We start from the raw sequence: 57,671 nt of genomic DNA on the forward strand, positions 1-57,671 counted from the left end.
CAGTAATGCTCTGGTACAACCGAAGTTTAACCGTACAAATTTTCTGTTGCCAAATTCGATCCCGGGAGACATGCCCACACCCGCCTTTTCGAAAAACAGGCACGGGTTATCTACAGGCAGTTGGCTGCAGTCAATCCAAGCGAGATAGGTTGCCTCAATATGTTGAAGTGTCAGACCCGGAAGCTTGTTTATCACCGCCTCTACCCGGGCACGGTTGCCCCTGAGATAAACAAGCTGCTGTTCAAGCCAGTTATCACCATGTTGGTAGCTGGCAACGGCCGCAGTGTAAGCGAGTAGGCTAACATTCGGAACAATCCCTCTTTTTTCCCGGATGAAATCGGCCCTGAGTTTTTCATTAGCGATGATAGCAAAAGACGCACCGAGCCCGGCAATGTTGAAGGTTTTGCTTGGTGCCATCAAAGTGACGGTTCGCTGTTCAGCATCCTTGTTTAAGCTGGCTATCGGTATGTGAACAAGCTCTTCGTCAAGGATGAGGTCGCAGTGTATTTCATCTGAACAGATAACCATATTATTAGCCTGAGCAAAGGCCAATATGTCCTCAAGTTCCTTCTTTCTGTAAACAGTACCACCGGGATTCAGCGGATTGCAGAAATGTAAGAGTCCCGTATTTTGCGGTAGGTTTGCTTTTGCCGCTTCAAGGTCTATCACCCAACGATTGTCAGAAAGATGGGTGTAAGCTTTGTAGCAAGGTTTTCCAGCCAGTTTGACTGAAGACAAAAAAGGAGGGTAGATGGGAGAGGGAATCATTACCGACTGATCCGGTTCACCCAAAGCGCGCGCTGCTACGTTTAATCCGCAGACTAACCCCGGCAAATAAACAATCCATTCAGGTTTTATCTGCCACTGATACCGCGAGGCCATTCTGTCGATAATTAAATCAGTCAACAGCTTGGGCGAATGCGTGTAACCAAATACACCATGTTCAACACGCTGTTGGAGTGCCTTTATGACGACATCTGGTGTTTTGAAGTCAGTATCCGCAACCCACATAGGCAAAATATCCGTGCCTTGGTACTTATCCCATTTGCTGCTATCAGTGTTCATCCGATCGACAACTTGGTCAAAAAGGCCGTTTTCTTTGTCTTGGAGCGAGTCCGTGCTCATTCGAATAGTGATTCCTATTGGCTTCGATACGTTAAGAATAATCTTTTCTCAGTGGATAATACAGCATTACTTTGAGGCTGATAAATGTGTGTTTTGAGTGAGTAAAGTATTTATCGAGATAACTCAGTAAGCGACTTTTACCAAAAATAAATATACCCTAATTTATTTCTTCAATAATTTTTATAAATAAAAAAATTATAATTAAGCTGATATTAAAATTGTTTTATAATAGTGTGGTTTATAATATATTTTATTTTGTTATATATATAAAATTTTTTTACCTTAATTATTAATTATTAGTTTGATTAATTCCTTTAAAAAGCTATTTTAATCACTAAAATATTCTTTTTAAGAATATTTTATATTGAGCATGATAATAAAATAGGATGATTGAGAGTTTAATCTGTATTTCTTTTTATCAGTATATTAATAAAGGATATATCAATGAAAAAGGAACGCTTTTGTTATATGGATAACCTTCGGGCAACCGCCTTACTTCTTGGGGTGGTGCTTCATTCAGTTCTGGCGTACGCACCGAGATCAACGAATGGTTGGATCTCGAGCACGCCACAACAATACGAATTTTTTGATTATATATTTCTTGTTCTTCGTCCCTGGAGAATGCCGTTATTTTTTATAATTGCAGGTTTTTTTTGTGGGTATCTATTATGTTCACGCTCTACATTTGACGTATTTAAAAATAGAACGTATCGAATTTTTTTACCTTATCTGGTTGGCTTGCCATTTATTGTCTTCGGGCCGTACTTAACTCTTGAAATATGGCAAGAAAAACTCACTAATGTCCCATATTTATTAACGTTACAAGAACAGGGGATGGTATATCTAAACTCTGGACATCTATGGTTCTTGTTTTGCCTATATGAATTTATACTGCTGTTGATAATTTTGGTATATTTGCATCTTTACACCCCATCTGTGACTAAATTTTTTGCTCATCCTGTATCACTCCTTTTTTTCGTGCCAATTGCCATCCTGCCAGCTTTAATGACGGAGTATGTTCCATATCTCACACCGGACAGGCTATATCCACAAGCATGGTCATTTGGATTCTACGGTGTGTTGTTTTTTATTGGTGCCGTTTTATATCAGCATCAATCTGCGATCGACAGGATGATAAAATGGATTGCCCCTCTGGCAATATTTTGTGTCGTGGGCATGATTATCTATTGTCTGGAAATACCGGAGGCTCCGTCTAAAGAGGAAGTAAAATTACTTTGGGCAGGTGACCGACTGATGGGTAATGAGCAGGAAATTTCGCTGCAAATCCTTCAGAGTTTTCTCGTTGTTTATTTGTGTTATCTGTCGCTCGCACTAGGGAAGCGATATTGGTCTAAAGAAAGTCAGGTGATGCGATATTGTGCTGATGCATCCTACTGGGTATATCTGGTCCATGTACCAATAATATTTATGATTCAGATGCCTATGATAGATCTTCATTGGCCTGCATGGATGAAGAGCGCAATGACTCTGACTGTGACTCTAACAATCTCTTTTGTAAGTTATCAAAGCCTTGTTCGTTATACATGGATTGGGAAATGGCTCAATGGTGAGCGTAAAAGAAATAAGGTTGCTGTTGATGTATCGCAATGAAGGGGCTTGCACAGAGCTAACGTTTAGGGCACTACTTGGAGTGCCCTGATGTGATGGTTCACAGACCTGCAAGTTTGTAACTGAGTCCCAAGTAAAAGCTGCTGTACGTCAGATCAGTCTCTGATTTGGCGAAAGGTGAGAGGTATACCAGCGTTGCGGTATCGCTTTCGTAAGCGGCTTTAAATGACACATTTTCAATCGCGGCTGGTGCGTATTCAAGCCCGAGACCCCAATGAAAGCTACCCCCGGATTCTTCTGATGATATGCGTTGTTCTTTTTGGTTGAGGGTTATTCTGCCCAGCCCAGCAACGATAAACGGACGAATGCCTGAACTCAGGCTGTATCCCAAGTTAGCATTCAGCGTCATGGCTGTGGGAGACATAATATCACCCCTGCCATCTGAATATTTCACTGTGCCATAGCTGTTGTATGTTGCCTCAAGAGCAACCATGTCAGTAAGTTGGTAGCCGCCTGTGATTCTGAAGGTATTCCCTTCGGTGTCATAGGTGCTGTTCTGGGAGACCGAAAATGATGGTTCAAAAGAGCTGCGGGTTTCGGCATCAAAGTCGAATGTCCCTGCACCAGCACTAATATAAAGCCCATTTGTATCTGCCATCGCGGAGCCTGATATGAGTAAAGCAATCAGGCCAGTACTTAATAAAACATTTTTCATAATAATGTTTACCCAAGGTTCAGATAATAGCCATCATGGCTTAGTCTGTATTTAAGATTCTGAGGATTAAGTACTGTGAAGAAGTTAAGTTCAATATGTTGATTTATAAAATGTTATTTGTCTCCAAAGGGATCGCTGATAATTAGGATGAGTCTCTCTCCGGGCGTGAAAAATTGTCTCTTTTATAGGGAAGAACCATTGAGAACGAGCAAACACGGTTATCGTGTTTGCTCGTATACAGTTTAACTTTTAAGCAAAAGATCACATCGATAATGATGTCTTAATGTAATCAATTTCTTTCTGCCATATTTGCTGTTGCTGAACTTTCTGATGTCTCGGCTTACGGTTGAGATCCGCTTCCAACAGCGTTTCTAGTTCAATCAGCTTTTCCAATAAATCATCAGTTAAATCAAAGCCCGGACTAGGACTTTCCTTGGCTGCTGGTGACGCTTTTTGGAGCGAAGGATGAAGTGTCGAAACCTCGACCAGTTCTGCATACACTTTGTCGAGATCGTGCCACTCTTCAAGTTTGCCGTCTTTCACCAACCAGAAACGGTTACAACTGGCTTCAATCAAACTACGATCGTGACTGACCAGAATCAGCCCGCCTGCAAATTCACGGATACTGTCTGCCAGCTCTTCTTTTCCCTCTAAATCTAGGTGGTTTGTGGGCTCATCAAGCATTAGCATATGGTAATCCGCCAAGGTTAAGCCGACAAAAAGCAGCCTTGATCGTTCGCCACCACTAAGCCCTTCAACGGTTTGCTGATGTCTGGCGTAGGGAAAACCCGCTTTTATCAGTGCCATTTTAAGGGATTCAGTGGGTAATGGCGCGAACTCACTGAGCGCTTCCATCAGTGTTTGCCGATCATTCAACTGCTGTAACGATTGATCGTAATAACCAAGCTTACTTTTCGGGTGAAGGCGTATTGCTTCATCGAGCAGTGGTCGGCGTTCATCGTCCTGAAGCGCCGAAAATTGCTGCCATAACATTCTGAGTAGGGATGATTTACCTGTCCCGTTCTGGCCAAGAATGGCAACCTTGTCACCGCTTTTTAGTTGAAGCTCAGGCGTGAGATACAAGGCTTCAGCATCGTCAGCAGGGCGAACCTCAACATTGTTTACCTCCAATAGCCTGTTTGCAGGTAACGCCGTACCTTTGAGTTTCAACTGCCACGGAGTGCCTTCAGACAGCTCTGTTTGACTGGCTTTTAACGCTTCTACACGTTTTTCCATTGTCTTGGCTTTTCGGGACAAATCCTCGTTATCGTAGGTGTGACCCCATACAGCAAGGCGCTTAGCACTTTTCGCAACGCGGTCTATCTCTTTCTGCTCTTCCTTGAAACGCGCCTCGTCAGCTTCATCCATTGCGGATAGCTCTGTACGGGCGGCCGAGCAAGGTAGTCCAAAGCTGTGCAATGTCCGATCGCGCATAATCCAGGTTGCATCGGTAACAGCATCCAATAACTTCTGATCATGAGAAACCAGCAAAAATCCCCCTTTGAATGCCTTCAGAAAGCGTTCAAGCCAAAACAGGGTAGGGAGATCCATGTGGTTGCTGGGTTCGTCCAGTAACAACAGATCAGGGTTATTGATCAATGCTCTGGCAAGCAGTAAGCGAGTGTGTTCTCCGCCACTTAGTGTACCTGCCGTTAAACTCATGTCTGCCTGATTAAAACCCATTTCATTCAGCAGAACATCAACACGCCAGATATCAGTTTGTTTTTCCTCATCAGAAAGACGTTCTGATACGGCCTGATGTATGGTTAACGCTGAGAGTGCAGGCGGTAAGTGCTGCTCGATATACTCAATATGACAATGCTTCGCGAGACTGATGTCACCTTCTTCAGCCGTGATTTTACCGGTTAATAGTTTTAACAGGGTACTTTTGCCACAGCCGTTATGGCCAACGAGTCCGATACGATCACCTCTGGAAACGGTGAAAGTAATATCGTCCAACAATGGGCCAGAAGTTGTGTGGTAAGAAACCTGTTTTGCAGATAATAGTGTGCTCATCGCATGTACTCGAATCGTCGGTGCGAGAGGCACCAGAAGTCAGAATTGCTGACAACAACCCGTAATGCTTGAGGGAAGGTTATTTACTTTGTTGATTGCTTCGCTCAAGCCAGGTTATCGCAGCATGAAAGCGCGAGTGCTTGAGTGGCGAGCATTACCAAAGAAGTGTATATGCTTTGTTACACATACATTCATGACCAGTTCCTCCCTTATTGTTAATGATTCCATACAAGTGACACTAAGAAAAGGCACTGAAATAGGCAAGAAAGTGGACAGATTTTTTAGGTGCTGGTAACAGTTTGACTCGTTTTAGAAAGAATCCAGCTTATCTGGGTAACAAAAAAGACGCCAAATGGCGTCTTTTTCGATTCTACTAGACTCGTTCGAATTAATCTGGATTCTTGGCGACCAGGATGGCGCGTTTCGGCGCTGGGTAACCCTCAACAGTCTTGGTTAGGTCGTCTTGATCCAAGTATTCAGGTAACGAATTGTGTGTCATCCAGTTGGTCGAGCGTTGTTCATCTGTGGTCGTGACACATTCATCGACGATACGAACTTCAGTAAAGCCCACTTTCTCCAGCCAGACTTTCAGTGCCTTGGCTGACGGGAAGAAGTACACATTCCGCATTTGCGCGTATCTGTCGGTTGGCACCAGCACCGCATTTTCATCGCCATCGATAACCAGTGTTTCAAGCACCAGTTCACCGCCTTTCACCAACTGATTTTTAAGTTGTATCAGGTGGTCAAGCGGCGAGCGTCTATGGTAGAGCACGCCCATGCTGAAAACGGTATCAAATGCTTTTAGCTCAGAAAGTTTTTCAATGCCCAAGGGTAGAAGGTGTGCCCGTTGGTCATTGCCCATTAGGCGACGAATAGCTTCAAACTGCACAAGGAACAGCTCTGAAGGGTCGATCCCAACTGTCAGCGCTGCACCTTCACCGAGCATACGCCACATGTGATAACCGTTACCACAGCCGACATCCAACACATAGCGCCCCTTAAGTGGTGAGATGTGCGGCAGTACGCGATCCCATTTCCAATCAGAGCGCCACTCAGTATCTATATGGAGGCCATGAACGGTATAAGGCCCTTTTCGCCACGGGTGGAAACTGCGAAGCAGGTTTTCAAGTTTTGCCTGATGACCCGGTTGTAAATCGCTGCCTGAACCTATGGTCACGCTGTCTTTCAACTCGACAGTAGAGGGAGCATCTGTCGGGATCTTTTTCAGTACCCGAAGCCACTTTGGCATATCGCCATGCGGGAGATCTTGCCATTCTGCTAGTTGACTGGGTAACACAGTCAGCCAGTTCTGCAGGCGGTTTTTTGCAATTAGTTGATAGAAATCAGAAAAATCAAACATGCATTTTCTTTTTGTTAATCAGCTTTAAAGGATGTCGTTTTTGAGCTGTTGTTGCTCACGTCAAAGCACATTACTTAATGGCGAACATCGACCCGAAGTTAAAACACTGAAACCAGACAGCGACACTGCTAAAACCGATCTTGTTCAGGCGTTGTTTATGACAGTCTATGGAGTCTGGACGCATCACATTTTCCAGTGCACTGCGTTTTTGGCTAATCTCCAGTTCGCTATATCCATTGGCACGCTTGAAGTCATGGTGGAGATCAATCAGCAAATCGTTCGCGGTTTCGTCGCCAAAGCTGTATTTTTCACTGATGATAAGAATTCCACCCGGTTTTAAACCGCTGTAGATTTTTTCTAATAATGCTTCACGATCGTCCGGTGACAGAAATTGAAGGGTGAAGTTCAAGACAACAACTGAGGCGTTGTTGATATCGATATGACGGATGTCGGCTTCAATCACCTCAACATCAGTATCGGAGCGGTAAGCACTTAGATGCAATTTACAACGCTCAACCATGGCTGGAGAGTTATCGACGGCAACGATGTGGCAGTTTTCAGCGCGAATATGACGTCGCATAGACAACGTCGCTGCGCCCAGTGAGCAACCTAAATCGTAGACATGACTGTCATCACTGGCGAATCGCTCTGCCAGCATGCCAATAGCGGAAATAATATTGCTATAGCCCGGCACAGAGCGTTGTATCATGTCCGGAAAGACCTCCGCTACGTTTTCATCAAACGTGAAATCCCCCAGCTTCTCAATCGGCGCAGCAAAAATACTATCGCGGTTGGCCATATCTATCTGCCTCAACATAAACAAAGTCGGTATGTCTCACTCTGCGTACACCCCGACTGAAAAGAGCATGGAGGCACTTCCGTCAGCCTCCGAAAAGCGGCGTATTGTAGTGAATTTTAGAGCAGAAGTCTTTAAATGGTTTGTGTCGAAATTATCTGTAATCTTTAGCAGGTTAGGGTGGTTGGAGTTTAGTGCTTGCTTCAATTCCGTGTTATAACAACTGAAGTTAGTGAAAAAATGCCATTCGCAAAGGATATCAGCGACAGTGTTAAACAATCTACTCTGCGAGAGTCAATACGGCCTGACACGGAAACAGCAGGCACTCATCGAGCGTGAAAAAGAGTTGCTGGGCATCGCCCATAACGTGGTGAAGAAAGAGGGTTTTACTGGCCTCACAATGGATAAAGTAGCGTCAGCCAGTGCTTATTCTAAAGGTACTGTCTACAACCATTTCTCCAGTAAAGAAGATCTGATAACTGCCTTAGCCATTATGGCACTGTCGCAGGAGATGTCGCTGTTCAAACGCGCTGTAATGTTTGACGGTAATTACCGTGAAAAACTTATGGCAGTGCATGCCGCTTACGCGCTCTTTTTCCGTCTGGAGCCCGCGCTGGCAAACTGTATTCTTTCCTGCCGAACTCCGACGGTGACAGAAAAAAGCTCGCCCGAAAGACTGGAAGGTTTGCGGAAACTGGAAGATGAACTTCTGTCGCTATGCGACGAGCTGGTCAAATCTTGTTTAAAGACCGGTGAGCTGAGCGATGTAAGTGGGATACATCCGTCTTCGATTGTCTTTGCCAATTGGGCAATAGGTTTTGGTGCTAACTCACTATATAACAGCGCACCGGATTCGGAATGTATCAAGCGACTGAGATCTGACCATCCAATTCTTGATTCCTTAAACCTTCTATTGGATGGCGTTGGCTGGAAGCCCCTTTCTACTGATTTCGACTACGCTGCTTCTTGGCAACGAGTCATGGATGAGATTTTTCCTGAGGAATTTTCACTTATCAGTCAGAGTTATTGACCACTCTACTCAAATACTTTTTCCATTGCATTTCTTGTTATTCAGCCGCAATAGTCGGCTGCCTTAGATCCCTTTTTATTCATCATCACTATTAATTTAGTGAATTATTAATAATAAGAACCCACTAAAAATGTCTTCTTTTCTAGTCAGTATGAAAGCGAACCTTGCGTTGCTAATTTTTTGAGCGGATCGGCGGCCTTCAGTCTCTGAGCCACTCCGGGTTCAATGCCTTCTCTTTTTCATTGATATTTACTGACTTTTAGTCTGGTACAACCAGTTGGACATCCTCTTCTCACTGGGTATTTCAGTGTCGTTTCATCAGTGGTTCTCTGTGCAAAAAATGTTCTAGTATGGCGATTTGGCAGGAATTCAGAAAGGACCTCTGACAATGTCATCTGTCAGTAGTGTCTGCCGCATTTTATTTTTTGAGTGGGGATATTTTGATGATTGACATGCTAGTTAGTTTGCCAGGAAAAAGGCCTAAGTTGTTTGTTATGGTCACGCTACTGGTCGTTTTTCTTTGTTCGATCGGACTTAAAGATCTTTATTTCCGTGGTGACTACAAGGTGTTTTTTCACGACGACAGTCCAGAAATTTCCGCATTTACTGAGCAGAGTGACAGATTTAGTCCATCCCAGGGGATGGTGATTGTCCTTCAGGATCCCAGCGGGGATATATTTAACGCTGAGACCCTGAGTTTGATAAGAGACCTGACGGAAAAAGGCTGGTTATTTCCATATGCTGTTCGGTCAGTCTCGGTCGCGAACTTTCAACACACCTCAGCGGTCGGTGACGACATGGTCGTGGAACCTTTGGTCGGCCCAGATAACCCTCTTACTGCGGCGGATATTAGCCATATTAAAGACATCGCAATGGCCGATCCCAATATCCACGGGGGGTTGATTTCCAAATCAGGCGATTTAGCGCTTGTCAGTGTGTCAGTTCGACTACCTGAGACGGGCAACCTGACCGTACAGGTAAAAGAAATTGTTGACCATACCAATGCGGTGATTGCTGAGGCACAAAAGAAGGCTCCCAACCTGATCTTTCGAAAAGGCGGAAGTATCGCGCTCAACGATGCGTTTACCACTGCAGCTGAAAAAGATGTAGAAACGCTCATCCCCATGATGTTTTTTGCTGTCATGGTCTTTCTGGGTTTTTTATTGAAGTCATGGCGCTTTGTTTTTGCCACCATGGTGTGCTGGCTTTATCCGTATCGGCAACAATGGGACTCTTGGGATGGAGTGGTCATTATTTATCTAATATCACTGTTGGCGTACCCATGTTGCTGCTCACGTTGGCGGTAGCAGATTGCGTTCATATCATCACTGGCTATATTCATGGGCTTCACAGGGGTAAAAGCCAAAAAGAAGCCATTGCGTACACGCTTGAGCTGAATTTCATTGCGTTGTTGGTTACCTCAGTCACCACTTCTTTTGGTTTCCTGATGATGAATGCCTCGGTATCGCCCGTCTTGGTTGATTTTGGCAACCTTGCTGCTGTCGGTGTCATGATAGCGTTTGTTCTGTCGATCACCCTATTGCCGGCGTTATTGGCAATCATGCCGGTAAAGGTCACTGCCACAAACATGGAAGTAGACGACCAATCTATGCTGTCGCTTGCTGAATGGGTTATCGCGCATCACCGAAAAATACTGCCTTTCTCTGCGTTGATTGTACTTTTGGGCGCTGTATTGATGATGCAGAATCAGCTCAACGATGAGTTGGTCAAATATTTCAACGAGGGGAGTGAATACCGCGAAGATGCCGATTTCTTTGAGAATCAAGTCGGGAATACCACGCTTTCAATCACCTTTGACACCCAACAAGACCAAGGCATCACGAAGGTTGAGTTTCTCAAAACACTGGATACGTTAACCGAGTGGCTTTATGAACAACCGGAAACGAACCATGTATCCAGTATTGTTGATGTGATGCGACGCCTCAATAAGAATTTTAATGGTGACCAGCCAGAGTATTATCGAATCCCTGACACTGATGAGCTCGCTGCGCAATATCTATTAATGTACGAGATGTCCTTACCCTATGGGCTCGATATGAACAGTCGAATTGATATCGGAAAGTCAGCTGTTCGAGTGACGGTGATCATGAAAAGTCTGGGCAGTCAGGAAATGATTGCGATGGAGGAAAGGATAAGAGACTGGATGGCGGTGAATGCGCCGCAGTACAACTATACGATCACTGATCTGGCAGTCATGTTTGCCCACATTGGTGCGACCAATATGGCGAGTATGCTGGTCACGCTTCCTCTGGCGCTTCTTGTGATCTCTTCCTTGTTAATCCTCGCTCTGCGCTCATGGCGACTCGGTATCATCAGTCTGATCCCCAACTGCTCACCCATTATCGTAGGTTTTGGTATCTGGTTCTTGATCTCTGGTGAAATAAATTTGGCTGTTTCCGTTGTTATTTCAATGACCTTGGGAATAGTCGTTGATGACTCCGTCCATTTTCTCAGTAAATACCGTACGGCCAGAATGTCAGGAAAGTCGCCCGAGGACGCAATTCGCTATGCTTTTGTTACGGTCGGTCGTGCACTCTGGGTAACAACCGTGGTATTGGCGACAGGATTCAGCATATTGGCAACATCCGAATTTGTGCCTAATTCTAGTTTAGGGCTACTTAGTGGCGTTGTTATTGTGATCGCCCTCCTGGGAGATTTCTTCATGCTGCCTGCTATTTTGCTCCTCACTGATCGAAAAGTGTATCAAAAAAAGGTTCAGAAACATCCGGAGCGACAATACGAGTAACAACAAGGAGATAAAATGCATCGCTGGTTATTATTATTCCCGTTTCTTATTATTTCTACTGTTGCCGAGGCATTGGAAGCCGAGGCCGAGGCATCAATAGAATATCGTCAGTTTTTCAGAGAAGGGGCGCTGGGACAGAAAACGCCCCAGTTTTCCGCCACTTTCTTGCCGACATTGTATTGGGAGAGCGAAGAGGGGGGACATTCAATCACCTGGACAACGCTCTTTCGGGCTGATTCACTCGATGAAAACCGGTCTCACATTGACGTACGGGAAGCCTACTACCAGACATATTTTGACTTGTATGGCAGCCTGGGGGAACTGGCTCTGAAAGTCGGTGCGGCTCAGGTGTTTTGGGGAGTGACCGAATCACAAAATATTGTCAATGTTATTAATCAGTCAGATCTGGTTGATAATGTGACTGGTGAAAAACTGGGTCAGCCAATGATTAACGTCAATCTGGATTCTGAGTTCGGCTTTCTCGAATTGTACGTATTGCCTGTGTTCCGTGAGCGCACTTTTGCCAGTGAATCCGGTCGTTTGGCCTTCCCCGGCGTTGTAAATAATCCGATTTATGAATCGTCCCGCAGGCAAAAGAAAATTGATTTAGGTTTTCGCTACTCCTACAGCTTTGACAGTTGGGACATCGGTTTTTCTGCCTTTACGGGCACCAACCGCGAACCCTATTTTGCTGCTCAGGTAAACACACCGGTCGATGAAGATCTGTCCACTGACATCAATATTGTTCCCTACTATGCAAAGATGACTCAGCTTGGCATTGATTTTCAGGCCTTCATTGGCGACTTTACCTGGAAGCTTGAGGCGATACGGCGTGAGAGTCTGGTCAACCATACAGCGGTGACCACGGGCTTTGAGTACACATTTGTCGGCATCTTTGATACTGACAATGACCTTACCCTTTTCTCAGAATATCTCTACGACAGTCGAGATCCAACAGGGCCTGTCAGTATTCAACTTGACCGCAACACGCAAGTATTACTATTGATTTCGGATACGCTTTTTGGTGGTTTACTCACACCAGACTTTGATGCGTTGGCTGATGAGCGCCGGATTCTGCCAACGTTTGCAAACAATGACATATTCACCGGTGCACGTTGGGTGTTGAATGATATCAATGGCACGGAAGTGCGTGTCGGCTGGTTAATGGATATCGAGTACATTACCTCTCATCTTCTTCAATATGAAGTCTCGGGACGTTTTGATGAAAGCTTGTCATGGAAAGTAGAGGGGACTTTTTTCAACAGTGAAGATAAACAAGATCCACTTTTTGGTGTGAAGGATGATGATTTTGTTAAGGCCGCGTTGACTTACTATTTTTAACTGCGGATTGCTTGATGTGTCAGCTTATTCTTGTGAGGTGATTGCTCTTAATCACTATGCCCTCCATTGCCATCAAGCAATATCGAATCCCCAGAATAATAACGTCTCAAACTGGTTCGTAGGAGGTATATAAATATTTCTTCTACGTATATGTGTTTTTATCAAAGATTAACTCCATTTTATTCTAACAAATGAGAATAAGACTGTTTTTGTCTAGATTGATAGTCATAATTTTAAAAAAGAAAAATGACACTTATTATATTTAAATATCTGATAATAAAATAAAAAAACGAGTTCATCATAAATATTATTGGTTATTTATCCGAACGCTTACCATCTTTATGAAGTGGTCTAACCAGTTGGACAAAATGTAATTGTTACTAATGAATAAGCAATTCCCTCCATTTATTTTGTGTCACTAAGTGTACTAGCATGGCTGCCAATAAGTTAATCAATAATAAGTTCGGCTGATATCCACTTCTTTTAAATTCAGGCGCTATTTGTGAGGACACAATGATCCGAAATATGCTTTTTAAATGGCCAGTACATTATCCATGGATTTTCTTGATCGGAATTATGACGCTTGTAGCCGTATCGTCTTACGGAGCCAAGAACCTATATTTTCGTGGCAGTTACAAAGTGTTCTTCCACGATGACAGCCCTGAAATCTTGTCACTGGATAAAATTCAAAACCGATTTGCAGTTAACCAGGGAATAAGCATTGCTCTGGAAAACAAAAACGGAGACATATTCAATCAATCCACACTGCGAATAATCCGGGAGTTAACTGAGCGAGGTTGGCAATTGCCTTACGCGGTAAGGTCTTCATCTATCGCAAACTTTCAGTATACCTCTGCAGATGGTGATGATTTAAAGGTTGAACCTCTAATATCCATGGATAACCCTTTGGGCAAGGAAGAGATTGCATTTATCAAGCAGACAGCCATGTCTGACCCCAATTTGCGAGGGGGATTCATTTCTCCAGAAGGTGATGTGGCTTTAACGACCTTTACGGTGAAATTACCAGAAGATGGAAACCTGACTCAGCAAACGCAAACGATCATCTCGCACGTTGACGCGCTCATTGCCGAGTTTCAGAAGGAAGACCCGACACTGGTTTTTCACAAGGTTGGCACCGTAGCGTTTAATGCGGCCTTCATTGACGCCGCAATACATGATGTCAAATTTCTCATTCCTTTGATGTTCAGTGTGGTGATCATTTTTCTTGGTTTTCTACTCAAGTCGTGGCGATTTGTGTTTGCGACCATGATGGTTTTGACCGGGTCTGTATGTATTTCGATGGGCTTACTGGGTTGGGCAGGGCACTTTTTATCGAATATGACCATAGGCTTACCCATGCTGCTGTTGACGCTGGCCGTTGCTGATTGTGTTCACATTATTACTGGATATGTGAACGGACTTAATCAGGGAAAAAATCAGCGTGAGGCTATCTCGTATAGCCTTGAACTCAACTTTACCGCCCTTCTGGTGACTTCTGTTACTACATCATTTGGTTTTCTAATGATGAATGCATCCGTTTCTCCTGTGCTGGTGGACTTCGGTAACCTGTCTGCGCTGGGTGTAATGGTTGCCTTTTTACTGTCCATCACTCTTCTCCCTGCACTCCTCGCTATTTTGCCTGTAAAGGTTAACCGTTCTGAATCAGGCAAACAGGATCAGGTGATGCTTGGTTTGTCTTCATGGGTAATAAGGCACCACAAGAAAATCCTTCCTATCTCAGCAATCGTTGTATTGGGAGGTGGATTTTTAATGAGCAAAAATCAACTGAACGACGAGATGATCAAATATTTCAAACCGGGCAGTGAGTTCAGAGAGACGGTCGATTTCCTTGACGAGCGTGTTGGAAACTCAACCGTGAGTATTATTCTCGAGTCGGGTGAACAACAGGGTGTCACTCAGGTACGCTTCCTCAAAAAGTTGGACGAATTGACCACCTGGCTGGATCAACAGCCTGAAGTGAATTTCGTTTACAGTCTTTCTGACGTGGTAAAGAGACTTAATCAAAACCTTAATGGCGATGAGTCCGCCAGCTACCGATTGCCTGAAAATGATCAATTGGCCGCTCAATATCTATTGTTGTACGAGCTGTCGTTACCATATGGTCTGGACTTAAACAGCCGAACCGACATTGATAAATCGGCTGTAAGGGTATCGGTGATCATGAAAAGTCTTGGCAGCGCGGAAATGCAGGACTTCGAAAAGCGCGTCGAAGACTGGCTGGATGCCCGCGCCCCAGAGTACAGATATCAGATTTCGGATTTATCGGTTCTGCTTGCTCATATTGGAGAAAGCAATCTTGCCAGCATGTTGGTGACATTGCCTATAGCCATTATTGTTATTTCATCCCTGTTAGTACTAGCCTTGCGTTCGTGGCGGCTTGGGATACTGAGTTTGATACCGAACTGCGCGCCTATCATTGTCGGTTTCGGAGTATGGTTCTTGGTCTATGGTGAGGTGAATCTGGCGGTGTCTGTGGTGATCTCCATGACCCTAGGTATTGTTGTAGATGATACCGTTCACTTTCTAAGCAAGTACCAGTTGGCAAGAAAGGAGGGTAAAACGGTAGAAGAAGGGATCCAATATGCCTTTGTGACGGTCGGCAAAGCGCTGTGGGTTACAACGGTCGTCCTTGGTTCCGGCTTCGCTATACTCGCATTTTCAGATTTTATTCCCAATGCCAGCTTGGGCACGCTGAGCACAGCTGTGGTTTTGTTTGCCCTACTCGGAGACTTTTTCATGTTGCCAGCATTATTGATGCTGATTGACAGAAAGCCTTACAAGCGAGCGGAAGAGCAGCTTATTGAACAACGAACTTGATAGTCCATTTCGATTACATAGACAAGTGAGGTGGGTAGTCTTCAGCTTTGTTGACACTCTTGTTGTCACTTTGTCTCATATCGGGGAAAAGGGCTTATGGTGATTCATCGATAATTTCAGCAGTCTTGGTTATCAGGGCTGCTGTTTTTTCCAAAATTACTGAGTGTGTTCAGAACACGTATCGTTAAGCTTGTTGAATGTTGCAGCCATTTTTTCTATATGCATCAATCTTCGATTTATCATTTAATGAAAAATTGGTATTTCAGCTTGTTTCTCCCTCAAGTCAGGGAATGACAAAAAAGTTTCAGCTTCAATCAAGGTCTGGCTAGGCAAACCGTTCTTCACCACTAAATAAAACGTTTTGCATTATGTAAAATCAGATGCTGTCTATTTTTCAAGTGCATATAAGCTAATAACCATATATGCAAAAGCTATTCGTTTATTATCTTCCATTCTAAATATTGAGAATATTATGTTTATTGACTAAAAAAATAGTCAATAGCACGTTAAAAGCAACTGATTTTCTCAACTTATCAAATCTGGCTACGACTGGTGTCAGAGCGGTAGCCCACTTTTTTACCGCTACTGATCCCTTACTAATATACAACGTGATGAATGGTATAAGCAGTTAGGCATATTCGAGCTCACCTCCGAGAGGACGGCACTTCTTCCTATTTATTTGTGATTGAAGAATGTACTAGCATGGCGAGCAGTAATGACTGTTTAGAGTATTACTCCTAACACTTCGACACATTGAGTGTGCTATTTGCGAGGAATTTATGCTCCGGAATATGCTTTTTAAATGGCCTGTTCAGTTCCCATGGATGGTTCTGATAGGTGTTTTGATATGTGTTGGCATTTCTTCTTTTGGTGCTAAGAATCTGTATTTTCGGGGTGGTTACAAAGTCTTCTTTGACGACAACAGCCCGGAGCTGATTGCAATTGATAACATGCAAAACCGTTTTACCGCTAACAATCAGGGGATTGGTATTGTCGTCTACAATCCCAACGGTGATATTTATAATAAAACGACGCTAAATATCATCAAAGAGATCACTGAAAAAGGCTGGACATTGCCTTTCGTCACGCGGTCTGAATCTCTCGCAAACTATCAGCATACTCAGGTAGAGGGAGATGATTTAAGAGTTAATCCGCTGATTGGCGATGACAACGCATTAAGCGAACAGGATATTGCTTTTATCAAGCAAGTCGTGAAGTCATCGCCCAATCTCAATGGTGGGTACATTTCTTCAGATGGTCAGCTCGCCTTAATCACACTCGCGATGAAGCTTCCCGTTAACGATGATGTCTCCGGCCATATCACTGAAATCATCGAGCACGTTGATCGACTGATTGCTGATGTTCAGCCAAAGAACCCGTCGCTCATCTTTTTTAAGTCAGGTGCCGTTTCCTTCGAAAATGCGTTCTTCAATGCTGCAGTCAACGATGCCACATTTCTCATCCCGCTAATGTTTGTCATCGTCATCATTTTTCTGAGCCTATTGTTGAAGTCTTTTCATTTTGTCTTCGCCACGATGACAGTGCTCGTTGGGTCGGTGCTGGTGTCAATGGGCCTACTTGGCTGGGTGGGACATTTTCTCTCGAATCTGACGATGGGCATTCCAATTTTACTACTGACGCTGGCCGTTGCTGATTGCGTTCACATCATCACTGGTTACATCAACGGTCTGCATCAGGGAAAAAGTCAACGAGAAGCCATTTCCTATAGTTTAGAGCTGAATTTTGTTGCGCTGCTGGTGACTTCTGTCACGACCTCTTTTGGCTTTCTTATGATGAATGCCTCTGCGTCACCTCTTTTAGTAGACTTCGGCAACCTGGCAGCATGCGGCGTCATGGTCGCTTTCATCCTCTCTATCACTTTACTGCCTGCACTATTGGCGATACTGCCGATAAAAGTATCAGCATCAGAATCTGATGTGAAAGATAACACTATGCTGAAGCTGTCCTCATGGGTGATCGCGCATCATAAAAAAGTCTTGCCTATTTCTGTGCTCATCGTGTTAACAGGCGGCTTTTTGATGAGCAAAAACCAGCTTAATGATGAATTAGTAAAGTACTTCAAACCCGGCAGTGAGTTCAGAGATTCTGTCGACTTTCTGGATGACCGACTTGGTAATTCGACGATGAGTGTGGTCATTGAAACGGGTAAGGCACAGGGCATTACTCAGGTTGAATTCCTTAGCACTCTCGATGACTTTATCCGTTGGCTTGATGAGCAACCTGAAGTCAATTTTGTCTTCAGTTTTACTGACGTAGTCAAACGGATCAATCAGAACATGAATGGCGGTGATGAGACATTTTATCGAGTGCCGGATAATGATCAGCTGGCTGCCCAATACCTACTGCTCTACGAGATGTCTCTTCCATATGGCCTTGATCTGAACAACGACACAGACATCAGTAAATCCGCTGTGAAAGTCCCTATGTTGCTAAGGAGTCTTGGCAGCAAAGAAATGCAGAATTTCGAAAAGCGTGTAGAGAATTGGCTTGCAACCAATGCCTCACAATATGAGTTCAAAATTTCGGACCTATCCGTCTTATTCGCCCACATTGGTGAGACAAATCTCGACAGTATGCTAATGACCTTACCGATTGCTTTAGTAGTCATATCGGCGCTCCTCATTATGGCATTAAGGTCTTGGCATCTAGGCTTATTAAGCCTGATACCGAATTGCTCGCCAATTATTGTTGGTTTTGGGGTTTGGTACCTTGTATATGGCGAGGTCAATCTCGCTGTTTCAGTCGTCATCTCTATGACCTTGGGTATCGTCGTTGATGATACGGTGCATTTCCTCAGTAAATATCAAACTGCGAGACGCGAAGGGAAAACCGTTGAAGAAGGCATTCAATATGCTTTTGTGACAGTCGGAAAAGCTTTGTGGGTAACGACTGCGGTACTGGGTTCAGGTTTCGCTATTCTCGCTTTTTCAGAGTTCATTCCCAATGCCAGTCTCGGCACGCTCAGTTCTGTTGTGGTTGTCGCTGCCTTATTGGGAGACTTTTTTATGTTACCGGCGCTGCTGCTTCTCATTGATAAAAAACCTTACAAACAAAAAGAGCGTCGTTTTTTCCAAGGGACTGAATTTAAACAGGGGACGTAAATAATGAAAAAATTGTGCGCGTTACTCACAGTAATGATGCTTTATATACCCACAGCGAAAAGCCTTGAGGCTTCCGCTGAGTTATCGTTCGAAACCCGACAATTTTTTTCAAGTGGTGAAAGTCGAAAAGAAGATGGCCAGTATTCAATAGCATTCAAGCCCTCATTATTCTGGGCGAGCGAAGAGGGCGGCCACACTCTGGTATGGACATCGATGTTTCGTGCAGATTCATTAGACAGAAACCGCTCTCATATCGACCTCCGTGAAGCCTATTATCAAAATACCTTCGATTTCGACAATGCTGAAATGACACTCAAGGTTGGTGCGGCTCAGGTTTTCTGGGGGGTAACAGAGACGCAGAATATCGTTGACGTGATCAATCAATCGGATCGTGTGGATGCGGTTTTCGATGAAAAACTGGGGCAACCGATGATCAATACTAACTTCGATACGGAGTTGGGTTACTTTGAATTTTATTTAATGCCCTATTTCCGGGAAAGGACCTTCGCAAGTGAGGATGGAAGGCTCGGGTTACCCGGCCTGAAAACAGATGCGCTCTACCAATCGAGTCGCGGTGCGAGAGAGTTGGATACGGCCTTTCGGTATTCCTATAGCTTCGATACATGGGATGTTGGACTGAGTTATTTTCACGGCACTAACCGCCAACCCTTTTTTGCCGCTCAAGTGTCGTTGTCAGATGAATTCCCGCCTCAGATTCCACTTAGACCTGATTTAGCATTACTGCCTTTCTATGCCGAAATGGAACAGGTCGGCCTTGAATTGCAGGCATTTTCAGGCGACTGGACTTGGAAATTGGAGGCTATTTACCGAGACAGTATTATTCATCACACCGCAGTGACAGCAGGGTTCGAGTATCCGTTTGTGGGTATCGCCGGAGGTGATTCAGAAGCCATCATGTTTGTTGAATATCTCTACGATACGCGCAAGCCAATGGGGCCTGTTGACGTCGTACTGGATGACAATACAAGGTTAATACTTCAAATCGCAGATACCTTTTTCGGTGCGCCCATTCCCATTGATACCTCAGGTCAAGACAGAAAGCTGAGCCCTACATTTGCCCAAAATGATATTTCGACTGGTTTCCGTTGGGCATTAAATGATCTGAACGGAACGGAGATTCGAGCTGGCGTGATTGTCGATTTGGACAACCCATCGTCAAATGTCATTACGCTTGAGGCATCTTCTCGCATCAATGAAGACTTTAAATGGGAAGTATCCTCGTTAATTTTCAACACTGATAACGAGGAAGACCTAATCAGTCCACTAAAAGACGAGGATTATATTCAACTTCTCTTAACTTATTACTTCTGAGGCAAACACAGAGCATTAAGCATGAGACGCTAATAAACATAGATTTGTAAAAACGACGAGGGAGAGGAATCGGGTGTTTAGACCGAAAGAATACAGGCTACTTTCATGAATAGGCTTTCGCAATGGTCGATTGTTCATCCTGTTTGGTGTATTGGCATTGCGCTTTTCTTCGTCTTGTTCGCCTCGATTGGCGCAAAGAACCTCTACTTTCGTGGCGATTATAAGGTGTTCTTTGAGCAAGACGATCCAAAGATGTTGGCTTACCAAAACGAAACGGCGACATATAGCAACGCTGACGGTCTGATAATCGTTCTTTCCCCCGCTGACGGGAATATTTTTACCAAGAAAAATCTCTCTCTCATCAGAGAGCTTACCGAGTCTGCATGGCTTATTCCATACAGTAACCGAGTGAGCTCCGTCACCAACTACCAACACACGTCGGCTGAAGATGATGATTTAGTGGTAGAAGATTTAGTCCCAGATTATCGACCGCTTAATGCCAAGCGCATTGATTACATACGGCGTATTGCTTTGTCTCAGCCAGAAGTGAGTGGTGCATTAGTTTCTGTTAGGGGAGACGTTGCGGCGATATCTGTCAGTATGTTTTTAAAAGATGGGGATCAGACAGGTCAGTTTTATGAAGCGACAAGGTATGTTGAACGTCTGTTAGATGACATCAAGAAAACGCATCCTGATGTTGAATTTCATCTAATCGGGAACGCAGCAATCAACACCGCTTTTTTTGAGGCAGCGACCAGTGATGCGACTACACTGATTCCACTGATGTTTATCACTGTTACCCTTTTTCTAACATTTATGCTGGCTTCGTGGCGGTTAATGTTAGCTACCTTACTGATCATTATCACCACCAACACAGCGACTCTTGGCTTACTGGGATGGTATGGACATTATTTGACAAACGGTACGGTAAATATCCCTACGTTGCTAATGACCCTTGCGATAGCCGATTGTGTGCATGTGATCACCACATATGTTCATGCTTTGAGGGAGGGAAAACAGAAAGTTGAAGCGTTGACTGACAGTTTGTCGCTGAATTTCATGGCGCTGCTAATAACGTCAGTCACGACAGCAATTGGTTTTTTGACTATGAATGCCTCGACATCACCGGTACTCAGCGAATTCGGTAATCTCGCTGCCATCGGGGTCATGATCGCATTCATTCTCTCGATTACTTTGCTGCCCGCGATACTGGTCCTACTCCCGGCTGACAGCTTTCATGGGAAAAAAGCTCAGCAGGGCAAAATAATGGTGAGATTGGCAGATAGCGTGATCACCCATCATAAAAAATTGCTGCCAATAGGTGCCGTGGTTGTATTGCTGAGTGCATTTGCTTTGCTGAAAAATGAGATAAATGACAATCCAGTGCAGTACTTCGATTCTGATAATTCCTTCAGACAATCAGCAGAGTACACAGAAAAACGACTGAGCGGCATGGCACGTATTGGGGTGTCGGTCAGTTCGGGTAAACCCCAGGGGATCACAGAGCCTGAGTTTCTTCGACACATAGAGGAATTTACTGATTGGGCAAGACAGCAACCTGAGATTGATCATGTCTCAAGCATCACAGATATCTTCAAACGTTTAAACCGCGATATGCACGGTGGAGATACTGAATATGATCGACTACCTCCCGACTCGGCGCTGGCTGCCCAGTATTTGTTGCTGTTTGAGCTCTCGTTGCCCTACGGACTCGATCTTACCAATCAACTGAATATTGATAAGTCATCAACGCTTGTTTCTCTTATCGTAAAGAATTTGGGAAGCAAAGAGCTGGTTGCCCTGGAGAGCAGAATAAATGAATGGTTCTCCAGCCATACTTCTTCCTGCACTAAGTGCACTGTGTCTATCACGGGTACGTCACTCATGTTTGCCCATATTGGCGAGACCAACATGATCAGTATGTTACAAACTTTACCCGTCGTACTTGTGTTGATTTCTCTGCTGCTTATTTTTGCCTTGCGTTCTCTCCGGCTCGGAGTGATCAGTATTCTGCCAAACGCCATCCCTGCTGTGATTGGTTTTGGTTTTTGGGGGATGATTTCAGGTGAAATCAATCTTGGGTTATCCGTTGTCACCACCCTGACACTTGGCATAGTAGTGGACGATAGCGTGCACTTTTTAACCAAGTATCGCTATGCACGTCTCAAAGGCGACGATGTTGAACAAGCTATCCGTTTTGCTTTTGAAACCGTTGGACGTGCACTTTGGGTCACAACATTGGTTTTAGTCGCCGGTTTTTCTGTACTTGCTTCATCCAGTTTTCGGGTAAATGCAGATATGGGCACTATGAGTGCTATTGTTATTTTTATCGCGCTGGTGGTCGACTTTCTATTACTACCAGCGGCTTTATTACTATTTGACCGTCAATCTTATTCATTAAAGGGTCAAAGGGAAAATAGTGCCTGAGGTGATCAGGTCTTTATTTAAGGAGGGGAAATGAAAGTATCAGTAAATCCAATAGCGATAGGTTTTTTTATCGCTGCCACAATAGGCTTTTCTGCGCAGGCTTATGCTGACGGCGGGAAAGGCTTGGATATTGCTAAAGAAATGAAAACCCGTAGCCAAGGGTGGGGAGACAGTGCGTCTCAATTAGTTATGGAGTTGAGAACAGCCAATGGCGACAGCAGCGTTCGTAAACTCAGGGTAAAAAGCCTCGAAGTTCAGGACGATGGTGACAAAGGTATGACTATTTTTGACGAACCCAAAGATGTTCGTGGAACTGTCTTCCTTACCTATAGCCATGTCAACAAACCGGATGATCAGTGGCTTTATTTGCCTGCGTTAAAACGTGTTAAACGCATTGCATCGAGAAACAAGTCGGGTCCTTTTATGGGCAGTGAATTTGCTTATGAGGACTTAAGTTCATTCGAACTTAATAAATACTCTTTCACCTATTTGAGAGATGAGAAAGTTGGTGGTGTGGATTCTTTTGTCGTTGAACAAATCCCGACAGATCAATTCTCTGGTTATACCAAGCAAATTGTGTGGGTTGGAAAAGAGCATTATCGAATTCAGAAAGTCGAGTTCTATGATCGCAAAAAGACCTTGCTCAAAACACTGAAAACCAGTGATTACAAGCAACACCTTGATAAATACTGGCGAGCACACAGGCTTGAAATGACTAATCATCAAACAGGCAAAAGCACTGTTCTCACAACGGACTCCATCACGTTCAACAACGGCTTGAAAGCGTCAGATTTTTCTAAGTCAAGTCTTCGACGTGTGAGATAAGAGGCGAGGTTGAATGCTGAAGCCTTCACATTCTGTTGTTCTTTTTATATGCCTGCTGTTCAATCAGCAGGCCTACGCCTTTTTATTTGGCGCTGAGCTGAGAGGAAATATTACACTTGAACATCGGCAATTCTTTCATGAGGGCAGCCTCAATCAGGGGACAGCCCAAAGCTCATTGATATTGAACCCTGAGTTGTACTTTAAAAGTGACGACGGTAATACCAGCTTCACTTATGAACCCCGCAACCGTTTTGATCGCTTAGATGATGGTCGAAATCAGATGGATCTCAGGCAAGGGTTATTTCAGTATCATAAAAACAACTTTGGTACTCGTGTTGGGGTCGGCCAAACCTTTTGGGGTGTGATGGAGTCAGTCAATATCGTAGATGTCATTAACCAAACCGATGCGGTTGATACCTTCGATGGCAGTGAGAAGCTTGGTCAGCCCATGTTAAACATCATTATTGACTCCGAATATGGCACCCTCGACAGTTATTATTTACCGTATTTTCGAGAACGTTCTTTTGCTGGCTACCAAGGCAGGTTGGCATTTCCGGGACTCGCAAATCAGGGGGCTAATTTTGAATCTGGTCTCGACGAGTATAAAGGCGATTTTGCCTTTAGATTTAGCCAGATTTACGGCGCTTGGGATCTAGCACTGAGCGTATTTCATGGAACCAGTCGTGAACCGTATTACACCATCAATGGCAAGCTGATGACATCTCGTCAACCGGGTGAATCTATCATTCCGTCAAAAGCCATTAATATTGCACCTTTCTATGCCCAAATGACGCAATATGGCGTGGAGTCTCAGTACGCTATTGGGGATTGGTTGCTTAAGTTAGAGGCCGTCTATCGCAAGTGTAAAGCAGACCATACGGCAGTGACTCTGGGCACGGAATATCAGCTCTACGGACTTGAGGAATATATTGGTCTTGAGCTTGATGGTCATGAACTCACTGTTTATGGCGAGTATCTCTATGATTCACGGGGAGATCGGGCTTTCACCTTGTTTCAGAATGATATTTTCCTGGGTCTGAATTGGAATCTGCATGACTTCAGAAATACCGAATTCCAAATTGGCCTGTTCCAAGACACGACAGATATAGAATCGCGAATATGGCAGCTTGAGGTATCATCACGGATCATTACGGATTGGAAATGGTCGCTGTCAGGTCATATTTTCGATAGCCAGTCACCAGATGATGCATTGTACAGACTACGAGAAGACGATTTCGTCCAATTCGGGATTAGCTACTTTCTCTAGATTCTCATCATTTGGTCGCGTTTATTTTCAGCTGCATTAATACACCTTACCTAGGATTCTCAATAACTGCCCATTATAGGTTTTACCAACGACTGGTGGGGAGAACAATACAAACCGATTTTCTTTGTAAATTATTGTTTTAAATTCATAATATTTATCAATATACATTATTTCTCTTGCTATCCCTTCCGCTAATCTATTCGCACTGTATCAATTCTAATAAGTTCTAAATAAAGTACCCACCTAATATGAAAAATAGTCTACCATCGGTGAAAAATAAAAAATGACGAAACGTCATAAATGGTGTTTATACAAGACTTCATAACGCCTTTTCAATTGCACATGGTTGTCCGAAAAGGCTTTTTAATTTATCTGCGCATGTTTAGGGAATCAGAGGAATGAGTCTCGGGGTTAGTCTCTGAGATCTTCTGAAAGGGAGGAGTTATGAAAGAAAAGTTATTAGCATGGCCAGTCAATAGTCCATGGTGGTTTATTTTGTTTTCACTATGTCTGGTAATGCTTGCATCGTTTGGTAATAAAGATTTGTACTTTAATGCTGACTATAAAATATTTTTTGATGATGGTGATCCTCAGCTTTTGGCGCATGAAAAAATAGAAGGTCAGTTTTTAAAGTCTGACAGTCTTGGTATTTTGGTCGCGCCTGAAAATAAGAATATATTTACAAAGGATAACCTCCTCCTTATAAGAGAAATCACTGAGAGAGCCTGGCTAACTCAATATGTTAGCCGGGTAGACTCAATCACCAATTATCAACTCACCTCAGGTGAAGGCGATGACCTTATTGTTGAAGACCTCGCGCCGGATTACCTTCCTCTGGATAAAAAGAGAATTGCATATATCCGTGAACAAGCCTTAAGTGAACCCAGAATCAATGGATCTCTGGTGTCTAATGAGGGTGAGGTAGCCATCATTAATATTACCTTTAACACTCCTGAAGGATATCCAACCAAAATGGTCACTGATACGGCCAAGTTATACCGGGATCTTTTTGAGGAGATGGGGAAAAAATATCCCGGCGTTGAGTTCCATATGGTCGGTATTGTGGCGCTAAACATCGCTTTTACTGAAGCGGCCATTTCTGATGCCAGCTCACTCAATCCGCTTATGTTCGCCGCTATCGTGGTCTTTTTGGCGCTTATGCTCAAATCGTGGCGGTTTGTTTTAATGACATTGGTTGTCATAACAACCTCTATTGCATCAACAATGGGGCTACTTGGCTGGCTCGGGCACTATCTGTCTACTGCAACGGTGAATGTGCCGACTGTGGTTATGACGCTGGCCGTTGCCGATTGTGTCCATGTTATCGTTTCATATATCGGTGCCAGGCAGGAGGGAGAAGGGCACAAACAGGCCATTATCAGCAGTGTCAGCCTTAATCTTATGGCTCTGTTAATAACTTCTGTAACAACAGCTGTGGGCTTTTTGATGCTCAACGCGTCTGAATCTCCTGTACTGAGAGAGTTTGGTTCGCTGACATCGGTGGGTATTATTATTGCCTTCATTTTATCAGTGACCTTATTACCCGCATTAATGTTTCTGCTGCCCGAGAGAGACGAGAAATTTAGCCAATACAACTACAGTCAGTCGATGACAGGTTTAGCTGACTGGGTAATAAAATATAAGGTCTGGATCCTGCCTTTCGGCATCATGTCGATCCTCGTCTCTACGTGGTTGATGTTTCAAAATAAAATTGAGGATAAACAATTTGAATACTTCAGCCATGAGTATGACTTTAGGCAGGCTGTCGATCTAGCTGAAGAAAAATTAAGTGGTTCGACTCTCGTTAATATTTCAGTGAATTCTGGAAAAGAAAACGGCATCACAGATCCAGAATTTTTAGAGACGGTGGCTCGCTTTACCGCCTGGTTGAATGAGCAACCAGAGGTCGGCCATGTGTCGAGTATTACTGATACGTTTAAGCGACTGAATAAAAACATGCATAACGATGATGACAGTTATTACCGTTTGCCGGAACAAAAGGATCTGGCATCACAATATCTACTGTTGTATGAAATGTCCCTGCCTTATGGTCGTGATTTAAATAATGAAATCAATATTGATAAATCAGCAGTGAAGTTATCTGTGACTGTAAAAAATGTCAGCAATGTCGAGTTGATTGCCTTCGAAAACAGGGTGTATCAGTGGCTGGAAGATAACTCGCCGAGCAGCAGTGTGTTGGCGTCGAGTATATCCCTGATGTTCGCCCATGTTGGCGAAGTGAATTTGAGCAGTATGGTGAAAACCTTGCCAGTGACCTTAGTCGTTATTTCTGGACTGCTTATTTTTGCGCTGCGCTCGCTAAGGCTAGGGGTGATGAGTTTAGTGCCCAATATTGCTCCCGCTATACTGGGGTTTGGTCTCTGGGCTCTGGTATCAGGTGAAATCAATCTTGGGCTGTCTGTGGTTGTCAGTATGACTCTGGGAATTGTCGTTGATGATGCGGTGCATTTTCTTACCAAATATCGTTACGCAAGGATACAGGGACGGGATGTGGAAGACGGCGTTCGTTATGCCTTTAACACGGTAGGGCGTGCGTTATGGATCACGACAGTTGTTCTGGTTGTTGGTTTTGGCATTCTTGCCACGTCTGATTTTCGGGTTAACTCAGACATGGGGTTATTGAGTGCGATTGTTATATTTATCGCATTGGTTGTCGATTTCACCATTTTACCCGCTGCATTGCTGATCTTTGACCGCAAGTCTTATGTCGCCAGCTTCCAAATGGAGCAACAAAACATCTCTCATTGAGGTAACAGCTGTAATGTTCCCGGACAAACTTCTGATGAAGTAAGGTCTGGGAGCATTTCCTTATCTTTTTTCATCAGAAAGTCTATTTTTGATTAAGCTTAAAAAGTGAAGTAGCGAGATAAGCCGTGAAGTATCTCGCTAATTTTTTCCGATAATTTTCAGACGCAAAATTTAATCCTTTTAACTGATCAAAGATTGCCCTATTATGACGATGTGTCAAAAAATGACGATTCGTCATAATGAAGGGTGTTGGTTGAGTAATCGGCATTTTCTTTCGTAGGGCGATAAGGCACTAAAAACTTGTTATTAATGATATTTTTTCGGTTTTCAACGCGTTGAATAAAAGATAAATACGCTGTGAACATAGGTGAGTAGGGGCTGCTTACTGTCATCGTGTCACATGGAGATTGTGATGAAAGAGAAATTTTTACAATGGCCAGTCAATCGAGCGTGGTGGTTTTTATGCCTCACTATGTTGGTGGTTATACTGGCTTCAATTGGTAATAAAGATCTCTATTTTAGAGGTGATTACAAAATATTTTTTGATGAGGGTAATCCTCAGTTATTGGCATTTGAAAAGCTGGAAAATAGCTTTGCCAAAACAGACACTATGGCGATTGTTGTCGCACCAAAAGACAACAATATATTCACGGAATCCACCCTGCAGTTGATCAGAGAAATGACAGACAGGGCCTGGCAAACGCCTTTCGCCTCTCGCGTTGATTCTATCGCCAATTATCAGCATACCACCGCCGAGGATGACGACCTTGTTGTCGAAGATCTGGTGCCTGATTATTATCCTCTTACTGAGCAGCGTTTAGCCTATGTACGCAACATTGCACTTAATGAGCCACGGCTTACAGGGTTAATTATTTCTCCCGCTGCTGATGTCACCATGATCAATATTACCTTACAGCTGTCGGATGGGGATCAAACCAATGAGGTATATGAGGTAACAGAATTTGGCCGTCAGTTGATGGCAGAAATGAAAACCGCCTACCCCAATGTTGATTTCTACATGACAGGTGCCGTTGCCCTTGATCGCGCGTTTGCTGAAGCGGCTATGGAGGACGGTAATACCCTGATCCCCATGATGTTCGTGGCAATACTGATTTTGCTCACCATTATGTTGAGGTCATGGCGATTTGTTTTCGCCACCTTATTAGTGATTGCGGCATCAATCACTACCACCATGGGTTTATTGGGATGGATTGATCACTATTTGACAAATGGGACGGTCAATGTCCCGACGGTTGTCATGACGCTTGCTGTTGCAGATTGTGTTCATGTGATCGTGTCTTATATCAGTATCAGGCGGGAGGGTAAGGCGCATAAACCTGCCATTATTGAGAGCCTGAGTATGAACTTTATGGCGCTTTTAATCACTTCTGTCACCACGGCATTCGGATTTTTGATGATGAATGCATCTGCCTCACCTGTGTTACGCGAGCTCGGAACTTTGACGGCAATAGGTGTAATGATTGCCTTCTTACTCTCCGTGACCTTGCTACCCGCACTATTGACGTTACTGCCCGAAAGGAAGGGAAGTAGCAATGCCCAGCAGGCACCAAACAAGGCGATGTTAACACTGGCCGATCTGGTTATTCGTTACCATAAAATGATCTTGCCGACTGGCATTGTTGTGATCATATTGTCGGCAGTTATGCTGTTGCAAAATCAGGTGAATGATGAGCCTTTTGAGTATTTTGATAAAAATAGCTCGTATCGGACCGCTATTGATTTTATTGATGAAAAATTAAGTGGCAGTACCAATATAAGTATTGGGATTGATTCAGGCGAAGAGAGCGGTATCAATGATCCTGCCTTCCTGCGTACTCTCGATACTTTTACTCTATGGCTTAATCAACAGCCCGAAATTGATCATGTTGCCAGCCTGTCTGATACCTTCAAAAGGTTGAATAAAAATATGCATGGTGACGATGCTGCCTACTACAAGTTGCCTGATAACAAAGAATTGGCAGCTCAGTATCTGCTGTTGTATGAAATGTCCTTACCTTACGGCCTCGACCTTAACAATGAACTCAACATCGACAAATCGGCAGTAAAAATGTCACTGACGCTGGCCAATCTTGGCAGTAAAGAATTGGTTGAGTTCGAACAACGGGTGTATCAGTGGTTTCAAGATAATGCACCGCAATATCAGGTAATTGCCTCAAGTCCCTCCCTAATGTTTGCCCATGTCGGGGAAAATAACATGGGCAGTATGTTGAAAACACTCCCCATCACGTTAATCGTTATTTCCACATTGTTGGTGTTCGCCTTGCGTTCACCCCGGCTGGGGGTATTAAGCCTTATTCCGAATATTGCACCTGCAGTATTGGGCTTTGGTCTCTGGGCGCTGATATCGGGTGAAATCAATCTTGGTTTATCAGTTGTTGTCTCTATGACCATGGGGATAGTGGTCGATGATGCGGTTCATTTTTTGACTAAATACCGTTACGCGAGACTTCGTGGTGACAACGTTGAGGCAGGAATTCGCTACGCCTTTTCTACTGTAGGCTGGGCATTGTGGGTGACTACAGTCGTTTTAGTGGTCGGATTCTCCATTCTTGCGAGCTCAGACTTCCGGATCAATGGTGACATGGGCATGTTAAGCGCCTTAGTCATATTCATAGCGCTTATGGTCGATTTCACCATTCTGCCCGCTGCCTTACTCATATTTGATCGCAAACCTTATCGAAGAAAAACTGACGGCTTACCAAAGTCAGTAGTCTCACACACAATTAAAGGATTAAACCCATGAAAAATCGTCAGTCAGTGATGTTAATTGGTGCCATGGTTGTTGGCCTGATCACATCATCAACGGTATTTGCGGATAGCGACAAGGGATATCAGATCGCAGCAGAACGGAAGCAGCGTGATGCAGGGTGGGGTGACAGCGTGGCGCAGTTGAGTATGGAGCTGACGAATGCCAACGGGAATACCAGTAGCCGTAAGCTGAGAATAAAGTCGCTTGAAGTCATCAATGATGGCGATAAAGGACTGACAATATTTGATGAGCCGAAAGATGTGCGTGGCACTGTTTTTCTGAGCTACTCACACAGCACAGAGCCAGATGATCAGTGGATATTTTTACCCGCTCTGAAGCGGGTAAAGAGAATCGCGTCAAGAAACAAGTCTGGCCCTTTCATGGGTAGTGAGTTCGCTTATGAGGATTTGAGTTCTTTTGAGCTGGAGAAATACACATTCAATTATCTGCGAGATGAGACGCTCAATGGGCAGGAGGTCTTCGTTGTTGAACAGGTGCCAACAGACAAATTTTCTGGTTATTCCAGTCAGTTGGTCTGGATGGATAAAGTGCATTACCGGCCTCTAAAAGTCGAGTTCTACGATCGAAGGAAAAACCACCTGAAAACCCTGACGTTCAAAGATTATCAGCAGTATCTGGATAAATTCTGGCGTCCGAGTGAGCTGGTTATGATTAATCATCAGAATAAGAAGATGACCCGCCTGATGACTGAGAACCTGACATTCGATAACGGATTAACTGAGCGGGACTTCAGTAAATCAAGTATCAAGCGTGCGAGATAAGGAGGTAGGGATGCGTTGCTCCATCATCGCAAGCGCGTTAATTATAGCTTCAGCACCTCTGGGCGCAGTTGAGTTCCAGGGAGAGCTCGGCATCGATCATCGGTATTTTACTGAAAAGGGGCAGTTTGGACAGGGACAAAATCAAACGTCGTTTTCAATTTCCCCAGAGCTTTACTGGGAAAATAATGATGGTGATGTGAGCTTTCTGTTCAAGCCTTTTTATCGTCGTGACAATCTTGATGGCGCGAGAAGTCATGGTGATATCAGAGAAGCGATGCTGACTTATTACAGTGATAACTATGAATGGAAAGCCGGTATCGGCAAGGTTTTTTGGGGAGTAACAGAATCTCAACACCTTGTGGATGTCATTAACCAGAGCGACTTTGTTGAATCAATTGATGGAGAGGTCAAGCTCGGTCAGCCGATGCTGAGTCTTGGGGCGGAAACTGAGACAGGATTCTGGGAGGTATTCGTGCTGCCCTATTTCCGTGAACGAACTTATGCTGACAAAGAAGGGCGTCTCTCACTTCCGGGTTTTGCTGAGCTGACGACCCGTTATGAGTCCAGTCGTGAAGAGCAACATACCGATATTGCTGTTCGTTATACTACCTCTTTCGGTGATACAGACCTCGGCCTGAGTGCTTTCAAGGGCACCAATCGCGACCCGTTTTTACAACCAAGTGTCGTAAATGGGCAGGTAGTGCCGAGCTTGTATTACGCGCAAATGACCCAGTTTGGTGTTGATTTACAAACCATAACAGGCAGTTGGTTATGGAAGCTTGAGGCCATCACACGAGATAGCCTTGAAAATCATCATGCGCTGGTTGCAGGGTTTGAGTACAGCATGGTGACAGATACCGGATACGACGTAGGCCTTTTGGCGGAATATCTCTATGACGACCGGGACGGCAAGAATCAGGTGATTTGGCAGAATGACATCTTCGCGGGTATCCGCTGGGCACTGAACGATGTTGACGGTACAGAATTACTGGTCGGTGGAACCGTCGATACAGAAGACAGTGATTCAACCATGTTGAGTGTAGAAGCCAGTGGCAGAATAAATAATAGTCTGAGCTGGAACCTGACGGCAGGCCTTTTCAATAGCAGTGATCCCACCGATCCACTGGTGTCGTTAAAGCAGGATGATTATGTCGAACTGGGTTTACGTTACTACTTCTGAACTGGCCCTTGTTCAACCTGTTCTCTCGCATTTTTGGTGTAAAAAAAGGCTGCAATATCCTGCAGCCTTGTACTGAATGTGACCTATTTCAGTCGGAATGGAGCTAAAAAATCCTATCCATGTGATAAATTCTCTTTAGGAACGCTCACAAGATGAGACAAGTCATCTAAGAAGCACCGAAATAATAACGAATTCCGTTTTTAGCCATTCACACCAAAAGATAACTTTTTATCAACCTTTCATTTTTAATGAAAAAACAAGCCAAAAATTAGCCAATTTTTCCCTGCCAAATTACAACAAACTGAGTTGATCACCGTCGTCGTTCGGTTTCAAGCTGGCGAGTGTCGGAAGGCTCAGTTGTTGTGACAATTGGCGATAAAAGTGTTGAGCTAACTCAGGTGCCTCGGTGTTATCGGCTGTGTGGATCATCAGATACGGATTTTTGCCTGCCTCAATCCATTCCGTCAGCTTGGTTAACCAAGGAGAAAAAAACGAATCGTTACGCTCAAGAGTGGGGTCGCCAATAAAGCGCACCATAGGTGTGTGATGAGTGGAAATAGCGTGCACTTTCACTCTGGGCTTTTTTTGCTGGGCATCGACCAGTGCAGGTGTATCGGCTTTCACTGCAAATACAGGTCGTGAATCCATAATGATTCTATCCACCCGTTTTTCCATTAATAATGCGTTCAGCGCTTTCTCCTCATCGCCTTTTGCAAAAAAGGCAGGGTGGCGAACTTCAACACCCAGGTGGAATCCTTGTGGCATGCCTGCGAGAAAATTTTTCAGTGCCACGAGAGATTCCGGTCCAAACGTAGCGGGAAGCTGGATGGTCCACATACCCACTCTTTCATGAAGCGGTGACATGAGTGAGAGGAATTCACTGACCATGGCGTCAGCATGCTTGAGCATCAACTGATGCGTAACCGCCTTGGGAAACTTAAACGTGAAGCGAAATTGTTCGTTCGTTGCCGCTCTCCAGTTCGCGACCGTCGCCGGGGAGGGGCTGGCGTAGAACGTGGTATTTCCCTCTACGGTGTTAAACACCTCAGCGTATCGTGCAAGGCGCTCACCGGATTTTGTCCCTGGCGGATAAAACTTACGCTGCCAGTCATTGTGCGACCACTGGGTAAGACCGAGCCGAATAGGTGGTGAAGGGTGGGTGTCTAACGTTATGTCCGGGCTGGAATCCATCTCTTGCCTGAGTATTAAGAGTGAGAACGAGAGTCTCATTCTGGGCGTTAGAGACTATTGCGGTCAAGTGGTGATGGTTTTTTGTCCGAACGCAGGCTTTTCCCGCAATTCATGGTTCTCTGTTTACTCAGCAGCAGATTTTTCCTTTATAATGCGACGTCATTTTGGTATCTCTGGTATTTGTCGGACGCAGCAGCGTCAAACAGACATCATTCGGCAAAATATGTCGTAACCAAACCGTATTTTTGCGCTCTTTTAGCGCAACCGGACAGTCAAAACAGATCGGGAATTTTCTATGCGCACCCAATATTGTGGTCACCTGAACAAAGCCCTTGCAGGGCAAACAGTGGAACTTTGCGGCTGGGTTAACCGTCGCCGAGATTTAGGCGGTCTTATCTTTATCGATATGCGAGATCGTGAAGGTATCGTTCAGGTGGTGATTGATCCGGATATGAAAGATGTGTTCGACGTGGCGAACCAGCTGCGTAACGAATTCTGCATCAAAATTACCGGTGAAGTCCGTGTCCGCCCTGACAGCCAGGTAAACAAAGACATGGCGACGGGTGAAGTCGAAGTGTTGGCCCGTGGTCTGGAAATTATCAACCGTGCTGAGCCGTTGCCTCTCGATTTTAATCAGAACAACTCAGAAGAACAGCGCCTGAAGCACCGCTACCTTGATCTGCGTCGTCCTGAAATGAGCGATCGCATCAAGCTGCGTGCAAAAGCGTCAAGCTTTGTGCGTCGTTTCCTGGATGATAACGGCTTCCTTGATATCGAAACCCCGGTACTCACCAAAGCAACGCCGGAAGGCGCACGTGACTACCTGGTGCCAAGCCGTGTTCATAAAGGTAAGTTCTACGCTCTGCCGCAATCACCACAGCTGTTTAAGCAATTGCTGATGATGTCTGGCTTTGATCGCTATTATCAAATCGTCAAGTGCTTCCGCGACGAAGACTTACGTGCCGATCGTCAGCCTGAATTCACCCAGATTGATATCGAAACTTCTTTCATGACCGCAGTTGACGTGCGAGCGAAGATGGAAGAAATGATCCGTAACATGTGGCAAGAGCTTCTTGACGTCGATTTGGGTGAATTCCCGATGATGACCTACGAAGAGGCGATGCGTCGTTTTGGTTCAGACAAGCCTGACCTGCGTAACCCGCTGGAGCTTGTTGATGTGGCTGACATTGTTAAAGATGTTGAGTTTAAAGTCTTCTCTGGTCCAGCCAACGATGCTAAAGGCCGTGTTGCGGTAATTCGCGTACCGGGCGGTGCAGCACTTTCCCGTAAGCAGATTGACGAGTACACCAAGTACGTTGGCATTTACGGCGCGAAAGGTCTGGCATGGATGAAGGTTAACGACCGTGCTGCAGGCCTTGAAGGTGTCCAGTCGCCTGTTGCTAAGTTCCTCAATGAGGACGTCGTCAACGCTATTCTTGATCGCACAGGCGCAGAATCTGGCGATATCATTTTGTTTGGCGCTGACAGTGCTAAGGTCGTGACTGAAGCAATGGGTGCGTTACGCCTGAAGCTGGGTAATGATCTTGAACTGACGGATACCAGCAAATGGGCACCGCTTTGGGTCGTTGACTGGCCGATGTTTGAAGATGATGACGAAGGCAATCTGCACGCGGTTCACCATCCATTCACTGCGCCGCTCAACATGACGCCAGAAGAGTTGAAAGCAAATCCGGCAGGTACTCTGTCAGATGCTTATGATATGGTGCTTAATGGCTATGAAGTAGGCGGTGGCTCTGTTCGTATCCATAATTCTGCAATGCAATCAGCGGTGTTTGACATTCTGGGTATCGAAGAAGCTGAGCAGCAGCAAAAGTTTGGCTTCCTGCTTGAAGCACTCAAGTATGGTACGCCACCACACGCAGGCCTGGCGTTTGGTCTCGACCGTTTGGTGATGCTGCTATGCGGTACGGAAAATATCCGTGACGTTATTGCCTTCCCGAAAACCACAGCTGCAGCTTGCTTGCTGACTGACGCACCAAGCGAAGCGAATCCAGCATCACTGGAAGAGCTGGCACTGACCATTACGGCCGCTCAGAAAGAGCAAAACGACGCTTAAGTCTCAAAACGCGTTGAAAATAAGGCCAGATACTCTGGCCTTATTTTATTTAAGGTAAACAGTGGCTTCTGTTTGCTATAAACAATAAGTCTATCAGTACAACCTCAGCATGATTTCGGGGCCGGGCTGGCCAACTTTTCTGCGCCAGAACAGGCACTCTGATTTGCTGATAATGGAGTGAATCATGGCAGGTCACAGTAAATGGGCCAACATCAAACACCGTAAAGCAGCGCAAGATGCAAAGCGCGGTAAAATCTTCACCAAACTGATCCGTGAAATCGTTGTATCGGCCAAAGAGGGCGGTGCCGAAACTGAAAACAACCCACGTTTACGTGCGGCAGTAGATAAAGCCCTATCGAATAATATGACCCGAGACACTGTGAATCGCGCTATTTCCCGCGGTGCAGGCGGTGAGGGCGATGAAAACATGGAGACTGTGATCTATGAAGGTTATGGTCCGGGTGGTACGGCGGTGATGGTGGAGTGCCTGACTGATAACCGTAACCGCACAGTGTCGGGTGTTCGTCATGCATTTTCAAAGGCAGGCGGTAACCTGGGCACGGATGGCAGTGTTAATTATCTGTTCGATAAAAAAGGCGTGATCTCATACGCACCGGGTCTGGATGAAGACGAGGTGATGGAAGCTGCGCTGGAAGGTGGCGCTGATGATGTCGAAACCAATGAAGATGGTTCGATTGACGTTTACACAACACCTGCTGACTTTGGACCAGTGAAAGATGCGCTGGATGGCGCAGGTCTGGAAGCTCAAAATGCTGAAGTGACACTGGTACCCTCTACTAAGGCTGATCTGGATGCTGATACAGCACCGAAATTACTTCGCCTTATTGATGCGTTAGAAGATCTTGATGACGTTCAAGAGGTTTACCACAACGGCGATATCTCTGACGAAGTTGCGGCAACACTGGGCTAAATATCAGATGGCAATTATTCTCGGGATAGACCCGGGTTCGCGGATCACAGGCTACGGCGTGGTCCGCCAGCAAGGTAGGCATTTGGAATATCTGGGCAGTGGATGTATCCGGACTGAATCAGACGATTTAGCCGGACGTCTGGGTCAGATCTATGCGGGCGTCAGTGAAGTGATCACCCAGTTTCAGCCGGATACCTTTGCTATTGAACAAGTGTTTATGGCCCGCAATGCCGACTCTGCTCTTAAGCTGGGTCAGGCACGCGGCAGCGCCATGGTGGCAGCGGTAAATGCGGGTTTGCCTGTTTCAGAGTATGCGGCGCGGCTTATCAAGCAGGCTGTGGTTGGGAAAGGCAGCGCAGATAAAAAGCAAGTGCAGCACATGGTGGTCCACATGCTTAAATTGGTTGCGACTCCACAGGCCGATGCCGCCGATGCCTTGGCGGTGGCAATTTGTCATGCCCACACCAACCATACCTTGGTAGCCATGGCAGGGCAGGCGTCTCGTGCCCGGCGAGGCAGATACTGCTGAATACTCAAATACCCTCTTCCAGCCAGTTCTCTTAACTGGCTGTTTTCTCTTCAATGGGGCGTTTAGTTATCCATTTTTGCTAATATACTGAGGTAACTTAATTCCCACACATACTTTCAGGTCGTTTGGATACATTACGTACACACAAATATAAGTATCCGGCGTTAAGCTGCAATTTAAGGGAACACGGTTATGCCGTTGTATTGGAGGTCTTGTGCAAAATAATAAGTTAATGTCGTCGAGCAGTAGTCTACTGCTTGTCATTGATGCGCAGAAAAAGCTGATGCCTGCGATTCATAATTCAGTATCAATTCTTCACCGTTCTGCGGTTCTGCTTGATGTGGCAAGACGTATGGCTATTCCCCGGGTGATCAGCGAACATTGCAGCAACAAAATTGGTTGTACACTTCCTTTTATTTCGTCTGTTGCCGGTGAACACCAGATCATTGATAAAACGCATTTCAGCGTGGCAGATGAACCCAATGCCATGAAGGACATCGCTGCATATGGCAAGCGTCAGTTGATCATCGTTGGGGCTGAGGCGCACATCTGTGTACTGCAAACTGCGATGGGGTTCGCCAGCGAGGGGTTTGAAGTCTTTCTGGTGAAAGATGCGATTGGCTCGCGCAACCCGGATCATGTCGATGAAGCGATTCAACGGGCTGCGCTATCAGGTATTCATACAGTGAATACTGAGATGGTTATTTTTGAGTGGTTACAACGGGCAGACTCGGAACAGTTCAAGCAGTCCTTACCCGTTATCAAGCGTTTATCATCATCGCCAGATAGCTTAGAAGCACTGGAACTCCTGTTCGGCTGAATGACGGTGTTGTACTCCCCAGACTATCACTCTGCTCATTTTTATTGGCGTGATTTTGCGTTGTTATTGCCAGATGTTTTTCAGTTCGCCCAATAATGCGCTGCTGGCTCCCTTTTCTCCGAGAAACTTCATGATGACCGGAGCAAACTGGCTGATCAGTGCTGGATCCAGTCCAAGGGAAGAGAACATTTTAGTGACGTCTGATCCACCACTAAGACCTGAGCTGTTCAACATCGATCCCAGACCAGCAGGTAGTCCGCCTGTTAGCCCGTCCATTCCGGGTATTAGTGTATTCAGTTCATTACTATTTTTATCACTCAGTTGTCCCAGCGCTTGTGTCAACATTGCACCAGCACCGCCAGCAGCCTGTTTCGAGTTGATACCGAGTTTTTGTGTCAACATATCTACCAAAGGGTTGGCCGCTGCTTGTTGTTCGCTTTTGTCCTTTTCGCCCATTAGGTCTGACATGTTAAAAGCACTCGCTGTGGTGCAAACAGAGAGCAGTGAAGCGGCCAATAACAAAGAGAGAGAGGGTTGTTTCATGAAGAACTCCTTTGATGAAGAAAGCCGATACCACATACCTCAACGTCAGTTTTTATTGCTTAGTCTCTGTCTGCGAAAGGTGGCGTGATACGGGTATGCGTGACATATATCTAAATAAAATTAAGAGAAATCAATCGCTCCCTATACTAAACGCCTGTTTGATCTTACTGAGTTCCACTTCTGCGATTTACTGTCAAGAGGCGTGTATATGGCTATTCTCAACGTGATATTTATTACTATGTCTTTGGGTTTTGCGAGAAATGTAGGATATGTAGAGCATTAACATCACCTTTGAGAGGAAGCGAAGGTGTGTTGTACAACCTGAACCGTATGTTTTTGTTAACGTATCAGTAACGATACAGATTAAAGTGCAAGGAAAAACAGTGAATAGAATGAAAGAACCAGGCGCCGCATCGACCCTGTCGCAGTTCAGCACAGTGGAGATTATTCGCTGGGTAGGTGGTTTCCTGAAGCCTTACAAGCACCGTGTTTTTGCTGCGCTAGTATTCTTGATTCTGAGCTCAGGCGCTTTGCTGGCACTGGGGCAGGGAGTTAAAATGCTGATTGATGACGGCTTTCTATCAGGAAATTCGGACAAACTGACAGAAAGTGCGCTATTGATTCTTGCCATCACGCTTTTCAGTTCAGTTGCCGTGTTTTTTCGTTTTTACCTGATGAGCTGGCTTGGCGAGCGCGTCAGTGCTGATATCCGTCTTTCTGTTTATCAGAAAATGCTTAGCCTTCCACCATCCTATTTTTCCCGTGAGCGTACAGGAGAAGTGATTAGCCGTTTCACCGCTGACACTACTTTGCTGCAGACTGTGGTGGGAACCAGTCTCTCTATGACCTTACGCTCTGCTCTCACGGCAATTGGCGGTGTTATTATGATGGCAGTGACCAGTCTGACGCTGACAGGCATGGTACTGCTGGTGGTCCCTGTCGTCTTGGTACCTGTGAGTATCCTTGGCAAAAAGGTACGCAGGCTTGCCCGGCTCAGTCAGGATAAAGTGGCAGCGTTAGGCGCACAGATCGATGAGACCCTGCACGAAATACACACAGTGCAGTCTTACGGGCATGAGGAACAGGATAGACGCCATTTTGCTGCCGGAGTTGAAGACTCCATGACCGCTGCACGTAAACGTATCTGGTATCGCTCAATGTTAATTTTTTCGGTAATGATGCTAAGCGTGTCTGCCATCATTATTGTTACTTGGTTTGGTGCTCAAAATGTGCTTGCAGGGAGTATGTCTACCGGCGAACTTTCTGCATTTATTTTTTATGCGGTATTGGTTGCGGGTGCAGTGGCAACCATCAGTGAAGTTACAGGTGAAATACTCCGGGCGGCGGGTGCGTCAGAGAGGCTTATAGAATTATCCCGGGCGAAGTCGGATATAGAAGAGCCATCCGTACCTGTTGCTCTGCCAGCAACAGTTAATGGAGAACTGCGTTTTGATAACGTGACCTTTCGGTATCCAGGTGACAATGAGTTACCCATATTCAACGATCTCAGCCTCAATATTCAGCCCGGAGAGAGGGTCGCACTTGTTGGGGCCAGTGGGGCAGGAAAAAGTACCGTTTTCTCCCTGTTCCAGCGATTTTATGATACTGAATCCGGACATGTGTCTGTCGATGGAATGCCTGTATCGTCGTTACCTTTACAGATATTGAGGCAGCAGTTTGCTCTGGTACCGCAAGAGTCGGTCATCTTTGCCGCATCCGTGATTGAGAATGTGAGGTATGGACTGCCAGAAGCGAGTGAGCAACAGGTTATCAAAGCCTGCAAACAGGCTCGCGCGGATGAATTTATCCAAGAGTTACCTGGTGGATATCATACCGAGCTCGGTGAGCGCGGGGTCAGGTTGTCCGGTGGACAGAAACAGCGTATATCTATCGCACGGGCAATACTTGCCGATCGCCCAATACTCTTGCTGGATGAAGCAACCAGTGCGCTTGATGCGGTCAGCGAATTCCACGTCAAAAGGGCGCTCGATGCGTTGATGGCAGAAAAAACAACCTTAATTATTGCGCATCGACTATCGACAGTCGTCAATGCAGACCGGATTCTGGTGATGGAAAAGGGAAGGCTGGTTGCCAGTGGTACGCATGATGAGCTGATGCGGGAAAGCGGGGAATACAAAGAATTTGCCAGACTGCAGTTGATTAATGGTGATGACAGTAACACGGCGCAATTAGTCAGTTAGCAGCGAGTAAAAAGTCCAAAAGGCCGAATGTTGTTAGCGCATTCGGTTTTTTTTTGCAGTTTGTTACGTCCTCTCTGCAGTGGCCTTGTTTATCGGTTCAAAATTCAGGGAATTCTGGTGGTAGAAAACTGGATATCTATCCAGTTGTTCATTATGCTATTCGCATTAACACCCTTTAAAGAGTACTCACTGTGATTGGCCGACTGCGCGGAACCCTCCTAGAAAAACAACCCCCTGAAATTCTTATTGAAGTCAACGGTATTGGCTATGAAGTCAGTATGCCAATGAACTGTATTTATGAATTGCCGGACACTGGCGAGGAAGCCATCGTCTACACCCATTTTGTCGTCAGAGAAGATGCTCAGCTTTTATACGGGTTCAATAGTATCGTTGAACGCGCGTTGTTCCGTGAAGTGATTAAAGCAAATGGCGTTGGACCCAAGCTGGGTTTAGCTATTCTGTCTGCTATGACGGCAACACAGTTTGTCGACAGTGTTGAACGTGAAGATGTCTCCACGCTGGTTAAAATACCCGGTGTAGGTAAGAAAACAGCAGAGCGTCTGGTTATTGAAATGCGTGACAGGCTGAAAAATTGGCATGCATTTGACCTCTTCACACCTCATGCGGATGCAGCTGCCCGCCGTAGCAGTGGCACTGATACTGTGGTTGCAGCGTCCAGCGATCCTAAAGATGAAGCGTCCAGTGCATTGATCGCTCTGGGTTACAAAGCGGCTCAGGCTGAGAAAGTTGTCAAACAGGTGGCACAGGATGGTATGAGCTGTGAGGCCATTATTCGTGAAGCCCTCCGGTCTATGGTCTAGGAGTGACAAGTAGATGATAGAAGCAGATCGACTTACCGCGTCAGTACCGCCCAGTAAAGAGGATGAGGTGATTGATCGCGCCATTCGCCCAAAAATGCTGGAAGATTATCAGGGGCAGGATCACGTTCGTGATCAGATGGAAATTTTTATCCATGCGGCAAGGAAGCGGGAAGAGGCACTCGATCACCTGTTAATATTTGGTCCTCCCGGGCTGGGGAAAACCACACTCGCCAACATTGTTGCCAACGAGATGGATGTAAATATCCGGACCACATCTGGCCCTGTGCTTGAGAAAGCGGGTGACCTCGCGGCGCTGTTAACCAACCTTGAACCTCATGATGTCCTTTTTATTGATGAGATACATCGCTTAAGCCCTGTGGTTGAGGAAGTCTTGTATCCAGCAATGGAGGACTACCAATTAGATATCATGATTGGGGAGGGACCAGCTGCGCGTTCCATTAAAATAGATTTGCCACCGTTTACCTTGGTCGGAGCAACAACTCGGGCGGGATCATTAACATCTCCTTTACGCGACCGTTTTGGTATTACTCAGCGGCTTGAATACTACAACATTGCCGATCTGAAAGGGATTGTACAGCGGAGTGCAAATTGCCTGAACCTGGAAATGGATCAGGATGGCGCGTTAGAAATCGCTCGCCGTGCCCGAGGTACTCCCCGTATTGCGAATCGCCTGCTACGTCGGGTCAGAGACTACGCAGAAGTGAAGGCTGATGGTCGAATCTGTGCAGATATTGCTGCGAAGGCACTTGATATGCTCGATGTAGATACTCAGGGTTTTGACTATATGGATAGAAAACTACTCAAAGCCATTATCGAAAAATTTGATGGCGGGCCTGTCGGTCTCGATAACCTTGCTGCAGCGATCGGAGAAGCAAAAGATACTATTGAAGATGTATTGGAGCCTTTCTTGATTCAGCAGGGGTATCTGCAACGAACCCCAAGAGGGCGTATTGCAAGTCAACGTGCTTATCTGCACTTTGGTTTTGACTTACCTGAGTAGTCACCTCCCTTAAAATCAGCAACCACACCGACGATGTGTGTCATCAAAAACAATAGGCGTTACCCCATCAGGATAACGCCTTTTCTCGCTTTGCACTCTTCCTTGTGCACTCCCTGACGTCAGTATCCATATCCTATTTTCATACTTTTGGCCGACCGGGGTTGGAATGATTGTAAATCAATACTAATTGAGAGGGATTACGTATGCAGTCTGGAGAAAATATCAGTTTATGGTCAGTTTTATTAGTTTTGAGTTCTGGGCATCCTATATGAATTTACGTGATCCCAGATCGATTAAACCCTGAGATATAGAGATATTTGGTTAAATTTCGCTCAACAATGTCTGTAAAACTGACACCAAAACGACGCTGTTTAAAGCGCCGTTTTTTTATTTTATTGGCTAAAAAAGTAGTCAGTTTAAGAGGAGAAAACTCGTAATTTTACGGTGTTTTCTTAGAAAACATATCAGAATCAATATTTCAAACAATTATAGATTTATCATATTTTTTTATTGATCAAGATCAAATATTAGAGTCTTTTCATACGTATTTTTAATAGCTTAAATATGACATTAAGCACAAAAATTCTTTGACTGAGAGCAAAAAAAGCTTATTATTACTGGGTAGTATATTAGAGCTTACTTAACAAAGTGCCAACGTCTAGAAAACAATGGTGCAACATATTTTCGGCAGGGGATTTACAACTCTCTGAGAGAATAACGAATGAGCCCTGATAACTAGCTGGTGTGTTTTATTTGAGCATTTTCTTAGATACCTGAGTATTTACGTCAGTGATACTGAGGGCGTAGGAGTTTTCATGATAGCTGATATAGTGGATCTATCGCGGTTCCAGTTTGCACTCACCGCGATGTATCACTTCCTGTTTGTACCCCTGACTCTTGGAATGGCATTCCTGCTTGCCATCATGGAGTCCCTTTATGTCATGACCGACAAACAAATATACAAAGACATGACAAAGTTTTGGGGCAAGCTCTTCGCAATTAACTTTGCACTTGGTGTAAGTACTGGTCTGACGATGGAGTTCCAGTTCGGCACCAACTGGGCATATTACTCACATTATGTGGGTGATGTCTTTGGCGCACCTCTGGCTATTGAAGCCCTGATGGCATTCTTCCTTGAGTCAACGTTGATCGGTATGTTCTTCTTTGGCTGGGATAGGCTGAGCAAGCGTCAACACCTTGCTGTTACTTGGTTAACCGCCATAGCATCAAACTTCTCGGCGCTGTGGATTCTGGTTGCTAACGGTTGGATGCAAAACCCTGTAGGTGCTGAATTCAACTATGAAACCATGCGAATGGAAATGATGAGCTTTGCGGATGTGGTATTTAACCCGGTCGCTCAGGTTAAATTCGTTCACACTGTTTCTGCAGGCTACACAACAGGCGCAATGTTTATTCTGGGCATTAGCTCATACTACCTGTTGAAAGGCCGTGACCTGCCGTTTGCACGTCGTTCATTCGCTATCGCGGCGTCATTTGGTATGGCTGCAATTCTGTCTACTATCTTGCTGGGTGACGAATCTGGTTACGAGTTGGGTGATGTACAGAAAGCAAAATTAGCCGCAATCGAAGCAGAGTGGCATACAGAAGAAGCGCCTGCTGCATTTACTTTGTTTGGTATTCCAAACCAGGAAACGATGCATACCGATTACGCTATTAAGATCCCATATGTGATGGGTATTATCGCGACCCGTTCAATCGATACGCCTGTTCTGGGTCTGAGCGAACTGGTAGGGAAAAACGAACTGCGTGTTCGTAATGGTATCGTCGCTTATGAGTTGCTTGAAAAGCTCCGCGCAGGTGACAAGACTCCAGAGAATATCGCTAAATTTGATGAAGTGAAGAAAGACTTGGGCTACGGTTTGCTGCTTAAAGCGCACACCGACGACGTTGCCAATGCGACTGAAGCACAAATTAAGGCTGCTGCGAAAGATTCAATCCCGCATGTACTGCCATTGTTCTTCTCGTTCCGAATTATGGTGGCCTGTGGCTTTGCCATGCTGTTCATCTTCGGTATGTCTTTCTATCAAACCTGCAGTCAGCGCATTGGTCAGAAGCCATGGTTGCTGAAACTTGCTCTATTCGGCATCCCATTGCCTTGGATTGCCTCTGAAGCAGGTTGGTTCGTCGCAGAGTTTGGCCGTCAGCCATGGGCTGTTGGTGAGATACTGCCGGTTCGTATGGCAGCGTCTAACTTGCCGACAAGCGATGTTCTGATATCACTGGCAACAATTATTGCCCTGTACACAGTATTCTTGATTGTCGAGATGTACCTAATGTTCAAATTTGCGCGCCTAGGCCCAAGCAGCCTGAAAACTGGTCGTTACCACTTTGAACAAAAAGGTCCTGAAGCAGATTTATCTCGTCAGGTAGAAGTGTAAGGAGAACGTAGACAATGTTTGATTACGAAATTATCCGTTTCATTTGGTGGGCGCTGATTGGCGTCCTCTGTATCGGCTTTGCTGTTACTGACGGTTTTGATATGGGCGTAGGTGCGTTGGTACCTGTTATTGGTAAAACCGATAACGAGCGCCGCGTTATGATTAACACTATTGCACCACACTGGGATGGCAATCAGGTTTGGCTTATCACCGCAGGTGTGCCTTGTTTGCTGCATGGCCCCTGGTTTATGCAACGTCTTTCTCTGGTTTCTACCTGGCGATGATTGTGACGCTGGCTGCGCTGTGGCTTCGTCCAATTGGATTCGACTACCGCTCTAAGATTGAAAATCCACGCTGGCGTCAAAACTGGGACCGTGCAATTTTCGTGGGCAGCTTCGTACCACCGGTTATATTCGGTGTGGCGTTCGGTAACCTTCTTCAGGGCCTACCATTTGAGCTGAGTGAGTTTATGGTTCCAACCTACAAAGGTTCATTCTTTGGCTTGTTGAACCCATTCGCGCTGCTATGCGGACTGGTCAGCCTATTTATGATTGTTGCTCAGGGCGCTAACTGGCTGCAAATGAAAACAACAGATGCGCTGCGCGAGCGTGCACGGATTGTCTCTATGGCGTCTTCATTGCTAATGGCGGTTTGCTTTATCATCGCGGGTATTTGGGTTCAGAGCATTGATGGATATATTGTGACCAGCAAACTGGTGCACGATGCAGCATCTAACCCACTGAACAAAGAAGTAATGACACAGACAGGCGCATGGTTCCGTAACTATGATGCGTATCCATTACTGTGGCTTGCACCTGCAACGGCAGTTATTATGCCGCTGTTGTCTGCAATTTCAGCACGCTTCAACCGTTGTGGTTTCGCATTCCTGTTTTCAAGCCTGACAATTGCGGGCGTTATTCTGACAGCAGGCTTCGCTATGTTCCCGTTCATCATGCCATCAAGCTTGGTACCGGGTCACAGCCTGACTATGTGGGACTCAACATCCAGCCAACTGACGTTGACGATCATGACCTGTGTCGCGTCTGTTATGGTGCCGGTAATTCTTGGTTACACCACATGGTGTTACTACAAAATGTTTGGTCGTCTCGATGAAAAACACATCGAAGACAACAAATCATCAGCTTACTAAAAGAAGGGGTAAATCATGTGGTATTTCACTTGGATTCTAGGTGTATTGCTGGCGTGCTCATTCGGTATTATTAACGCTCTGTGGCTTGAGCATAACGAGGCCATGGACAATAACGGCGAGGTTTAGGGCTATGAGCGCACTGGATGGTATTCACAACAGGCTACAACGCACGTATTTAACGCTGCTGTCGTTGGTTATGGCTATTGCATGCGGTGCGCTTGTTATGTGGGATCCGCACGCCTTTTCTGAGGCAATCGGCGGTTTTAACGCGGCCAATGCCGTTGCCATTATCTGGGCGACTTGTTGTAGCCTGATACATGGCGTTGGTTTTAAGCCAAAGACGTTTTTTTGGCAGTTGGTCTTCTTCCCACCTCTTGCATGGTTGGTTCTGTTAACCACATTTCTGACTTTGTATACCTAGCTCAAAGCCTGATATTTATGATTGAAAGCCCAATATTTGTGTATTGGGCTTTTTTATTTACAGACGACTTCTAATAATTACAAAAACAATTGTTTCAAACATGACCAGACGTGGACGTGGGGCTTTCATAACCCGTAAAAAGTCCGGTATAGTGATATCTGTTAGATTAACAGGATTTTCAGGTAATTATTCAGGATGACTAACTTCCATCCATTTAGGTGGCCGATTCGGGTCTATTACGAGGATACCGATGTCGGCGGTCTTGTGTACCATGCAAACTTTCTCAAATACTTCGAGCGAGCACGATCAGAACTATTACGGGAAATTGGTGTCAACCAAGTGGAATTATTCGAGCAAAACACATCATTTGTTGTAAGCCGAATAGAAATGGATTTTAAGAAAGGTGCAAGGTTTGATGACCAGCTCACAGTCGAAACTTGGGTTACACAAATGAAGCGAGCCTCGTTGCAGTTTACTCAACGAATCGTGGATAAACAGGGTTTGCTGTATTGCGAAGCCCTTGTCACCGTAGTTTGTGTTGACCCCACATCAATGAAACCAAAATCCAGCCCCCTATCCCAAAAGCATATAGCGGAGATGTTAAGTGAACGCTGAATTGTCAATCCTCGACTTGTTTTTGCAAGCCAGTCTGCTTGTGAAATCGGTCATGTTGGTGCTGCTGAGCATGTCTCTGATGTCGTGGGCCATGATTATCCAAAGATCCCGCGCGCTGTCGCAGGCATCCCAGAAAGTAGAACGTTTTGAAGATAGGTTTTGGTCAGGCGTTGATCTGAGCCAGCTTTATCAAGAGGTCAAAGCTCGCAAACATTATCTCAGTGGCAGTGAGCAAATCTTTTATGCTGGCTTCACTGAATTTGCTCGTTTGCATCGCAGTAATGGTGGTGTACCAGAAGGGGTCATGGAAGGCGCTTCAAGAGCCATGCGGGTGTCATTGTCGAAAGAGGTAGAAGAACTCGAAACTCACTTACCTTTTCTTGCCACCGTCGGCTCAATCAGCCCTTACATCGGTCTGTTCGGCACGGTTTGGGGCATCATGCATGCCTTTATTGGCTTAGGTGCTGTCAAGCAAGCCACGCTCGCGATGGTTGCCCCCGGTATAGCTGAGGCTTTGGTTGCCACCGCTATGGGATTATTTGCTGCAATACCCGCTGTCATGGCTCATAACCGATTGAGTCATAAAGTAAACCGCCTTGAAAATGACTATGCCAACTTCATGGAAGAGTTTTCAAGCATTCTGCACCGCCAAGCCTTTGCGACGCCGAAGGAGCAGTAGTTAATGGCTTATCAGGTGAAACGCCGAAAAATGACCGCTGAAATCAATGTTGTGCCATACATTGATGTCATGCTGGTTCTTTTGATTATTTTCATGGTGACGGCCCCTTTTGTTACACAGGGGGTTGACGTTGAATTACCTAAAACGACGACAGCTAAAACTGCCAGTGAGCTTGCTAAAGATCAGGATAATGCCTCGTTCATAATTGTTGAAGTGGATCAAAACGGTGGGCTAGGACTGAGCGTTGATAATGAAGACATGCAACGAGGCCTATCGATGCAGGATCTTGTCTATCGTGTAAAAGCAGAGCTTGAACTCAACCCTGCGTCACCCGTTTTGGTGGGGGGTGATGGCCGGGTACCGTATTCTGAGATCATTCTGACACTGGATGAATTAAACAAAGCTGGCGTGACCTCAGTGGGCTTAATGACCGAGCCTCTTGAGCCGTAAATGAGAAAGTGAATGAAAAAAATCAACAACAGTAATTACGGTTTGGCAATATTTGCGTCAGTCATTTTGCATGGCGTGCTACTCGCTGTACTGTTATGGGGTTCTGATTTCACTTCGAACAAAAAGTCAACGCAAAGTGGCAGTGTGATCGACGCAGTTGTTATCGATCCCTCCGTTGTCTCGGAGCAAGCGAGAAAGATACGAGCGCAGAGAGATGAAGCAAAACGGCGTGAAGATGAGCGCTTAAGCCGATTGAAAAATCAGGTTGATGAACTTGAACGACAACGCGAGCTGGATGAAAAACGTTTACGTGATTTGAGACAACAAAAATTAGATGCTGAAAAAGCTGCCAGAGTGGCTGAACGTGAAAAACAAAAAGTAGCTGAAGAGCGTCAGAAGCTTGCAGAAGAAAGGAAGAAAGCTGAAGAGGCAGCGAAGCTTGCCAGAGAAAAGGCGGCAGCTGAAGAGGCAGAAATTCAGCGTAAGGTCGCTGAGCGCAAAAGAGCTGAGAAAGCGGCTGAGCAGGCCGAAAAGGAACGAAAAGCTCAGCTGTTAGCTAAACAACAGGCCGAAGAGCAGGCGGCGAAAGCCAAAGCTGCAGCTCAAAAGGCTGAGGAAGAGCGCAAGAAACAGCAGGCAGCCAAAGAAAAAGCTGAACAGGCTGCGAAAAAAGCTGAAGAAGAGCGATTGAAGCGCATTGAAGAAAAGAAAAAGGCTGAAGCCGCTGCCAAGAAGGCAGAGCAAGAAAGACTGAAAAAGATTGAAGAGAAGAAAAAAGCAGAAGCCGCAAAACGAAGAGCTGAGCAACAAAGGAAGGAGGCTGAGCGAAAAGCAAAAGAAGCAAAACGTAAGCAGCAGGAGCAGGAGGCTGCTCTTAATGAGCTTTTTAGCGATCTAGAGTCAGATTCTGCTCTGCGGAGCAATGCCCGGGGTCAATTTGTCAGCGATGAAGTGAGCCGCCTGGGAAGTGTTTACAAGCAGATGATTAAACAAAATTTGATTTACGACGATAGCATGCTGGGCAAGGAATGCAGGGTAAAGATTCGTCTCACAGGCACAGGTGTAGTTCTTGACGTAGCGCAAGTATCCGGTGACGGATCGGTATGTCGGGCTACCAAAGCCGCTGTCTTGAAAGTATCCTCTTTTCCCATGTCGACAGACCCAGCCGTTAACGAAAAACTCAGGGATATTAGCTTAACCTTTGCACCGGGTAAGTAGGAGCAACTATGTGTAAACGATTTTTCCTCGGGATAGCATTACTGTTTGTTAGCGCAACACAGACAGCATATGCAGGTCTTGAATTGGTGATCACCGAAGGTATCGACTCTGCAAGACCCATCGCCATTATCCCATTTAAATGGCAAGGACAGGGTCAGGCACCAAGAGACCTGTCTGATGTTATTTCATCAGATTTACAGCGCAGTGGTAAGTTTAAGCCTGTGCCCGTAAATTTGATGCCACAAACGCCTTATGAGGACAATGACATCAACTATAACGAATGGACTGCGATGGGAGTTGATTCGTTATTGACGGGTAAGGTGTCTGAAAATGCAAACGGTGACTTTGTCATTGAATACAAATTGGTAGACATTGTTCGTGGGCAATTGACTGGTGGTATGGCTAAAGGGCTGAGTACTGACGGGCAATTAGTACTGACCCGTGATCATCTCCTTTTAAACAATAGAAAAGTGCTTAAAACGCCTACAAACAGACAGCTACGACGTTATGCTCATCGTATCTCCGATCTCGTTTATGAGAAACTAACTGGAGAAAAAGGCGCGTTTTCGACAAGAATTGCTTATGTTGTAATTAATGATAAGGCGAAATATCCCTATCAGCTTAGAGTCGCGGACTATGACGGCTTCAATGAACAAATTGCTATTCGTTCAAATGAGCCTCTTATGTCTCCGGCTTGGTCACCTGATGGCAAGCACTTGGCATATGTCAGCTTCGAGAACAAACAGGCGGAGATATTCATTATGAATATCCTGACTGCTAAGATTGAGAAGATAACGTCATATCCTCGTCATAATGGTGCACCACGTTTTTCACCGAATGGTGATAAATTGGCAGTTGTTTTATCCAAAACTGGAAGTTTGCAAATTTATGTTGTTGATTTAGCAACGAGGAAGATGAAACAAATAACCAAAGGAAGGGCGAATAATACTGAACCATTCTGGGATCCGAGTGGTAACTCTCTGGTATTTACATCAGACCGGGGTGGTAAACCTCAGATTTATAGAGTAGATTTGGCTGACGGTAGTACCCAGCGCATCACGTGGCAGGGAAGGCAAAATCTAGGTGGTCAGTTGACCCCGGACGGCCGTTTTTTAGTGTCAGTACAAAAGTCGAATTCAGGCTACAACATCGCCAAACAAGATCTTAGTAGTGGGGCGGTTCAGATACTGACGAAAACCATGCTGGATGAGTCTGCCAGCTTGGCACCAAACGGCGGTATGGTGATTTACAGCTCGATGTATGGTGGTAGAAACGTCTTATCTATGGTTTCAATAGATGGACGATTTAAAGCAAGGCTACCAGTAACGAATGGAAGGGTCCGTGCACCAGCGTGGTCACCGTTTTTATAGCAGATGCGCAAAGTTAGGTTAAAAAAAGGAATACAAGATGGAAGTTAACAAACTACTTAAAGGTTTGGCAGTGGCTTTACCTATGTTCACGCTGGCAGCATGTAGCTCAAGCGAGCAGTCTACTGAAAACGCAGGCGGTGCCTCAACAACCGGTGGAACGACTGTTGTTACGCCAGTGGACAATACAAGCCAAACAATGACTGAACAGGAAAAGCGTAACCAACAGCTTCGTCAGTCTCAGACTGTTTATTTCAATTTTGACGATTCTTCTGTTCTGCCAGAATACGAAGAAATGCTGGATGCACACGCGGATTTCCTGCGTAACAACGCAAATATCACAGTAGTGGTTGAAGGCCATGCTGATGAGCGTGGAACACCTGAATATAACATTGCACTTGGCGAGCGTCGTGCAAAAGCTGTTGCAAAGTACCTTCAGGCACTTGGTGTAACTGTTGACCAGATCAGCATTGTTAGCTATGGCGAAGAAAAGCCGCTGGTTCTGGGTCAAAACGAAGCAGCGTATAGCAAAAACCGTCGCGCAGTACTGGTTTACTGATTCTGGTTTCTTCAAACAATAGAGAGATAAAGTGAAGATACGTACTTTACGAAAATTATCTCTGGCATTGTTGGCTGGCTCAGCGTTTTTTGTAAACGCTGAGCCAGCGCCAGTTTCAGAGCTGGGTAGTTCTAAAAGCGTCGAACAGAGGCTTGATGATCTTGCAAGATTGATCAAAGCCCGTAATCAGACGCAAATTGAAATGCAGCAACAGCTTGATCTTATTGCCAGAGAAATTGATGACTTGAGAGGTAATGTTGAACGTAACAGCTATGAGCTGAATCAGATGCTGAGCCGTCAACGAGATATTTACCGTGAGATCGACACACTCAGAACGGCCAAGTCGGCAATCGCGGAAGAGCCTGGAAAAACAAAACCAGCTTCTGGTCAATACTCCTCAAACAAAGACGAAAATACCGACTACGAAAACGCTGTAAATCTGATTCTGAAGAATAAAGATTACGATGGCGCGACTCAGGCTCTTAAGAGTTTCATCAGCAGTTACCCGTCATCTGTGTACAAAGCTAATGCACACTATTGGCTTGGGCAGCTATATTATGCCCGGGGCGATTTTAACAACTCTAAGCCTCATTTTACATCTGTCGTTAAAGACGAGAAATCAGGTAAGAGAGCGGATGCTTTGTTTAAACTTGGCAAAATAGCGGTTAATCAAGGCGATAAGGCAACGGCAAAGGGGTTTTATCAACAAATTGTTGAACAGTACCCAGACACGTCTACCGCTCGGGATGCTAAGAAAGAACTGTCAAAAAATTAGAGATGTTTTATAATTGTGAAACGCCGGTTATGTCCGGCTTTTTGCGGTGATAGCCATAGGGGATACGTTCCTTTCCCTATGCCATGAATGTATATTGAATGGAACGTGAACAATTCAGAGTAAGTCAATGAGTCAAGTCCTTGAAACCACCGAAGTGGTTTATCCTTTTCCCCCAAAACCAAGAGTATTGACTGAGCAAGAAAAACAGGCCTACATCGTCAGCATCAAAAAACTCTTAAAAGAAAAAGATGCGGTTTTGATTGCCCACTATTATACCGATCCTGAAATTCAGGCTCTGGCTGAAGAGACGGGGGGATTCGTAGGCGACTCCCTCGAAATGGCTCGTTTTGGCAACCAGCATCCTGCGAAGATACTCATCATAGGTGGGGTTCGTTTCATGGGTGAAAGTGCGAAAATACTAACACCGGACAAGACAGTCCTCATGCCAACCCTCGATGCAGAGTGCTCATTAGATCTTGGATGCCCCGTTGATAAGTTTAGTGAGTTTTGCGATGCGCATCCTGACCATACTGTCGTGGTCTACGCAAATACTTCCGCTGCGGTTAAAGCGAGGGCTGACTGGGTGGTTACGTCTTCGATAGCACTTGAAATCGTTGAGCACCTTGATTCAGAAGGGAAACAGATTATTTGGGGGCCTGACCGTCACCTTGGTTCGTATATCGAGAAGCAAACCGGGGCTGAAATGTTGTTATGGCAGGGAGAGTGTGTTGTCCATGATGAATTCTCTGCCAAGGCTCTAAAAGATATGAAAGCTGTCTATCCCGATGCAGCTATTCTTGTTCATCCAGAGTCTCCGGCCAGTGTAGTGCAAATTGCTGATGCTGTGGGGTCGACCAGCCAACTGATCAAAGCGGCGAGAGAGCTTCCCAATAAAAAGCTGATTGTTGCAACTGACAAAGGCATTTTTTATAAGATGCAGCAGATGGTGCCGGAGAAAGAGCTGGTTGAAGCTCCAACGGCAGGTGCAGGCGCGACGTGCAGGAGCTGTGCGCATTGTCCTTGGATGGCGATGAATGGCCTGGAAGCGATTGAATCTGCGCTCAAAGACGGCGGTAAAGCGCATGAAATCCACGTAGATATGTCATTACGTGAACGGTCATTGATCCCATTGAATCGCATGCTTGATTTTGCTGCTGAGCTGCAACTCACTGTGAAGGGCAACACCTGAATTCGATGAATATTTAGGGAAGGGCGTGCTAATTAGTGCGCCCTTTTTTTTGCAAAGTTCTATTTAATTACATTGATTCTTCAACGCGTTGGGCTGCACGCATAGTCAGTCCGCAAAGCATGGTAGGCATTGCGTTGAAAACTTCTTCAAACTGGGCAAGCTCGGCAGCTCCTTGCTGTTCCATTGCGGAGAGCGCAGACTCAGGATCGAACATGAGAGTAATTGACAGTATAACGCCACCTAGAAGCGCATTATCTTCAGATTGTTCGGGCATTAATGTTTCCCAATCATCTCTGGCCAGTGTCCAGCCCTGAAGTAAACCCTCGCAAAACAAACGAGTTTCAGCATTAACAATTTCTTCATCATCTAATGCACAGGCTTCTGGCCATTGCCATTGGTTTGAAAGCAGTGCTTCTCTTTGCTCATTCCAGATTGCGACAATAATGTTCGCATATTCTTCAAGTAACTCGTGACTTTCGAAAGGAGACGTTTCCTCTCCTCCCCACATAAATGCCAGCCATTCACTCGGATCAATCAGATGAGGCGCTGCAGCCATTGCAGTAACAAATCCGTGTGTTTGCATATCAGATAGCAGGTGGTTATGTAGTTTGTGGTTAGCGATAAATTCTTTTAACGTCTGAGCCATCTCGGTCTTCTCTTAGATTACTTGGCCGCATAGTGTATACCCAAATAATCGAATATGCAGGTTTCGGTGGTATTAACTCCGAACCCGTTGCAGTATTATATAATCAAGCTGTATATCTGCATTTGGGGCAATAGGCTCGCTGAATTATTCTCGTTAGGCACCCAATATCAAACCGACCTCTGTCAGCACTGGTAGCCGTCTTTGAATAAGTAATGTGTTGTTAATGGCGGAAAGAGAATGATATTGGTTGGTACATGTATTTAGGTGGTTCTTTTCTTTGCGGTTCGATGAGAAATTGTTCAGTTGACATGACATTTGGTACGAAGCTGTTGACCTACCTACCACTCATCTTTATAGTGCACCTCCGTTAGCGACATCAGTCGCTTAGAAAATTGGTGAGGTGTCCGAGTGGCCGAAGGAGCACGCCTGGAAAGTGTGTATACGGAAACGTATCGAGGGTTCGAATCCCTCCCTCACCGCCATATTTAAGCCCGAGCATATCTGCTTGGGCTTTTTATTATCTGAAAGATTGCAAAGTGGTTTTCTGATTTCTCTGTTTGAGTGAGTTAGTTTTTTATCTACTTTGAGTATTCATGCCCCAGTACCTAAAGATACTCGAATCCATTAAAGTCGATATCACCAGACCTTGAAATCTCTATCCACTTTACCATTCAAAAAAGAGTTCACCCGACATATAGGCTATGTGTTGTCACACTTAAAATATGGCGTCTCTAGAACGACACTCAAGCAAAAAAAAGGGTGTGGCTGGTTGAATACAAATCAGAAAAAACGATATTCAATGCACGAGACGTTAAAAACAATTTTTAAGGATGTTATGCGTTACTTACTTATCATTGTCATAGTGACACTTATTGGTTGTGTCAGTCCCGTTGCTAAGCTGACTCCTCATTTATCTCTGGATAACCAGGAAAAAGTGAATATTGAAGACAAACGTGATGTGAAAAAGCTTCGCGGGGAGTTTTTGTCGAATCTTATAACCAGCTGTGACTATGGCGTTGAAAGGCTGGGAGAGGATAGAACCGAGCCCTTGAGGCTTGAACTGCTGGCAGATGTTCTGTCTAGCAAGTACGGCAACATGTTTTCCGGAAAAAGCGTTAAGGTATATAGCTTTGATGTTTACAGTAACCGAGCAATTATTTTCCGACATATTGCATTTGGCAGTGCTGGTGTTCAGGGAGAGTTAATGAAGCTCGCCACTGAGCCTTTCTTTGATGATTGCGCTTTGGATTCATCTCTCGGGGCCTATACGAAAGAAGAAGTAACAACGCCTTATTCTCCCATCATCATCCTCTTTGATGTTGAGTATGATAAGCAACGTGTTCAAACTAGAACTGTTTTCTCACCAGAAGAAGAGTTTATGGGACAGTATAATTCGCCGGATGGAGCTGATGCTCTTTACCGAGCCATTGAGACTGCTATCGATGATATGGTGTTGGAGTTAGGGGCAGTGACTGCGCAAAGTACAAAGTAGAGATCAATGGCTCGCTCTCTGCCCCATATTTTATACCTCGTATAGAACTCGGTTTTATTGTCTGTTTTTTGCGCTAACGAACTGTTTGCCTTTTGAAATTCATTGACCGAAGCGGGTGAAATGAATATAGTGACCGCCCGTTGTGACCGAAAGTTCACAACAAAAATCTGGTGAGGTGTCCGAGTGGCCGAAGGAGCACGCCTGGAAAGTGTGTATACGGAAACGTATCGAGGGTTCGAATCCCTCTCTCACCGCCATATTTAAGCCCAAGCATGAAATGCTTGGGCTTTTTCTTACCTATTTTTACCCGTCAAAACATAAAGCCTAATATTCACAAAGATATTTATCCATTAAATACCATTTTGTTTGTTGTCTAATGATTTCTTGAATTACTTTTTATGTTTGAGATAGGAGTCAAACACTAGCTAATAACTATTTTGTCAAAATAATTATTAAACTGTCGTACAAGGTTTTTATTGGTAAAAATAAGAGGTGCCCCCAATGCGCTGAAATAGATAAAAATTTTAGATTAGTAATATATTAAGATTCACCATGATCTATCGAACAAAAATAATACACTTGTTTTTTATATCTAGGTGACTAAATGCGAAGGAATGCAATTTCTCTTGGTTTACTGTTTTTATTATTTGGCAGTGCCCAAGCTGCGACAATCACGCAATTGGAAAATTCAGATTTCTTGTCTGATAAAACGCTCACACAAGCCCCCACGCTAGGCCAACTCCCCAATGAATCGTTTTCCGGTTTTTTACCCGTTAAGCAAATATCTCTTCCGAATGGAAAGGTAAAAGTCGTACACCACCAATATATTGATGGTGTGCGGGTGAACGGGTCACATCTGGTATCGGATATTGCCGACGGGAAAGCGGTGAGCACACGTGGCGAAGTCGTTACAGATATTTATTCTGACTTAGCTGATTTAAAGCCATCACTTACGCCCGAAGAGGCGTTAACTATTAGTAAAAGTCCACGGTACGCAGCTAAAAAATTTACGAATAAGTTGTGGCTCAAAAATGAGCAGGTCGAGCTCTACGTCTGGCTTGATAAAGGCAACAAAGCAAGGTTGGTATATGAGACAAGCTTTTTTGTACCTGGCTTGAAGCCAACACGTCCCTTTGCACTGATCGATGCGAAAACGGGTGAAGTTATAAAACGTTGGGAAGGCTTGAATAATGCTAAAGTGGGAACAGGCCCGGGCGGTAATGAAAAGATCGGACGTTATGAGTATGGCTCCGAGTTTGAGAAGCTTGATGTTAAGCAGCAGGGTGAGACCTGCTATATGGAAAATGATAATGTCAGGACAGTAGACTTGGCACATGGGACATCAGGGACCGAAGCCTACTCCTATGAGTGCCCGGAAAATACCAAGAAAACCATCAATGGAGCTTACTCGCCACTCAATGATGCACATTATTTCGGTAATGCGGTGTTTGATATGTTCAAGCAGTGGTACGAAACCTCTCCGCTGACATTTCAGCTACAGATGCGGGTTCACTATAGTAGCAGTTATGAAAATGCGTTCTGGAATGGCTCGGCTATGACATTTGGTGATGGTGCGACTACCTTTCATCCACTTGTTAGTCTTGATGTATCTGCCCATGAAGTCAGCCATGGCTTCACCGAACAAAATTCGGGTCTCGTATATAGTGGTATGTCAGGAGGCATGAATGAAGCGTTCTCTGATATGTCAGGAGAGGCAGCGGAATTCTTCCTGAGAAATCAGAATGATTGGCTGGTTGGTGCGGATATTTTCAAAGGGGAGGGCGCACTTCGTTACTTTGAAGATCCAACCCGTGATGGTCGCTCGATTGGTCATGCAAGTGACTACTACGACGGTCTCGACGTTCATTACTCAAGTGGTGTCTATAACAGAGCTTTCTATCTACTTGCCAACAAGGATGGCTGGGGAATAAGAAAAGCATTTGGTGTAATGGTGCTGGCGAACAGAATGTACTGGACAGAAAATTCGACCTTTGATGAAGGTGCCAGAGGGGTATTTAACGCAGCGAAAGACTTTGGTTACGATAGTTCAGATGTTCAAGACGCTTTTTTACAAGTGGGCGTCTATATAAACCCTGCTGTCGAGATAGAAAATGGTGAGATAATCAGTAACCTATCTGCCGATATGGGTGAAGAGGCATTATTTAACTTCAGTCTTCCGGACGATGTGCAAACTGTCACTGTGACCACGTCAGGGGGAACGGGTAATGTCGATATTTACTTAAAGAAAGCCCAGCATCCTTCAGAAAGTGACTATGATTGTCGTTCAAATGGCGATAACAACACGGAAGCGTGTGAGATTAATTCACCTGAAAGCGGACAGTATTTTGTTAAACTTGTGGCGATTGAGGATTACACAGATGTTAGTTTGTCGCTTAATTTCACTTTAAAACCTTTGCCAAGCCTTGAGTTAAATACCCCTATTGAGAATTTGAGTGCTACTGAAGGGGAACTTAAATACTATCAATTTACCATGCCAACGGGGTTTAATAACGCGACGGTGAAAACCAGTGGCGGCTCAGGTGATA

43 protein-coding genes, 2 tRNA genes and 1 pseudogene (2 of these 46 cut by a window edge) are annotated in these 57,671 nt (G+C 45.0%); 38 read left to right on the top strand and 8 right to left on the bottom strand.

Translation table 11 applies throughout. The features are described 5' to 3' along the window. A protein-coding gene (locus A8L45_RS02560) for a MalY/PatB family protein (RefSeq protein ID WP_068898889.1) crosses the window boundary here: on the bottom strand, positions 1-1,125 show its 5' portion. The gene continues 51 nt to the left of window position 1, outside the view; only the first 1,125 of its 1,176 coding nucleotides appear in the window; it begins with the start codon at positions 1,123-1,125; the stop codon falls past the left edge of the window. Positions 1,126-1,569: 444 nt separating this feature from the next. On the opposite strand from A8L45_RS02560, the gene A8L45_RS02565 reads away from it, so the two are divergent. Then, on the top strand, positions 1,570-2,736 hold the full coding sequence (locus A8L45_RS02565; protein ID WP_068898891.1) for an acyltransferase family protein: 1,167 nt from the start codon (positions 1,570-1,572) through the stop codon (positions 2,734-2,736). A 58-nt stretch (positions 2,737-2,794) separates the two neighbouring features. Here A8L45_RS02565 and A8L45_RS02570 read toward each other — a convergent pair whose 3' ends face one another. The 4 genes from A8L45_RS02570 to cmoA form a co-directional block, all read right to left on the bottom strand. Next, on the bottom strand, positions 2,795-3,409 hold the full coding sequence (locus A8L45_RS02570; RefSeq protein ID WP_068898893.1) for a porin family protein: 615 nt from the start codon (positions 3,407-3,409) through the stop codon (positions 2,795-2,797). Positions 3,410-3,670: 261 nt separating this feature from the next. Next, a complete protein-coding gene (locus tag A8L45_RS02575) occupies positions 3,671-5,425 on the bottom strand; it encodes an ABC-F family ATP-binding cassette domain-containing protein (protein ID WP_068898896.1) in 1,755 nt (584 codons plus the stop codon). A gap of 388 nt (positions 5,426-5,813) precedes the next feature. Beyond that, positions 5,814-6,785 (bottom strand): tRNA 5-methoxyuridine(34)/uridine 5-oxyacetic acid(34) synthase CmoB, encoded by a 972-nt coding sequence (gene cmoB, locus A8L45_RS02580; protein WP_068898898.1) that lies wholly within the window; start codon positions 6,783-6,785, stop codon positions 5,814-5,816. A 70-nt stretch (positions 6,786-6,855) separates the two neighbouring features. Beyond that, positions 6,856-7,584: a carboxy-S-adenosyl-L-methionine synthase CmoA gene (gene cmoA / locus A8L45_RS02585; protein WP_068898901.1), complete on the bottom strand. Its 729-nt coding sequence runs from the start codon at positions 7,582-7,584 to the stop codon at positions 6,856-6,858. Positions 7,585-7,849: 265 nt separating this feature from the next. Here cmoA and A8L45_RS02590 point away from each other — a divergent pair, with 265 nt between their 5' ends. The 14 genes from A8L45_RS02590 to A8L45_RS02650 all read left to right on the top strand — a co-directional run bounded on the left by A8L45_RS02590 (position 7,850) and on the right by A8L45_RS02650 (position 32,031). Beyond that, on the top strand, positions 7,850-8,611 hold the full coding sequence (locus A8L45_RS02590; protein ID WP_083228159.1) for a TetR/AcrR family transcriptional regulator: 762 nt from the start codon (positions 7,850-7,852) through the stop codon (positions 8,609-8,611). 443 nt (positions 8,612-9,054) lie between these two features. Further along, a complete protein-coding gene (locus A8L45_RS25165) occupies positions 9,055-9,918 on the top strand; it encodes an RND transporter family protein (protein ID WP_245680629.1) in 864 nt (287 codons plus the stop codon). Continuing rightward, positions 9,837-11,378 (top strand): efflux RND transporter permease subunit, encoded by a 1,542-nt coding sequence (locus A8L45_RS02595; protein WP_245680630.1) that lies wholly within the window; start codon positions 9,837-9,839, stop codon positions 11,376-11,378. The genes A8L45_RS25165 and A8L45_RS02595 overlap by 82 nt, the downstream gene beginning before the upstream one ends. Before the next feature lie 15 nt (positions 11,379-11,393). After that, entirely contained in the window at positions 11,394-12,719 is a 1,326-nt protein-coding gene (locus A8L45_RS02600; protein ID WP_068898903.1) for a hypothetical protein, read from the top strand. A gap of 576 nt (positions 12,720-13,295) precedes the next feature. Then, the gene (locus A8L45_RS02605; protein WP_245680631.1) at positions 13,296-15,557 is read left to right on the top strand and encodes an efflux RND transporter permease subunit; all 2,262 of its coding nucleotides are present in this window, start codon (positions 13,296-13,298) and stop codon (positions 15,555-15,557) included. Between the two features lie 779 nt (positions 15,558-16,336). Next, positions 16,337-18,679 (top strand): efflux RND transporter permease subunit, encoded by a 2,343-nt coding sequence (locus A8L45_RS02610; protein ID WP_068898905.1) that lies wholly within the window; start codon positions 16,337-16,339, stop codon positions 18,677-18,679. Between the two features lie 3 nt (positions 18,680-18,682). Continuing rightward, entirely contained in the window at positions 18,683-20,011 is a 1,329-nt protein-coding gene (locus A8L45_RS02615; protein ID WP_068898908.1) for a DUF1302 family protein, read from the top strand. 105 nt (positions 20,012-20,116) lie between these two features. Beyond that, positions 20,117-22,438: an efflux RND transporter permease subunit gene (locus tag A8L45_RS02620; RefSeq protein WP_068898910.1), complete on the top strand. Its 2,322-nt coding sequence runs from the start codon at positions 20,117-20,119 to the stop codon at positions 22,436-22,438. Between the two features lie 30 nt (positions 22,439-22,468). Continuing rightward, entirely contained in the window at positions 22,469-23,263 is a 795-nt protein-coding gene (locus tag A8L45_RS02625) for an outer membrane lipoprotein-sorting protein (RefSeq protein ID WP_068898912.1), read from the top strand. A 13-nt stretch (positions 23,264-23,276) separates the two neighbouring features. Next, positions 23,277-24,530, top strand: a complete 1,254-nt coding sequence (locus A8L45_RS02630; RefSeq protein WP_083228161.1) for a hypothetical protein — start codon at positions 23,277-23,279, stop codon at positions 24,528-24,530. Positions 24,531-24,974: 444 nt separating this feature from the next. Then, positions 24,975-27,299 (top strand): efflux RND transporter permease subunit, encoded by a 2,325-nt coding sequence (locus A8L45_RS02635; RefSeq protein ID WP_068898913.1) that lies wholly within the window; start codon positions 24,975-24,977, stop codon positions 27,297-27,299. 412 nt (positions 27,300-27,711) lie between these two features. Then, complete coding sequence (locus tag A8L45_RS02640; RefSeq protein ID WP_068898915.1) at positions 27,712-30,063, top strand: efflux RND transporter permease subunit; 2,352 nt, start codon at positions 27,712-27,714, stop codon at positions 30,061-30,063. Further along, positions 30,060-30,851 (top strand): outer membrane lipoprotein-sorting protein, encoded by a 792-nt coding sequence (locus A8L45_RS02645; RefSeq protein WP_139122288.1) that lies wholly within the window; start codon positions 30,060-30,062, stop codon positions 30,849-30,851. Before A8L45_RS02640 ends, A8L45_RS02645 begins: the two co-directional genes overlap by 4 nt. Positions 30,852-30,861: 10 nt before the next feature. Continuing rightward, positions 30,862-32,031 carry a hypothetical protein gene (locus A8L45_RS02650; protein ID WP_068898928.1) on the top strand — a complete coding sequence of 390 codons (1,170 nt, stop codon included), beginning with the start codon at positions 30,862-30,864 and terminating at the stop codon, positions 32,029-32,031. Positions 32,032-32,322: 291 nt separating this feature from the next. Here the strand turns inward: A8L45_RS02650 and A8L45_RS02655 are convergent, their stop codons facing one another. After that, positions 32,323-33,222 carry a DUF72 domain-containing protein gene (locus A8L45_RS02655; protein ID WP_068898930.1) on the bottom strand — a complete coding sequence of 300 codons (900 nt, stop codon included), beginning with the start codon at positions 33,220-33,222 and terminating at the stop codon, positions 32,323-32,325. Between the two features lie 295 nt (positions 33,223-33,517). On the opposite strand from A8L45_RS02655, the gene aspS reads away from it, so the two are divergent. From aspS to A8L45_RS02675, 4 genes are all read left to right on the top strand, one after another. Further along, positions 33,518-35,299, top strand: a complete 1,782-nt coding sequence (aspS, locus tag A8L45_RS02660) for an aspartate--tRNA ligase (RefSeq protein WP_068898932.1) — start codon at positions 33,518-33,520, stop codon at positions 35,297-35,299. A 184-nt stretch (positions 35,300-35,483) separates the two neighbouring features. Next, the gene (locus tag A8L45_RS02665) at positions 35,484-36,230 is read left to right on the top strand and encodes a YebC/PmpR family DNA-binding transcriptional regulator (protein WP_068898934.1); all 747 of its coding nucleotides are present in this window, start codon (positions 35,484-35,486) and stop codon (positions 36,228-36,230) included. Positions 36,231-36,237: 7 nt separating this feature from the next. Next, complete coding sequence (gene ruvC / locus A8L45_RS02670) at positions 36,238-36,759, top strand: crossover junction endodeoxyribonuclease RuvC (RefSeq protein ID WP_068898936.1); 522 nt, start codon at positions 36,238-36,240, stop codon at positions 36,757-36,759. 214 nt (positions 36,760-36,973) lie between these two features. Then, positions 36,974-37,579: an isochorismatase family protein gene (locus A8L45_RS02675; RefSeq protein ID WP_083228163.1), complete on the top strand. Its 606-nt coding sequence runs from the start codon at positions 36,974-36,976 to the stop codon at positions 37,577-37,579. Positions 37,580-37,642: 63 nt separating this feature from the next. On the opposite strand, the gene A8L45_RS02680 is transcribed toward A8L45_RS02675, so the two are convergent. Further along, positions 37,643-38,122, bottom strand: a complete 480-nt coding sequence (locus tag A8L45_RS02680) for a DUF2780 domain-containing protein (protein ID WP_068898937.1) — start codon at positions 38,120-38,122, stop codon at positions 37,643-37,645. A 392-nt stretch (positions 38,123-38,514) separates the two neighbouring features. On the opposite strand from A8L45_RS02680, the gene A8L45_RS02685 reads away from it, so the two are divergent. The 15 genes and pseudogenes from A8L45_RS02685 to nadA all read left to right on the top strand — a co-directional run bounded on the left by A8L45_RS02685 (position 38,515) and on the right by nadA (position 52,987). Then, positions 38,515-40,323: an ABC transporter transmembrane domain-containing protein gene (locus tag A8L45_RS02685; RefSeq protein ID WP_068898939.1), complete on the top strand. Its 1,809-nt coding sequence runs from the start codon at positions 38,515-38,517 to the stop codon at positions 40,321-40,323. A 191-nt stretch (positions 40,324-40,514) separates the two neighbouring features. Then, positions 40,515-41,144 carry a Holliday junction branch migration protein RuvA gene (gene ruvA / locus A8L45_RS02690; protein WP_068898941.1) on the top strand — a complete coding sequence of 210 codons (630 nt, stop codon included), beginning with the start codon at positions 40,515-40,517 and terminating at the stop codon, positions 41,142-41,144. Between the two features lie 13 nt (positions 41,145-41,157). Beyond that, a complete protein-coding gene (gene ruvB, locus A8L45_RS02695; protein ID WP_068898943.1) occupies positions 41,158-42,165 on the top strand; it encodes a Holliday junction branch migration DNA helicase RuvB in 1,008 nt (335 codons plus the stop codon). A gap of 818 nt (positions 42,166-42,983) precedes the next feature. After that, positions 42,984-44,564 (top strand): cytochrome ubiquinol oxidase subunit I, encoded by a 1,581-nt coding sequence (locus tag A8L45_RS02700; protein ID WP_217492112.1) that lies wholly within the window; start codon positions 42,984-42,986, stop codon positions 44,562-44,564. A 14-nt stretch (positions 44,565-44,578) separates the two neighbouring features. Then, positions 44,579-45,714: pseudogene (gene cydB / locus A8L45_RS02705) on the top strand (cytochrome d ubiquinol oxidase subunit II). A gap of 15 nt (positions 45,715-45,729) precedes the next feature. Beyond that, on the top strand, positions 45,730-45,840 hold the full coding sequence (gene cydX / locus A8L45_RS02710; RefSeq protein ID WP_068898947.1) for a cytochrome bd-I oxidase subunit CydX: 111 nt from the start codon (positions 45,730-45,732) through the stop codon (positions 45,838-45,840). A gap of 4 nt (positions 45,841-45,844) precedes the next feature. Beyond that, positions 45,845-46,135, top strand: a complete 291-nt coding sequence (gene ybgE, locus A8L45_RS02715; protein WP_068898949.1) for a cyd operon protein YbgE — start codon at positions 45,845-45,847, stop codon at positions 46,133-46,135. 195 nt (positions 46,136-46,330) lie between these two features. Further along, entirely contained in the window at positions 46,331-46,750 is a 420-nt protein-coding gene (gene ybgC, locus A8L45_RS02720) for a tol-pal system-associated acyl-CoA thioesterase (RefSeq protein WP_068898951.1), read from the top strand. After that, positions 46,740-47,429 (top strand): protein TolQ, encoded by a 690-nt coding sequence (gene tolQ, locus A8L45_RS02725; RefSeq protein WP_068898953.1) that lies wholly within the window; start codon positions 46,740-46,742, stop codon positions 47,427-47,429. The genes ybgC and tolQ overlap by 11 nt, the downstream gene beginning before the upstream one ends. A 3-nt stretch (positions 47,430-47,432) precedes the next feature. Then, on the top strand, positions 47,433-47,879 hold the full coding sequence (tolR, locus tag A8L45_RS02730; RefSeq protein ID WP_068898955.1) for a protein TolR: 447 nt from the start codon (positions 47,433-47,435) through the stop codon (positions 47,877-47,879). Between the two features lie 12 nt (positions 47,880-47,891). Continuing rightward, on the top strand, positions 47,892-49,097 hold the full coding sequence (tolA, locus tag A8L45_RS02735) for a cell envelope integrity protein TolA (protein ID WP_068898957.1): 1,206 nt from the start codon (positions 47,892-47,894) through the stop codon (positions 49,095-49,097). Between the two features lie 8 nt (positions 49,098-49,105). Beyond that, positions 49,106-50,467, top strand: coding sequence for a Tol-Pal system beta propeller repeat protein TolB (gene tolB, locus A8L45_RS02740; RefSeq protein ID WP_068898959.1), 1,362 nt, complete (start codon positions 49,106-49,108; stop codon positions 50,465-50,467). 37 nt (positions 50,468-50,504) lie between these two features. Further along, positions 50,505-51,023, top strand: a complete 519-nt coding sequence (gene pal / locus A8L45_RS02745; RefSeq protein WP_068898961.1) for a peptidoglycan-associated lipoprotein Pal — start codon at positions 50,505-50,507, stop codon at positions 51,021-51,023. 31 nt (positions 51,024-51,054) lie between these two features. Further along, positions 51,055-51,798 (top strand): tol-pal system protein YbgF, encoded by a 744-nt coding sequence (ybgF, locus tag A8L45_RS02750; RefSeq protein ID WP_068898964.1) that lies wholly within the window; start codon positions 51,055-51,057, stop codon positions 51,796-51,798. A 127-nt stretch (positions 51,799-51,925) separates the two neighbouring features. Then, complete coding sequence (gene nadA, locus A8L45_RS02755) at positions 51,926-52,987, top strand: quinolinate synthase NadA (protein ID WP_068898967.1); 1,062 nt, start codon at positions 51,926-51,928, stop codon at positions 52,985-52,987. Between the two features lie 67 nt (positions 52,988-53,054). Here nadA and A8L45_RS02760 read toward each other — a convergent pair whose 3' ends face one another. Next, positions 53,055-53,633 (bottom strand): UPF0149 family protein, encoded by a 579-nt coding sequence (locus A8L45_RS02760; RefSeq protein WP_068898969.1) that lies wholly within the window; start codon positions 53,631-53,633, stop codon positions 53,055-53,057. A 394-nt stretch (positions 53,634-54,027) separates the two neighbouring features. Here A8L45_RS02760 and A8L45_RS02765 point away from each other — a divergent pair. The 4 genes from A8L45_RS02765 to A8L45_RS02780 all read left to right on the top strand — a co-directional run. Further along, positions 54,028-54,115: transfer RNA gene (locus tag A8L45_RS02765), tRNA-Ser, on the top strand. Positions 54,116-54,468: 353 nt separating this feature from the next. Beyond that, positions 54,469-55,125: a hypothetical protein gene (locus A8L45_RS02770; protein WP_068898971.1), complete on the top strand. Its 657-nt coding sequence runs from the start codon at positions 54,469-54,471 to the stop codon at positions 55,123-55,125. A gap of 169 nt (positions 55,126-55,294) precedes the next feature. Further along, positions 55,295-55,382 (top strand) — tRNA-Ser (locus A8L45_RS02775). Between the two features lie 347 nt (positions 55,383-55,729). Then, positions 55,730-57,671 carry part of the coding region annotated (locus tag A8L45_RS02780; protein ID WP_068898973.1) for a M4 family metallopeptidase on the top strand (this coding region is incomplete at its 3' end). 212 nt of the annotated region lie beyond the right edge of the window, so 1,942 of the 2,154 annotated nt are shown.

The organism is Veronia pacifica, assembly GCF_001707825.1.
Classification (GTDB): Bacteria; Pseudomonadota; Gammaproteobacteria; order Enterobacterales; family Vibrionaceae; genus Veronia; species Veronia pacifica.

What these genes read in the sequence shown, in the direction of transcription:
- A8L45_RS02565 (WP_068898891.1), top strand. Translation starts at nt 1,570, where the DNA reads ATGAAAAAGGAACGCTTTTGTTATATGGATAACCTTCGGGCAACCGCC.
- A8L45_RS02570 (WP_068898893.1), bottom strand. Translation starts at nt 3,409, where the DNA reads ATGAAAAATGTTTTATTAAGTACTGGCCTGATTGCTTTACTCATATCA.
- A8L45_RS02575 (WP_068898896.1), bottom strand. Translation starts at nt 5,425, where the DNA reads ATGAGCACACTATTATCTGCAAAACAGGTTTCTTACCACACAACTTCT.
- cmoB (WP_068898898.1), bottom strand. Translation starts at nt 6,785, where the DNA reads ATGTTTGATTTTTCTGATTTCTATCAACTAATTGCAAAAAACCGCCTG.
- cmoA (WP_068898901.1), bottom strand. Translation starts at nt 7,584, where the DNA reads ATGGCCAACCGCGATAGTATTTTTGCTGCGCCGATTGAGAAGCTGGGG.
- A8L45_RS25165 (WP_245680629.1), top strand. Translation starts at nt 9,055, where the DNA reads ATGATTGACATGCTAGTTAGTTTGCCAGGAAAAAGGCCTAAGTTGTTT.
- A8L45_RS02595 (WP_245680630.1), top strand. Translation starts at nt 9,837, where the DNA reads ATGGGACTCTTGGGATGGAGTGGTCATTATTTATCTAATATCACTGTT.
- A8L45_RS02600 (WP_068898903.1), top strand. Translation starts at nt 11,394, where the DNA reads ATGCATCGCTGGTTATTATTATTCCCGTTTCTTATTATTTCTACTGTT.
- A8L45_RS02605 (WP_245680631.1), top strand. Translation starts at nt 13,296, where the DNA reads ATGACGCTTGTAGCCGTATCGTCTTACGGAGCCAAGAACCTATATTTT.
- A8L45_RS02610 (WP_068898905.1), top strand. Translation starts at nt 16,337, where the DNA reads ATGCTCCGGAATATGCTTTTTAAATGGCCTGTTCAGTTCCCATGGATG.
- A8L45_RS02615 (WP_068898908.1), top strand. Translation starts at nt 18,683, where the DNA reads ATGAAAAAATTGTGCGCGTTACTCACAGTAATGATGCTTTATATACCC.
- A8L45_RS02620 (WP_068898910.1), top strand. Translation starts at nt 20,117, where the DNA reads ATGAATAGGCTTTCGCAATGGTCGATTGTTCATCCTGTTTGGTGTATT.
- A8L45_RS02625 (WP_068898912.1), top strand. Translation starts at nt 22,469, where the DNA reads ATGAAAGTATCAGTAAATCCAATAGCGATAGGTTTTTTTATCGCTGCC.
- A8L45_RS02630 (WP_083228161.1), top strand. Translation starts at nt 23,277, where the DNA reads ATGCTGAAGCCTTCACATTCTGTTGTTCTTTTTATATGCCTGCTGTTC.
- A8L45_RS02635 (WP_068898913.1), top strand. Translation starts at nt 24,975, where the DNA reads ATGAAAGAAAAGTTATTAGCATGGCCAGTCAATAGTCCATGGTGGTTT.
- A8L45_RS02640 (WP_068898915.1), top strand. Translation starts at nt 27,712, where the DNA reads ATGAAAGAGAAATTTTTACAATGGCCAGTCAATCGAGCGTGGTGGTTT.
- A8L45_RS02645 (WP_139122288.1), top strand. Translation starts at nt 30,060, where the DNA reads ATGAAAAATCGTCAGTCAGTGATGTTAATTGGTGCCATGGTTGTTGGC.
- A8L45_RS02650 (WP_068898928.1), top strand. Translation starts at nt 30,862, where the DNA reads ATGCGTTGCTCCATCATCGCAAGCGCGTTAATTATAGCTTCAGCACCT.
- A8L45_RS02655 (WP_068898930.1), bottom strand. Translation starts at nt 33,222, where the DNA reads ATGGATTCCAGCCCGGACATAACGTTAGACACCCACCCTTCACCACCT.
- aspS (WP_068898932.1), top strand. Translation starts at nt 33,518, where the DNA reads ATGCGCACCCAATATTGTGGTCACCTGAACAAAGCCCTTGCAGGGCAA.
- A8L45_RS02665 (WP_068898934.1), top strand. Translation starts at nt 35,484, where the DNA reads ATGGCAGGTCACAGTAAATGGGCCAACATCAAACACCGTAAAGCAGCG.
- ruvC (WP_068898936.1), top strand. Translation starts at nt 36,238, where the DNA reads ATGGCAATTATTCTCGGGATAGACCCGGGTTCGCGGATCACAGGCTAC.
- A8L45_RS02680 (WP_068898937.1), bottom strand. Translation starts at nt 38,122, where the DNA reads ATGAAACAACCCTCTCTCTCTTTGTTATTGGCCGCTTCACTGCTCTCT.
- A8L45_RS02685 (WP_068898939.1), top strand. Translation starts at nt 38,515, where the DNA reads ATGAAAGAACCAGGCGCCGCATCGACCCTGTCGCAGTTCAGCACAGTG.
- ruvB (WP_068898943.1), top strand. Translation starts at nt 41,158, where the DNA reads ATGATAGAAGCAGATCGACTTACCGCGTCAGTACCGCCCAGTAAAGAG.
- cydX (WP_068898947.1), top strand. Translation starts at nt 45,730, where the DNA reads ATGTGGTATTTCACTTGGATTCTAGGTGTATTGCTGGCGTGCTCATTC.
- ybgE (WP_068898949.1), top strand. Translation starts at nt 45,845, where the DNA reads ATGAGCGCACTGGATGGTATTCACAACAGGCTACAACGCACGTATTTA.
- ybgC (WP_068898951.1), top strand. Translation starts at nt 46,331, where the DNA reads ATGACTAACTTCCATCCATTTAGGTGGCCGATTCGGGTCTATTACGAG.
- tolR (WP_068898955.1), top strand. Translation starts at nt 47,433, where the DNA reads ATGGCTTATCAGGTGAAACGCCGAAAAATGACCGCTGAAATCAATGTT.
- tolA (WP_068898957.1), top strand. Translation starts at nt 47,892, where the DNA reads ATGAAAAAAATCAACAACAGTAATTACGGTTTGGCAATATTTGCGTCA.
- tolB (WP_068898959.1), top strand. Translation starts at nt 49,106, where the DNA reads ATGTGTAAACGATTTTTCCTCGGGATAGCATTACTGTTTGTTAGCGCA.
- pal (WP_068898961.1), top strand. Translation starts at nt 50,505, where the DNA reads ATGGAAGTTAACAAACTACTTAAAGGTTTGGCAGTGGCTTTACCTATG.
- nadA (WP_068898967.1), top strand. Translation starts at nt 51,926, where the DNA reads ATGAGTCAAGTCCTTGAAACCACCGAAGTGGTTTATCCTTTTCCCCCA.
- A8L45_RS02760 (WP_068898969.1), bottom strand. Translation starts at nt 53,633, where the DNA reads ATGGCTCAGACGTTAAAAGAATTTATCGCTAACCACAAACTACATAAC.
- A8L45_RS02770 (WP_068898971.1), top strand. Translation starts at nt 54,469, where the DNA reads ATGCGTTACTTACTTATCATTGTCATAGTGACACTTATTGGTTGTGTC.